This window comes from Legionella norrlandica, assembly GCF_000770585.1.
GTDB lineage: Bacteria > Pseudomonadota > Gammaproteobacteria > Legionellales > Legionellaceae > Legionella > Legionella norrlandica.
Genome location: NZ_JNCF01000003.1, coordinates 57,672 through 105,576, shown reverse-complemented (window position 1 = coordinate 105,576; position 47,905 = coordinate 57,672). Strand labels below are relative to the sequence as shown.

Here is a 47,905-nt window from a genome sequence, read left to right as displayed (position 1 = left end):
CCTCTTTTTCTCTTGGCATTTTAACCGGCTCACAGCCCAATCCAAAGACCCCGAATTTAATAAGGAAGCTATGACTTGATATGATACAAAGATTAAAGAATACATTTTCTGTTATTTATCAATACTTATTAAAAGAAACAGAAGATGCGAGTAAGCAAATTACTTTGTTTGGTATTGTCATGATGATTAATTACCCGCTATTTGGGGTTTTTTGGAAACTTGAACGATTTCAATTGACTGAAGAATTTGTTTTACGAGTTATCGCTACTTTCCTATGTGCTTGCTTAGCATTTAATCAATTTTGGCCAAAACAATTATTAAAATTTCTACCTATTTTTTGGTACATCGTGTTATTGTTTTGCCTTCCTTATTTTTTTGCTTATTTGACACTTATAAACAATGCCTCTACTTTATGGTTGATGAATTGTGTATCAGCCGTCTTTTTTCTTTTGTTAGTTTCAAGTGTTCTAGGGTCGCTAATTCTACTTACTCTAGGTGTCGGAATTGCTTTTTTTCATTTTTATTTTTTATCAAATAATTTCTTTATTTATATACCAGGTACTGTATCACTCTTTAGTTTAAGCGTTACTTATATTGCAGCCATCATTATCGGCGCCCTATTTGCTCGAGACAGAGAGCTTATTTATGCAGGGCGATTATCTGGTATGCGCCTATTAGCAGGAAGTATTGCCCATGATCTGAGAACACCGCTAGCAAGTATTTATTTACAGGCTGAATTACAAGAATTGATTGTGGATCGGTTAAATAACTCAGAAGTGCAAAAGGACTTAAAAGCGAGTTTAAGCAAGATTACCCGCGGGATAGAAATGAGTAATCAGTTAATTCGCATGCAATTAAATAATATTCAGCATGATAAACTAGATACAAGTACCTTTTCAATTTATTCAATTAAACAGTTAATTACAACAGCTTTAGAAGAATACCCACTTAAAATCAATCAAAAATCATTGATTCATTTAGATGACAAAAATGACTTTTCCATATGGATAGATAAAATTGGTTTTAAAAATATGATATGGAATTTATTAAAAAATAGTTTTGAATACATTCATGAAACAGGAAAGGGGGAAATTATCATTTGGTTAGAACAAGGATGGGAGAAAGAGAATTTTAATTACCTCCATGTTAAAGATACCGCCAAGGGCTTAAATAGCAAAGATTATGAGAAAATTTTTGATTTCTTTTACTCTGGCAAAAAAGAAGGGACGGGCTTAGGTTTGGCTTATTGCAAACTCCTGATGCAAGCGGCAGGTGGAGACATCTATTGTAAGGGAAAAAGAAATGAATTTGCCCATTTTACTCTCAAATTTCCTAAAATCGATTAATTGTAATCATTCAGAGTAAATAACTTGAATCTTGGTGAAATGCCAGAATTTCATAGGAATCCTAGCCCTCTCAGTTGCGTCTCGGGGTTTGTGTTGAAATTTCACTAATTAAATAAAATATTTGAAAATTGCTCCCACATCTGCAGCTGATGGCTTTGAATAAAATGGAATGACTCTATCAGGCAATTTGGTGATTCATCCCATATAGGTATGATTAATTCAAGCATAGTATCAAAATGATCAACATGGGTATGTACATTAAAAAAAGTCATCGCATGTGTAGAAATTCTCATGGCGTTGGCAAGCTCGGCAAGAATTGGGTAATCAAGATTATCCAGTCGCTCATAAGCAGCAAAAGCACATATGTGCTCTCTCGTACTATGTTGAGTTAGCCAGTATAGATGAGTTTTATTAAATTCTTTGGCGAATGACAAGTAATTAGTTTCATTAACTATTTCATCATAAATATCAACGCCACATTCTTTGGCAAACCGCTCATACAACATTTCATGAGAAAAACGGGTGCTCACACCAATTTCTTCATAAATATTTTTTATTATAATATGTTTGGTCACTTCATTATCAGCAAAATTAGCAATATACCATGCAAAATTAATAAAATGTCCTCTTAAATGGTAAAAAATAGCTGCGAACATCCTTTTTCGATTATCATCCCATAAATCAGCATTTTGTTGACAGAATAATCGAATTGAGCTTAGTGAATTTTTATAATCTAAATCTGATTGTTCAAGAAAACCACTCAATGATTTTGGTAATCTTATGCTTAAATCTCTAGGCATATTGCACACTTTGTTTTAAATCAATGTAACCAAATGAAAATAAATATCATACCAATTGATTAATGTTTAATCAAATAATAAAATGTTTTTTTGTATTAGGAACACCATAAATTAAGATTGTCATATTTCTTTAGAATAAAAAACTTAGCTTACTCTATTTTATTTAGGTTTTGCTTTTGATTATGTTTGGCTTTTCTCTTCTCCTGCCATGTTTGCAACAAAACATAAAATACTGGAACAAAAACAACGGCTAGGCAAGTTGAAGCAAGCATACCACTACTAACGGCTATACCAATGGATCGGCGCGAATTTGCGCCTGCTCCAGTAGCAAAAACCAAAGGCATTACTCCCATAATAAATGCAAAGGATGTCATTAAGATGGGGCGAAAACGAGTTTTAGCACCAATAACGGCCGCCTCAATAATAGATTTATTATGAATTTCATGCTGCTCGCGAGCCACTTCAACAATCAAAATAGCGTTCTTGGTTGCCAAGGCAATCAAAAGTAGTAAACCAATCTGAGTATACATATTATTATCCATACCCAAGCCGCCCAAAGCCAATACTGTTCCTACTAATGTTAATGGAACGCTTAATATAATTGCGCTTGGAATAAGCCAGTTTTCATATTGCCCAGATAGAATTAAGTAAACTAAAACCAGGGACATAGCAAAAATAAAATAGCTCAAATTACCGGCTACTTTTTCTTGATAGGCAGTACTTGTCCATTCATAAGAAATCCCTGGAGGCAGTTTCTCTTTTGCCAATTCCTCCATAACTTGAATTCCTTGACCTGAACTATATCCTCTTGCTGCGACTCCATTCACGTTACTTGAAGGATAAAGATTGTATAAAGAAATAATGGCCGGCCCTACAGCAGCTCCCACCTCTGTAAGAGTACCTAAAGGCACCATAGAGCCTGATTGATTTCTTACATAGAAATTCCTTAAATCTTCACTGTCAACTCGCGAAGAAGCATCCGCTTGTACATAGACAGGGAATACCTGGCCAAATTTAGTAAACAAATTCACATAGGAAGAACCCAAATAAGTTTGCAAAGTATCAAAAGCATCTTCAATGCGAACACCTAAAGATTCTGCCTTGGTTCTATTAATGGGCGCAGCAACTTGAGGTACACTAGAGCGAAAAGTGGTCATCAGGTTTTGCACCTCAGGGTATTGATTTCCTGCCTTGATAAATTGATCAGTAACTTGCTGTAATTTTCTATAATCAAAAGTACCGTCTTGTAGTTCCACTTGCATTTGGAAGCCACCAGACATCCCCAAACCTTGAATTGGAGGAGGAATAACAATTAAAACTTTTGCGTCAAGGGTTTCTTTGGCAATTTCATTGAACTTGGTATAAAGAGCCCTTAAATCTTCTGATTTTCCTCGTTCACCCCAATCCTTGAATATGACATATATGACACCTGCATTAGAAAGAATGGAATTGTTATCCAATAGAGAAATCCCATCAATAGCAATCACATTGGCAACCCCACCAATTTGGGATGCTTTCTTAGCTAATCGGCTTATCACTTCATCCGTACGCCCCAAGCTCGCACTATCCGGTAGCTGCACGCTTAACATCAAATACCCCTGATCTTCAAGTGGAATAAAACCGGTAGGGATGCGGGTTAAACCATAAATCGCACAAGCAACCAAAATTATTCCGATTAAACATACTTTGCCACTACGATGTACAAGTCGATCAATAAATTGCGTGTAGGATAGTTCTATTGGATTATAAACTCGGTCAAAAGCTCTGAAAAATATATTCTTAGGTTTGCTTAAATCAGGAGCTTTTAGCCATAATGCGCACTGGGTCGGTTTTAGTGTCATGGCATTAATGGCACTGATAAAAGCGGTTGCTGCAATAACTAAAGCGAATTGAGCATACATTGATCCGGTTAACCCTGGCATAAACCCAGCTGGCACAAAAACAGCCATAAGCACCAAAGTAATCCCGATAATTGGCCCAAATAATTCTTTCATCGCTATTATGGCCGACTCTTTAGGCGGAATACCCTTCTCTATATGCTGAGTTACCCCTTCCACAATAACGATTGCATCATCTACAACAATTCCAATTGCTAGGACTAGAGCAAACAAGGTGAGTAGATTGATGCTATAGCCCAGAAGCAGCATAGCAAAAAAAGTTCCGATTATAGTAACCGGTACTGTGGTAGCGGGCACCAAAGAAGCACGGAAATTTTGTAAAAACACCACAATAACTATTAAAACTAAAATTCCTGCTTCAAAGAGAGTTTTATACACTTCTGTAATGGATTCTTTGACAAAGACTGTAGTATCAAATGGAATGGAATATTCTAAACCTGGAGGGAATTGCTTGGCCATTTTAGCTACAGCTTCCCTTACGTCCTTAGCTACCTGCAAAGCATTCGCCCCGGGAAGTTGAAAGATACCGATGGCAGCGGTAGATTTACCATTTAGTTTTGCCAACTGATTATAACTTTCAGAACCCAATTCAACTCGCCCTACATCACGAATACGTACTACTTGAGCGGCGCTGCTGGCAGAAGCATTTTGATCAGGATCTGTATTGACTGTTTTAATAATAATATTTCCAAATTCCTCAGGATTAGAAAGCTGTCCAGGTACATTCACAGTAAATTGATAGGATTGCTGGCCAACAGTCGGTGGAGCGGCAAGTTGTCCTGCTGAAACCTCTTTATTTTGATAATTAATAGCATTTAGAACATCACTTGGATTCAAAGAATAAGCAAGCATTTTTTTAGGATCCAGCCAAACTCTCATGGCATAACTTCCAGAACCAAAAACAACCACATTACCGACTCCTGGTAAGCGTGATAATTCGTCCTGCATATTGATGGTGGCATAACTATCGAGAAATACTCCATCGTATTCATTATTTTTTGAAGTCAAGGTAATAAACTGAAGAATTGCAGTGGATTTTTGTTGAACCACAACTCCTTGCTTTTGTACTGCTTCAGGTAGTTGAGCCATAGCAGCCTGTACTCTATTTTGTACGAGTACTTGAGCGTAATTAAGGTCAGTGCCTATTGCAAAAGTCACAATTAGGTTATAAGTACCCCCACTGGTACTGGTTGATTGCATGTACAACATATCCTCAACACCGTTGACTTGTTGCTCAATTGGCAAAGCCACTGTATTAATCAATGTCTTGGCATCGGCACCAGGATAAGTTGTAGTAACCTGTATAGTAGGTGGGACAATGGCAGGGTATTGTGAAACAGGCAAAATAGCAATTGCTATTAAACCAATGAATACGATAAATAGAGCGATAACATTAGCTAGTACAGGCCTTTCAATAAAGAATTTAGAAATCATTTCAGTTGCTTAGCTCCCTGAATAACGCTCTTATTTTTATAATTTTCTTGATCTTACCCGCCAATTAACCAGATTTCTCCATTTTGGGAGTCACTAGATCATTAGGCGTCGCATTTTGCAATCCAGAAACAATCACTCTGTCTTGTGCATCCAGCCCTTTCGTTATGGCTCGCATTCCGTTTTCTACTCCTCCGAGTGTTACTCGTTTGATAAGTACATAATTATCTTTATCAACCACAAGTAAGTAAGGGCCTATTTGATCATATTGGACTGAAGAATCAGGGATTGTTAATCGCGGGGAAGGATCTGAGATAGGAACCCGCACCTCTACAAATAAACCTGGCACCAAGGGATAGCCTTTATTAGGCAAAAGAGCCCGAAACTCCATAGTTCCCGTCGAAGCATTTAAACCCGTATTTACGAAATCCAACGTCCCTTTGTGAGGAAATCCTTCTTCATTTTGCAAAGCGACTTCAACAGGGACTTTAACTAGCTCCATCGGTTTATAGCCTTTGTTACGAGCAGCATTCCTAATCTTAAGTAAATCCAGTTCATTTAAATTAAAATAAACATAAATTGGATCAATTTGCTCAATAGTAGCCAAATCTGTTGCTTTACCATTCCCAACCAAATTACCCACATCAACCAAATGCCGACCCATGCGGCCATCAAAAGGGGCTAAAACATGAGTATAACTGTAGGTAATTTCAGCATTTTTGGCATCAGCTTCGGATTTATCAACTCCTGCCTGAGCTTCATCAACTTGCGCTTTCCATTTCTCGACATTATTGAGGGATGTGGCATTTTGCTTATACATACGCTGCTGCCTGGCATATTCTGATTTGGCATAGGTATAATTCGCTTTTTGAGCTGCTACCGTGGCTTGAGCTGCGAGTAACTGCTCCATGTAAGGCTCTGGTTCAATAACAAACAACTCTTGGTTTTTTTTAACAAAAGCACCATCAGTAAATTTTATAGCATCTAAATAACCTTCAATACGTGCCACTAAATCAACAGATTGAAATGCCACCGTATTACCTGTTTGAGTCACATACTCTGCCATCTCCATTAATTTAGGCTTTTGAACTATGACTACTGGTGGTGTAGAGACAGGAACCTTATTTTTTGAGAAATATTCAAATACTAAGTAAATGAATATTACTCCAAAAAATACTATAGCTATAATTTTTATCAAATTTTTTTTATCTTGAGAGTTCATTCTCATCACCAGGTTGGTAAATAAAGCTGTTTTATTCTTTGTGCATTAGAATCCGGCGGTTGATGATTTCCTTGTTTCAATAAAGTACCCCAGTTAGTACGAGCAGCCATTTCACTTTTTATTTGATCTGAAACAATATCATTCTTACCACGTATTTGCCAACCACCCCCAAGTGAGCGATAAAGAGCTACCAAGGAATTAGCTACTTCCCCTGTAGCATTAACTAATGAAGTCTGCACCCTTAGTTGTTGCTGTTCGGCATTCAATACTGTTGTATAACTTGCTTCTCCTTCCTTATAACGTACCAAAGCGAGTTTAGTTGTTTCAATAGCAGAAGCATTTGCTTTTTTAAGAGAATAGACTGTTTTTTGCCCTTCAACATACCGAGTAATATTGTCTTGTACTTCTTGTTGTACTTTCAGTACCAAATTAAGATAATTCAATAAAGCCTGTTGGAAGACTGCATCCTGAACACGTACTGCATTAGTGATTTGACCATAATTAAATAAAGACCATGTCAGGGAAGGGCCTGCAGTTATATTTCGATTTGACCAATTGAAGATATCACTAATCGATGAATTACCAATATTATTTGACGCGAAAACAAAATTTCCTACCAATGACAATGAAGGATAAAGATTGGCTTTAACTGCTCCAATGGCAGCTGATTGAGCAACTGCTTCCATCCTGGCTTGATATACATCGGGTCTGCGGACGATTACTTCTTTTGGAATACCAACTTCTACTACTGGCGAAGCTTTTGGTATCCCTTTATTTTTTTTGAGCAAGGCATCTACTTTATCAGGAGTAGTACCCAGCAAAACTGCTAAAATATCTTTCTGATGTTGCAGGTCACTTACGTATTGAGGAAGTTTTGCTTGTGTCTCTGCAAGTTCTGTTGCTGCTTGTTCCACATCGAGTAAACTGGTTTGGCCTCCATAATAACGATCTTTCGCTATTTTTAAACTCATAGCCTGAACTTGGATATTCATTTTTGTTACTTTAATTAATTCCTCATTCGTACGCACCCTAATAAAAGTACTGGCAATATCCGCAGTTAGAGTAACCAGGCAGAATCATAAGCTGCTAAAGAAGCCAAAAAAAGAGCATCATTAGATTGAATAGCTCTACGATATTTGCCCCAAAAATCAAGTTCCCAGCTTGCAGTAAATCCAAGGGCAGCAGTTAAAAAACTCGGGGGTAAAATATTTTGCAATTGGTTACCCCCGATACGGTTATAGTTATAATTTCCTATCATAGCTTGCTGTTGGGGATAAAGTTCCCCAACAGATTGAGCCAGTTGGGCTCTTGCTTGCAGAACACGAACTCCTGCGCTTTGCAAGGAGAGATTATTGCGGTAACCGTTACTTATTAATGCGGTTAAAGTTGGATCATTAAAAATTGTCCACCAATTTGCATTCTGAAACGCTGATTGTTTTATCGCAGGACTTGAAGTAAGCCAGGAATTCGCAATATCTTTCTTCGGCTCTTTAAAATTTGGCCCGACCAGACAGGAACTAAGAAGCAAACACCCCAAAATGGTAAGAATTTTCCGCATGTATATGGTATTTCCCTATCTGTTCAAAAGCAACTTATAGTTATGCCTAAGATGGATTTGAACTATTTAGTTTGTTAATCATTAGATATTATCTATGAATCGATCATTGAACAAGTACTCCTGAAGAAACAATTCTTTCAATATTGTATTTATGCACCATAGATAGGCCTATGTTTAAAATTCAGTTTCAATGCGCACAACCTGATAGGATGGGCTTTCATAAGGATGGGCTTGTTTCAAAGCAGTAACAACCTCTTTGATTTTCTCAGCAGCGCATATAGTCTCAACTTTGTATTCCCGCACTTTCTCCAATGTATTAATTTTCCCAATAAAGGCATCGCTTCCCTCTAAAGGCATGAATTGGCCTTCTCCTAATGTCTGCCATGCACAATGGGAGTAATTATCAATACTTCCAGCACCCGCTGCAAAAATAGCATTTTTTACTACTTCTAGATGAGTCTCTGGAACATGAAAATGCAACATATACATGAATAACCTCTCTTTTTTCACCGACCATTCATTAATTTATAATTTAATTATCGTAATTCAGGAGAAACTAAAGACGAGTTAACAGGTGTAAAATATTTTTCTCGATAAGCCAGAAATAAAAAACCTGCAACCCCAACTGCCAATGTCACTGGAATAATTCCTATTCCATAAACAAAAGCTCGAGCAGCATGGGTTCCACCATATAAATTAATTACATAACCAATCATCGAGTGGAAACCATAGCCAAAAATCATAATAATCATATTAGCAACAGCAGTAGCAAGACCTGCAAGGCTATCCGGTACATAAGTAGATACCTTATAAATCGCCAAAATCTGATAAGCGCAGCAAACTCCTACTAAAATAAAACTCAATGTTATACCTGGCACCGTTAGTACTCCGCCAACAAGTAAAGCAAAAACCAAAAACATAATAGTCCCAGACACAATGATTGTTCCAAGATAATGTCCAGTTTTTTCTGCAATTAAGCTTAGAATGGGAGCACCAAAACACATGCCGATATAGATCATTGAGGGCAGGTAATTTGCAGTAGCAGAGTTCAAACTATAGGCCATTTTTAAGAAGCCAGAACCCCATACATCAGAAAAGCCTTCAAGAGGTCCTAACATCAACCCGGCAAAGCAACACAACATCATCACCTTACTGTTGCTAAAAACCCTTTTTATATTAGAAACAACTGAAGCTTGAGGTGGGGATTGCACATCAGGAACGATAAGGTAAGTTATGCTTGCAAGCAATATTCCTATGCCTACAAATATTTCCACAACCGTTTTGTAACCCATCAGTTGGCACATATAACTTACAGGGCCACCTCCATACACCGCACCTACAAGCCCGATCATTACTGAAAGGCTAAGCATCCTTGGAAAATGCTGCTCCTTAAAAGTCATGCGTATTATTTTGAATGTTCCTAAAATCGCAGCGGATGAACCTATCCCAATCATGGCTCTACCTATAATGGGGTAAATCCAATTTTCAGCAAATAGGATAGGTAGTAATCCAACGACTGTTAATAAAATACACCCCGTCATCACTTTTCTCGGCCCGAAGCGATCAAGCATAATGCCAATAGGTAGATGCATCAAAGAATAGCCGATATAATAGATCCCGGAAAATTGTCCAAAAACCGTTGCATCAATATGAAATTGCTGAGTAATGTCCTCTAACATAATATTAGGCATAACTCTCAAAACATATTGGTAAGCATAAAATACAGATACAATTATCCATACAAACCAGGCAACAACTCGTGAAGCAGACATAATAATCCTCAAAAAAAGCAGAATAAATCATCCTCTGAGCTTAAATAATAAGCACAAAGTATTTTAACTTACTTCAATTGAAATAGGATTGCAAAAATAGACAGTGATGAATTAATTTTTAAATTAAAATTCTATTTTAATCTATTTTTTTGAAATATAATTCTATAATTCAATAAAAGTTTTTTATCAAAACATGATCATTGACCGTACGGATAAAAAAATACTTGAAATTTTACAATCAAATTGTGATATAAATAACCAGGAATTAGCAGATCTGGTATCCCTCTCTCCTTCATCTTGCTTACGTCGGGTAAAACTTTTAAGGGAGCTTGGCTATATAAAAAAACAAGTGGCTCTGCTTGAACCAGAAAAAATTGGCTTAAAACTAACAGTTATTGTTTTAGTAGGATTAAATAGCCACCAGCCTGAAATCATGAGTCAATTTGAAAAAACAATTCAACTTTTCCCTGAAGTCGTGCAATGTTGCTTGATTACAGGGCAATCAGCCGATTATTTACTAAAAGTCATTGTGCCTGACTTAAATGCCTATCAATCATTTTTATTAAATAAATTAACGCGCATCAACGGCATTGGAAGTGTTCATTCCAGTTTTATACTTCGTAATATTTGTGATACAACCGCTCTACCCTTAGATCACATCCTTTAAACATATTTCCAATATAGTCCGATTAAAGAATTTATCTTTTTGTATACGACTACAAAAAAACACAATCGGAAGTTAGTGTTGTATATATTTAAAATAAAGTGTTAATATTGTTGCCCTACCGAATTAAAGAGGGTATCTATGTCTAAATTCCCATACAAAACGTCTAAAGAACTTCGCGAATATTTTATAAAAGAAGGCCTTGATAAATTAAAAGAAATTAATCGCTCCTATGAACCTCATTTCATTAAACTAGACAATACTATTGACGAGATAACTAAAGACATTGGGAATCGAAAACAGCAATTAAGCCACTTTAAAGAAACCCTAGAATTACATCAAAAAGGATATCAAGCTGCAGTTCAAGCTGAAAATGAACATCAGATTTGTCGTCAATCTTTGCTAGAAAATAACGACAGTGGGGCTGAGCGATTTTTGCAACTCCAAACTCTGGGATCGTCACCGATGGAGGTATACCATCAAACTTCCTTCGGGTTAGGAGAAGATATAAGCAGGCTTACACGAGAAATAGATAGATTAAATAATCGACTAACAAATCAAAATGATAGAAAATCCAGAGCTATTTCTGAATTAAAAATACTGAATAGCATTATTGACGAAAAAAGCAGACAACTGTCTCAAGAAGAGAATCCTAATGCTAAACCGCTAAATGCAGTTAGCCATCAACGGCTAGGATAAAATTGTAACCCTTGAAAATCAATGCCACAAAAATTAGGATTGTGGCATCATTTTTATTAAGCTTCACTAAAACTCCACATACAAAGTATGAATTTTTAATTTATTACATGCATCAAGAATTTCTCTGATACAATCCCCATGATCATCAAGATAATGAATATTGTATGTCATAAAAATATCTTGGAAATCTGTATTAAGAGTACATTGAGTGTGAGTACTTGAAGCAATTTTTTTATTATCAAAAATCTCAATCTTATAAATAGTACTTTCTTCTTTGTAGACGCGACACTCGGTATTTATATCATCTAAAAATGTTGAATGAAGAAACCCCATATTAAAGCATGGACAAGCCAATACTTCATTAAAACTCCAGCAGAGAAATAGGGTTAAGAATATTTTTTCAAAAAGACTTTTCATGGTCTACAAACTCTTCCCTGATTCACCATCTATTGTTTAATTGTAGACCATTATTTTTATAATTAACTTTTTAGAAAGCAAAATGCCGATTCGGTGGTAGGACATAGACAGTTGACCCTACCCAATTATTTAACCAACAGGAGCAAAAGATGGGGCTGTGTGAGCTTCTTCAGTTTTATGGAAAGCTCGACGAAAAAAGCCTATCTGATATCTGTGTGCATTGTCTTCACAAGGATTATCACTTCCATCTCTAGCCAACATTTGTAATGGGCAAGTATGGATATTAACTTTTTTCTTAGTATCGTCGTATTCTTTGTTTAAGGTAAATTTATGGGGTTCGACATCACCAATATTTTTTAACTCAATAAGCTCTTCCTCTGTAGCTGTTCCATTTTCATAGGCTTGCTGTAACTTATCATGACGCTCTTTTATGTAAGAAAACATGGAAGCATGGGATTCTTCAACTATTGGGTCATTTTTCGCATTTAAGAAATCTTTATCTTCTTCAGGGATAGAATCATAGGCCTCTGCAGCATTCATATTCCATTTGGTTATTTTTAAAAGTGGAATGCCAATCACTATAAACAAAGCAGCCCCAAGATAACGCAGCCAATTGACAGGATTATAAAGTGATGCATTTTCAGCAGGTAATATTTTATAAAGCAGTACTTTTGAAGCAGATCGGAATGATCTTGTATTAAAAAGTTTTACTTTATAGCCATCTTCATGCATTTTTGCAGCAGCCATAGTCGCAATAGCAGCGCCCAAACATTCGCCCTGAAATGCAATATTTTCTGGTTTAACTCCAAGAGCAAGCAGACGTTCTGCTTGAGCTACAGCATCACGAACCATATCGTTCTGGTTCCAAATAAGCCCTAATGAGCGTTCAACACCTCGATAATTAAATGAAACATACGTGGTACCAATTTCATTAGCATACATTCGATGACGTTTGAGCCATGCTGTAAAATTATTACTTCTAGGCATGCATGTAATAACGAAAGTACGATCTTTATAAGGTTTTTCCGCCTCACCTGGTGCGGCAATCTCTGCAGAATCTAAAACTGAACCGTCCCTTGTTTCAAGATTAAAAAATCGTATCTTCTTAGTATTTTTAGTAATATCAAATTGACCATCACTATCTTTACGTTTGTTGACTAGCTCATTGACGGCCTTAAAAAACTTATCTCGTAATTGAGGGTCAATAAATTCAGTTCCTTTAAAAAAAATGGCTTCGGGATCAAGAGGGATTATGGATTCATTAGTTAATGAAATCCCATTTAATTGCAGACTAAGTCTGCCGAGTAATTCTTGACATTTTTGTTTATCAGCTGCTTTGATGCGAAGAACCTCTTTTTTCAAAAAATTAGTAATGAACTCAGGAACATAAGGTAAGGTATTATGTAATTTAATGGCGTAATTGCGAATGATACGTGTAATAAGAGACGGTTTATCAGTGACATTAATTACAGCAAAATCTTCAAAGTGTAATTCATCTGGATTTTTCTTGCTTTGCTTATATTGAAAATCATCTTTTTCAGGATTAACTAGAACTAATGGATTAAAGATCACTAATGCCAGAATCCTACCCACGAGATAAGAAGGCAAACCAGTGACCACATCAAAAATTTTTTTAAAGGGATAAGCAGCAACTTGCCCCAATGTCATCTCTTTCGATTTTAGTTTGAAGTAATGTTCATGACGTATTTCACATTCGAATTTATTATGAGGCATAACTTTCCCTTAATGACGTTCTTTAAAAATGTACAATATTTTAACAAAAAAAATATTAAGGAAATATTATTTCGCGGATAAAATGGGTATTTTTAGGGTGCGTTAACATAATACAGAGCATTTGAAGTTTGCCAAATTAAAACAAAATTTGACCTATAATATAACTAAATAGATAAAATAAAACAGGGAGTATGTTATGTTGGGGTGGGCGCTGATCTTCTTTATTATCGCAATTATCGCAGCTGCTTTTGGATTTGGTGGCATAGCAGTTGCTGCTGTTGGGATTGCAAAAATACTATTTTTTATATTTTTGGTTATATTTGTCGTATTCCTTGTTATGGGATTAATTGGACGACGTGGCCCCCCACCTCCTATATAACCAAAATATAAGAAAGATCCATAAATTATTGTGATTTCCCTCGAAGGTCGATATCCCAGATATCGATTACTGTGTTATTTTTAGTTATATAAAATTTATCAAATAAATTTATCGTTGGATCACAATGTGGAACGATAAGCTCTAAAACCTCCCCATTTTGTGGCAACTTACTTCCCTCAGGAGAAAATACTTTGCCATGTTCATCGCCAAACCCACCCCAATCATACATTAGTCCTGGATGACTAATGATAAGGGGCTTATGATGGAGATCAAAATAAATCGATTTCGTTCCTGCATCAACGGTAACATGCTCTTTACGATTACTGCTTATAACGCTCGTAAGAAGGGTCATTGAGTTTTTGAACATAGAAAATTTTAATGGATCTACTTTTGAGCCAATCGCTGCATATTCAACATCCATCACAGTATATGATCCAGGCTGAATTTCTGTTACTTCACTTGCTTCTACATCGATATCAAAAGTACCAGTACCTGTTCCTGTTAATATATCGCAAGGAAGATCGGCTGCTTTAAAACCCTTAACGATTTCACTTGCCATTTCCATAACACGTAATGAAGAAACTCTTCTTTCTTCATAAGTTTGAATGTGCTGTAAATTACCTGCATAGCACTGAATTCCTTTGAGGTTTAGCCAATTCATCCTATTAATAAAATGGCCATATTCTAATGCCAATGCTGGGCTAACGCCTGTACGACCAATACCTGAGTCTATATCGAGTAACACATTAACTGGTTGGTTAAGTAATTCACCCAGCGAGTTAATTTTTTGAATATTATCTTTATTATCCACGACTAACATTAAATCAGGTGCTGATTTAAGACAATTCAATAATCTTGAGTATTTCGCATTTGATACAATAGGAGAGGTGATCAAGATATTGGTAATTTGTTTTGATATCAATACCTCGGCCTCTGATAGTTTGGCAGCAGAAATTCCTATAGCTCCATATTCAAGCTGTAACCGAGCGATTTGAGTGCTTTTGTGTGTTTTGCAATGTGGTCTTATTCCTATGCCATATTGTGCAGCATGTTGTTGCATTAAATCCAAGTTGTATTTCAGTGCATCATAATCAATTACAAGACAGGGAGTATCTAATTCAAACTTATTCAATCCAATATGTTTTTCTTTCATAAAATTATCTTATTACAATGTCCAAAGAGACGCATTTTATGCCATAAATTGCTTATGTTTGCCATAATTTTAATCGATACTAAACGCAGTGTATTTAATTTGAGACCGGTAATCATTTATATATTTTTAGGACGTCACTTTCTTTCTCAATATTCTCCTTCTCTTAAAAAGTTACATGGGTAAGTAAGTAATTTACTGACTATACTAATATGTAAAAAAATAAACCTACAAGGACAAAACCATGATCATTGATTTTGAAACTCACTTCATTACCCAAGCTTGTATTGATTACTTGGTGAAACGTCAAGAAGCTCCTAATTTAATTCAAGAAGCAAAAGGGGCATATACTATGTATTTTACGCCCGATGTTTCCTTATTTCACACCAGTTCATTAATGGAAGAATTATTAAGCTTAAATGAAAAGCGATTATCCATTATGGATGAAGCAGGAGTGACTATACAAGTACTGAGTTTAACCACCATTAATGGGATAGATTCTTGCCCTGGCGATGAGGATAAAAGCACTGATTTAGCAAAAGAAGTCAATGATCAGTTATACTCTGCTATCCAAAAACATCCTGATCGTTTTAAAGGCTTTGCCTGTATCTCACCCTATCAAGTCAAAGAAGGAGTAAAAGAATTAGAACGAGCAATTTCTCAATTGGGATTTATTGGTTGGCTAACCCATTCAAATTTTGGCAAGAACAATTATTTGGATGACAAAACCTATTGGCCTTTATTGGAAGCCGCTGAGGGCTTAAATATTCCTGTCTACCTTCATCCCAATGTACCAATAATGCGTGAATTTGGTAAATACGGTTTTGCCTTGGGCGGAAGTGCGCTAGGATTTGAATTTGATACTGCGTTATGCTTGATGAGAATGATTCTTGGTGGGGTATTTGATGCCTTTCCTAAATTAAAAATTATGTTGGGACACTTAGGTGAAACCATGCCTTTTTTAATGGAACGCCTGGATCATTTATATCGTATTCCAGAGTTAAAGTCCTATCGACCCGACATCCAACGCATTCCTTCAGAGGTCTTGCGTCAAAACGTTTATGTAACGACCAGCGGACGTTTTTTTAATCCAGCATTACGCTATATTATCGAGGCTATGGGGGAAGATAGAGTTTTATTTGCGTCTGACTACCCAATGGAGTCCTTAACTGAAGCAGTACAGTTTATTAACGAGTCGGATTTATCAAATCACACAAAAGAAAAAATTTTCTCTGTAAACGCTAAGAATTTAAATTTTGTCTGAATTAATAGACCACCTGGTAAAAAGCTTACTGAGGTTATTTTTAATTGACTATTTGTAAATGATTTCTAAAGTCACTTTGGATATTGATTCAGAATCCTGTTTTTCCTTTATCAGGATTCTTCTTAATCGCTCAATGTGGATGAGATTTTCATCTAAATATAATTTACGAGGCTCTTCTGAAAAGAAAAAGCTAAGGTTTGCTTTGTTTTCACTAAGTGCTAGCAGTTCTTCATAAATGGTATTTTTCTTATACTCGAGTTTTTCCATTAAATGGGTAAGCATTTTTTCACGATCAAGAAACATTTCATAATCGATTGATACCAGCATGTTCATGAAACCTTGAGTTCGTGCCCAAACACAGTTTTTACAAACTTCTTTTAACCGTAATCTTTTTTCCTCTATTGGCAAATGGCTCAATTTTTTCGTGAGAGCTACTAAATATTTGCTATCCAATAACAAAGCAAGCATTAATAATTTGTTTGCTTTCCATACTTCTTTTGCAATTGGCGAAGCGGATGATTCATATTTATTGCAAGTTTTTCTTAAATCCCCCAGAATGCGTTCATCAGCAAAAGGTTTTTTGGGAGAAAGCCCCCCAATGACCCAAAAAAGAAGAAATTCATAGGCTTCTTCCCCTTGGAAATAATCGCAATGTGGCATTTTTTGATGAGGATAAGGGGTTCTAATTTGTTCTAAAGACTCTTTCAGAACTAGTTCTTTATCATTTAATTGTTCAGAGGAAAACAAATAAAGGTGACGCATGCAAGTTGATAGTATCAAAGGATTAAGAGTTTTTTTTAATTTCTGAACAGGGCACTTACCGTCCTCTGGTTTCTGATAATCGTAAAGATGAATAACGTGCAATGTTGATAATTTCATAATTCTCTTGTTTGTACTGATTAAATATTAGCATCCCTCAATAGACTTCTTTCGAAACTCGCTGCCGTGAGAAAAGTGCGAGGAGAAATGGAGTACAGAACCGCAGTGTATACGTTAGTATATGAGGATTCGAGCACTGTATCGACAAAGCTGTTTCTTCATGGCAATAGAGTTTCGAAAGAAGTCTGTTATTATATTATTGGTATAAATATGACTTCATTGCGTCAACAAAAAACAACCATATCAAATTATGATTACCCTGTCAAAATCATTTAACTTGCTTCCTTACAAAATATTTTGTAAGGAAGATAATATTTGCGATCGTTATTCAGTATTTGAAGAATATCAAAGTAAACTTACAGAAACTGTTTCATCTACTGTTTCCTCTTTAGATAAACTTTCTGGCAATAAAACTTCATTTTTAGCTATCTTTGAACCCCGATCATGACTATATAACCCTAACTGAGCCAACCCTATACTGACTTTTTTCTCACTCATCAAGGCAGGTATACATTCCAGAAAAGCGGAAAAAATATTAGAAAATGAGCTCATCAAAGAGGATTCAGATACTAATTTAGGTACCGCTTTACCCATAAGCTGAAAGAAATACTCTATTGCTTTTTCTGTCATCGCCGTATTTGGACAAGCTTTAATAACATCAATTTGTTTTCTTAAATCACTAGTCCAATCACTCACGAAAGAATACTTTTCAGCTCCAAGAGGCTTATTGCCATGCTCCTCTTGTATCTTCTCTATTATTTCAATCAGATTCTGCTCTTTGTCAGCGAATTTTGGTATAAAAATTGATTCAGGAATTATTGAAGTCCAATGAGCATTTCCTTCATTATTTAAGATCATTGCTGGGCTTCCAGCTTGCTGGAAAGGAGCTATGCCATTTCTATGAAGATGTAAAACAATTTCATTGTCATAGCTGGTATCGATAGTTCCTTTAAGGTTACGTTCCATTCGTTCGCCCTGTATAGCGCGATGCAATACCATAAGTGTTTCTTCGGAACCCCATACATATTCGCTTTGGAGATGATCTCGATATTGATTAAGATAATTCTCATTATCAGATAAAAAAAACTCCACCGTTTCCTGTCTCATGAGATTATCTAAAATAGCTGCCTGGTGAGATTGAATATCTTTTTCAGAGAGTTCCAGCTCTTTGAGTTCTTGTTTTTTATTTGTCCACTGACGATTGAACTCCTCTATGACATGGGATGTTCTTGAAATAATAAACGTCTCCATGGCATGAAAAATATCTCTCACTTTGTATATCTCTGCCTCAATATAATCGTGATTAGAAAAATCATGATCAATTAGCATTGACAGTTCTGAACCATTTTCTTCCATCGATCGTTTGAAACCAAATTCCAAACCATACTGGAGAGATGAAAACAGCGGTGTATCTTGGGGAGAAGCTTTAAACTCTGCTTTGGTATGCTCTGCGGCCAAATCTCGGGTTGCCCTGCCAAGAATAGGTTCTATAATCGTTTTTATTTCTTTGCTGGAAAACGCCTCTCCAGCTTCCTTAGATAATAATTTTCTTAAGCTAATCCGATCTTTTTCCTTAAGCTTTAATTTATTAAAAATATCTTCGGTAATCCTGATATTATTTTTCGCTCTTAAGTAATACATTAATGAAATGCTATAAGCATAATACAAACAATTGCCTTTACCACTATTATCCACATGAAACATATTGACTCCTTTTTTTAAATTCATAATTCCGTGTCTCGTTACAGCGTTAATAGTTTTTTTAGGTCATATTTCTCCTTAGTATGGGTTTATTATTTGAAAAGGCTGATAAATTTTGGATTACGGATAGGCTGAAATTCCGTTGTTTGTTAACTGAATGAGCTTTTAATTGTTGATTTAATATTTTTTTAATAATTAACTCGGAGTCGTTAATTTTAATTGAGTGATTCTTGATGTTCGTTTCCTGTAGGATGCTTCTTATTATAAAGAAATCGCAACACTTTGACACAACATTAATCCCTCAGTTTTTATTTGGCATAAAATGCAATCTATACGATCAAAATGACATATGCAATACTTTTATCTCATTTTCCGATCAATAAGTACTAATAATAAGTTTAATTAATTTTTATAGATAAATTAGTAAGTTAAATAATTTTCAGTAAAGAAGCTAATTCATTCGGGTTATGTAACACATCTGCCAGAGTATAGCGCTCTAAAATCTGCATGAAAGCACGTTGGGCCTCATGCAGAACACTTTTGAGCTTGCATATTGGTGCAATGCAACAGTTTGCTTTTTCTCTATTAAAACAGGGGACCAAATCAAAATGAGGTTCTAGTTCTTTAATTAACGCCCCTAAATTAACCGTTTCAGGAGCAACTGCCATCAATATTCCACCATGTTTACCCCTTGTTGTTTTAATCATACCCATCTTGGATAAATTATGGATTATCTTAACCATATGGTTGTTTGAAATTGAATAAGCGTCGGTGATGTCTTTTATAGTGCAAGAATCTTTTTTAAGGGCAATATAAATTAAAGCTCGCAAGGAGTAATCAGTAAATTGGGTTAACTGCATAAAAAATTCCTTCTGTTTTATTGACGTCTATTATTTCTTTTTATAAGATGTATTTCAAATACATCTTTAAGGAGTATACCATGTCTAAATCATTATTTGATCGATTAGGGGGCCCTCATGCGGTTAATACCGCTGTGGATATTTTCTACCGCAAAATGCTAATGGATGATAGAGTGAATTATTTTTTTGATGACGTTGACATGGAAAAACAAATCCTGAAGCAAAAAGGATTTTTAACCATGGTCTTTGGTGGACCCAATCACTATACGGGAAAAAATATGCGGGAAGGACACCAGCATTTGCTTGAGCGCGGGTTAAATGATTCACACGTAGATATTGTTATTGAACATCTAGGAACAACGTTGAAGGAGTTGGGCGCGAGTGACGAGGATATTCAAGAAGTAGCAGCAATTGCCAATAGTGTTCGAGATGATGTGTTGGGACGCTCTTCATGAGTAAAGTGCAGTTAAATAATCAATCTTACCATTTAGCACCCGATGAAAATATTTTACAATGTTTCTTGCGTCATGGGATTGACTATCCCCACTCCTGTCAAGCAGGCATTTGCCAATCGTGCTTGATTAAAGCAAAAGAAGGAGAAATTAACCCTGCCTGGCAAGAAGGTCTACCGCAACTGCTTAAATCTCAAGGATATTTTCTGGCTTGCCTTGCCAAGCCGAATACTCCGCTTCATGTGACATCACCTGAAGCGGCAGAGTGTGAAACAGAGGCTCGCATCCTAAGTCTGCAACGGTTAAATTATAATGTCATTCAAATCAAACTTAAGGTAGAACATCCCGCCCCTTGGTATCCTGGACAATATTTATCTCTCATTAACTCTGAGGGCACCATACGAAATTATTCCATTGCTAACATACCCGCCATGACGGGTATATCGAGTTGCACATCAAAATTTATCCAAACGGCGCCATGGGGCAATGGTTAATGCAAAAAGCCACTGCCAATACCATTGTTACTCTCCGAGGTCCTTTTGGCCGTTGCTATTATTATAATCCAGAAAAACTGTCATTTAATATCTTGTTGGCAGGAACAGGCACCGGCCTAGCCCCATTAGTAGGTGTTATTAAAAGCGCATTAAATCAAAAACATGAAGGGAATATCACTTTGGTGCATGGCGGAATCATTGAGGAGGATATCTATCACAGAGAAGAACTTGAAACACTGTCGTTGTTATTCCATCAATTTTACTATGATCCTTGTGTGCTTCAAAGCAAAGGAACCTATCCTGAATATTCGATTGATAAACGGATATTAACGCATCTAAACAATCCCAGTCAGACCAGAGTTTTTGTATGCGGCCCTAAAGAAATAACTAATAAATTGAAAACTCAAGCCTTTCTTGCTGGTGTTCCCTCATCCAATATTTACAGCGATGTATTTTTATAATAATTATCTTTAAATACAAAAATAACTCAGAGTAGATTAAAAAATTATAATTTATTTAAATATTGGATCATATGATTATTTTTTGCCTATTGCCAATAGTGTATTATACTTATTTAAAGATATGTTGACATGTCTCGTTCCGTAATTTTTTTCATTTCATATATATCTTGTCAACACATCATGGATGATTTCTTAATTCATCTAATATAAAAGATAGGAAGTATCAAAGCATACTATGTCTTTTATCAAATCAATATTGGAAAGATGGAGGATAGGACAATGAAAGCTTTTCTTCTAGGTGTCGTAGCTCTTACATTTTTACTTTTTAATCTCCCTGCTTCAGCGGACAAAATCACAATAACGGGTAGTCCCATAGCTGTACATGAAGAAGGAGGTACGTACGTAACAACCACTACAGTAGCTCCAGGCCAAGATTATTATTACTTTACCTTCGATGGTACTAATAGAGTATGCTATCAAGATGTTAACCCTTCACTTGTATCTCTCAATGCTGCGGTATTCAAAGTAAAAATTGGGAGTGATGTCGTTTCTTTACATTGTTATGATTACAGCCCTGAGTATTTTGTTATTCAATAGGACTCTAAATTTACGCTTTAATTTTTAATTCATTACGAAACAAAATTAAAGCGTATTTATATACTTACAATACAAAATGATTATTAATTTTGGATAAACATGGATGCTTTACAATGGCTATCTCACCTCATCAGCTTCAAATCTATTTCGAATGATTCGAATTTGCAACTTATTGAAGCCATTAATGCCTGGTTTAAATTACATCATATCCATTCTCAAATTATACCTGGACCAGCAGCATCAAGAGTTAATTTATTTGCCACAATACCTGCAATCAATGGTCAAATCGAGGGAGGTATTCTTCTTTCGGGCCATACGGACGTCGTACCAGTAGTAGGGCAAAGATGGAATACTGATCCTTTTGTAGCGACTCAATTAGAAAATAAAATTTATGGTCGAGGCGCCTGTGATATGAAAGGATTTCTTGCAGTAATTCTTGCTCTTGTTCCTGAACTTAAACAATTAAAACTTTTGAAACCAATTCATTTTTCATTTACTTGTGATGAGGAAATAGGTTGTATCGGCGTGGATTATGTTGTCGATTTCTTGCAAAAAAGTAATATCCATCCCGAAGGTTGCATTGTTGGTGAGCCCTCTAATATGCGACCAATAATTGGCGAGAAGGCCAGAAAACTTTATCATTGTCAGATAGAAGGAAAGGCTGTTCATTCTTCTCTAGCTTTTGAAGGATGCAATGCCATTGAATATGGAAGCCGCTTAATCTGTTATATCCATTCTATCGCCAATTATGTGGAAGAACATGGCCCCTTTGATCATGATTTTGATTGCCCATTCAGCACTATAACCATCAATATTGTCAGTGGTGGCATTGCAATGAATGTAGTTCCTGGGACTTGTGAGTTTATTCTAGAAGTTCGTTATATCAATGAATTTCCAATGGTGAATTTTCGTAGCCAAATTGAAAATTATATTAATAATGAGTTATTACCTGAGATGAGAAAAATCTATCCAGAGGCAATTATTTATTTTGATGAAATTTCAGATGCCCCTGGATTCAGTGCCTTGGAAGACTCGTCAATCACAAGAATAATCCGTGCAGTAACTGGAATAAAAGAACGCTTCAAAGTTTCTTATGCAACAGAAGCTGGTATATTTCAAGATGCCCAGATACCTACTGTTATTTGTGGTCCTGGCGATATCAAACAAGCACATAATCCTAATGAATTTATAACTATAGAACAACTGCATATTTGTGAAAAAGTAATCAAAAATGTGATTACTTTTTTCTGTGTTGATCTACAACATTAGTGATCAATTTAAACTGGTTTATTTGATTATCGATTACGAATTCGGTAAAAATAACAATCCATATCCAGGTAACGACCTTTTTTATAATATTTCATCCCGGATTTTTCCATAACCCGAAATGACGCTAGATTATGCTTATCCGCATAGGCCACAATATAATCTGTGTCTATATGATCCCTTGCCCAGTTTAAAAGGGCTTTTAGCATTTCTGTGGCATATCCTCTATTCCAAAATTTTTGATGCAAGAGATAACCTACTTTTATTTCTCCTGTTTCTATTTGGTCAAAATAAGCTTCTCCCACAAACTCATTGTTAGAGAGCTTAAAAATAACCAGACAAGGCAAATGTTTATTCTTGCAAGTTACCAAACATTCATTAATATAATCCTTTATTTCCTTATCACTTAAAGGACCCTCAGGAAAAAACTCTTTTACAATCGGATCTTTCTCCACGAGTTTTAAATAGTTGTCATCGTCTTTTTTAAGAAAGCGTATCCCCAGATGTTTAGTTTTTATTAAATAGTCTTCCATGATAATGCTCTCAAAAATTATTTATCTGAGTAATACCAATTGCTTATCGCTTTCACAATGGTTCCTATAATTAATCCCACAACAATAAAGGGATCAATGTCAGCAAGATTGTTGTTTTTAGTGCTCATAATGATTTGAACTATCAAACCTAGAGATAAGACAGCGACCATTGCCCAACAACAATTGCGCTCAGCATAAGCCTCATGCAACCTTTCTCTTTCATCGAGATCCATTTTTCTCGCAATATCCAAAGCATCAATACCTAAAATTAAAACTATAGCTAACATGATAATTGTCTGGAGTAACTGACTTAAATGGAAGCTTTTCATCAGATAGGCTGCTACCATAAGAATCGCCAACCAAACAGCGAGATATAACCAACCTTGCCAGGTTTTGGGAGTGATACCCCAACCTGTGTATTTTCTTCTTGTAAACCATTTAGGATCAGCAAACATCTATATCTCCCGCTTAAAAATAAATAATTCATTAATAGTGGTATTTAGGGTTGTCGCAACAGAATAAGCTAATTTTAGAGGAGAGTTGTATTTACCTTTCTCTAAATAAGTAGATGAGCCGTTGTAATACGAGTCGCTTCTTCCACAAATCTTTGACCATGGCTTGGCTTAAAAAAGTCCACAGGCTGGCCAGTAAGCTTTCTATACATCGCAACTCCTGACAATGTGAACGCTAGAATACGACAACAATCTCTTAGAAATCTTCCCCACATTGGATCGCGATGCTCTTTAAGTTGCTCATTTGCTTTATTCAGTTGTTTTCCAAACGTTCCAATCCGTTGACTTGGCAACACTTTCTCGTTATCAAGATCGTTTTTCATTACAGTCATACTTGCTAACTTTGCACTAATCTTCTCATCCTTTGGCAATTTAACTAAGGCCTCAGTTAAGTGGTCACAATATTCTTTAATTCTTTTCTGTAATTTAAACACTTTAGCCAATGCCATCTGCTCTTCTTTTGACTGCCATGACTGAAGCAATCTGCTTTGTTCTTCATCAAAGCCCTGACTTTTTTGAGCCAAATTACTCACTTGCATTCCAGGCTTATCTTTTTCTAACTGTTCCTGTAATTCTTTATTTTTCTTTTGAGTGCTTTCAAGCTGTTGAATTAAAGTAATCTGTTCAAAATGCGATTTGATTGCTTTCACTTGTAAAAGTAAAGAGGTAGCCGAAATAACGAAAGATTTATTGATCTCTGCCCTCTTCATCATATGGTGTAAGATGGTCTCAATAGAGCCAACGCAAGTTGACATGGAAGGCCCGGCCTCCTCAAATTGCTTCTTATCACGCTGATGGGCATCATTGAGTAAAGAGGGGGTTGATAGCGCAACTGCCGTTAGTTTTGCCATTACCGTTTTAATATTATCGATAATCGGTTGATACTGGCTGTTAACCGTTGGATACTTTGTTAAAAATACCTCTTTAATTAGCATTGATAGTGACTCATAGTCTGTAGCTTTAATATTTAATTTATGCTCTAGCACTTCAATCAAGGCTTTATCATAGTTACTTTTTTTGTAAAAAGGATAATACGATTTGGCCAAGGCTAACCACGACGGCATCATTTGATGACTGAATACATTAATAATATTAAATTCTAATTCCTTAAGCAGTTCATCTTTATTGTCAACTTGCTCAGGTGGAGTATTGGAATTCAATGCAGTAATAAATTTAGCAAACAATTGAAATTGATTACTTAAAAGATGAGGCGAATTCCACGGCCTAAATTCTTTCGACTCTGGTTTAATTAACGAAGCTTGCATAGTCTTACCTTTAACAGGTTATAATAAACAGTAGAAAATGAACATATTTTGGATTAATAATATTATAAAATAACAAGAAGATAAAATAATTGTGCTTTATAGTCTTTATAGAAACAAACCATTAGGAATGAAACGCAATATGCTTAACACTTGTCAATATTCCTAACCTCCTATCACGAAAAATAAATACAATAACACCAAAATTCCTCCCATCCACCGCGATATTCTTTGCGTTAACATAAAAAGGGATATTACGATCATGGTGAACAAGCAGACAGGTAAGTAAAACATTAGTGTTTTCTGATCAACCGCAATCGGTTTTATCATAGAAACAATACCTGCATTAAATAAGAAAAAAGCAAAAATTGAACCTACTACATTACCAAAACTAATTTCCGATCTTCCTTGAATTGCTGCCGGCAATTCTCTGGCTATTTCTTCAATACTTACTAAAAAAGCAAGAATAACCATTCCGAAAAACGTACCAGAAATTCCAAAATAACTAATGATTGTTTTAGATCCCATAACAATGAGCTCACTACCGACAATAATGGCTACAAGAGAAAGAAGTAGGAGCCCTAAAGATTTCCATTGATACTCTTTTTTAATGGAGGCGATAGTTTCAGATAGCTCATGGGATGGTTTGATGTCACAACCTTTTTTATTAAGCCATAAAAGATAGAGGATAGAAAGGAAGAAACTTATAAATAAAATTAGGCCGTCAATTCTCGAAAGCTCTCCATCCAGTGCTAATACTCCTAGCAGAATAATAGCGAGGTTAGGCAAAATAAGAATACGTTTTGGTGTTTGTTTAAATGTCATAGGTGCAATCAATGCGGTGATACCAAAAGCTAGAGCAATAGCCACCATAGTGGCACCAATAATGGAACCTAAAGCAATACCTGGCATTTCATTATAAGACCCCACTGCACCAACAGCTAAATTTTCTGGGTCAAAACCAATAAAAACAACACTAATGAAAAAAGTAGAAATCCCCAAACTGAGAGAAGTACCAATGGCTCCTTTCACTAATTTTTCAGCAAAGTAAAGCACTAATAAAAGCCCTATTGTGAAAAGCCCTACAGCTAGAAAAATATTCAATTTGTTCCTCCTGGAAGGAGCTGGAAAAATAATTGCAAGCAGCTTTTTGTTAAATGAATACTGTGACATAAATTCACAGTAGAGGTCAAAAGACTCAGGTAAAAATTGGTACTTAAAGAGATATTCACGATTTTAGATCTTCATCGACACATTTGTAATGCAAAATTCAGGATCTGTCCTTATACATATTAGAAAATCTAATTAATGTCTAAAATCCAACAAGAAGCTCGACAAACTATAAACAGACTTATCCACAGAAAATGTGAATAACTTAAATAAATTTACTCGGGTTAAAAACGATATAGATCAGTCCTAACAAGGGTTCTAGTACAATACTGATTAATCACTCATTAGTTGGTAAAATAAGTTATCCACAGACAATGGATAAGAAAAAAGAATTTAGACGTGACTATGTTAACAAATAAAAAATAAAAAAATAGTCTTGACTTGAAATTATTTTTACTTTGAACAGATTTCTTAAGTTTAAGTTCTTTACCAAATCAACACTTTCAGCCCGACAGAATCTCATTTTTTTATTTTGAATACATCTTCTAAACTGGCGTCTTTTACTTCTTCTTGAGGTTTTTGCTTCAGTAATCCATGAGCAGTATAGGCAGATGAGAAAGTTAGGGGGTTTTTATATAGAGAATGTATATGCTGAGAGATAGTCTGTAATGGTTCTTGTAGCTCGCCAGGTATAAGATATTCTTTTTCTTCATTTTGTTTACCAATTACTTTAAAGCAGAGCTGGCCTTGATTTTCATTAGATGTGCTAATCATAAGTTGCGTGCCTTGTATGGGATTTTTTAAGTGAAGAACTTCATCATCTTTGATGAGCTCCCAACGACTGGTAAAATAATTGAATGAGTGCATTAAATCATAAAAATAAGTTAAGACAATCACATCATTGAAATGATTTTCGATAATATCTAGATGTTTATTACAAATGGAAACAATTTGTTCATGAATATTTATTTTTTCAGGGTTTGTTTTGTAAAATTCTCTTATTTTACTTGCAAATTCTTGATCGGAATAAGTGCCAGCAAATAAATCAAGCCCTAATCGTCTAAGCCATGTGGAAGATATCACTTCCAAGCTTTGTTTAAATTCTGACTTAAAATTAGGATTCGTACTCATGTATTCCATTACTAGCTGATGAAGATAATTTAATAATTTCTGGTTATTACTTGAAAGTGCCCATAAAGGAATACCTAAATTGTTTCTTAGCAATAATCCTGTCAATGTATCTCCATCAACATCTTTTCTTTGGGGCAATTGGGGTAATAAATCTGGAGGATCTCTATGAAAAAGGAAGAAAAGCCCTCCTTCTCGAATGAATGCATTACCATCTTTAACTATAGGATTAGGTAAATTCAGCATTTGCTCACTAAAACCCATAACATGATTGCCTAGACTGTTTTGTATTAAATTTTTGACTTCACCTGTCGTCTTGACTTCTTTAACGCCATTATCAAAATTGGGATCATAAACTAAAAAAGAACCATTGTCTGATTTTCTCAAGGCTATTTGGTGCCAGGGATTGATAAGAAAAATACTGCCCTCATCCATTTTTTCTAAAAGCATATCAAAATGAGAATTCATATTTGTATAAAAATAGGTATGATGTTTTTTCTCACCAAATTGATATTTGATAACAAAGGAGAGTAACTTTTCAAAATCGTCTTTTAAAGTCAATGCATCCAGACTCTCTTGAGTACCATCCCATTGTAATAATCTTCCGGTTAGTTTTTCCCATTGCTCAAAAGACATTTCGTCAAATAAGTGCGTTAATGCTGCACAGATCCCATCTTGAATTTTTGGAATAAGCTCCGGACGATTGTTCAATTTTAAGTATTGAGAAACTTGATTTATCATAGCTGTTTGATTTTTACCGATAATTTTTTGATAGGCAAATACGAAATCATCAAGCGTTGGAGAAAAATGCTTGAATTTCTGATAGTGCATAGCAAAATTGTTCGTAGATTCACGTGAAATAGTTTCTTCTTTACTGGGAATCTCAATGATTAGAGGAATAGGAGCGTTAGAAGAAATTCCTAATGACTCTTCGGAGTTAATTAACGAACCGGACATCAAGTATTGTTGAATAGATAATCTTTCAATAGGATTTTTGCCGAAAAAATCCAGGAGCTTGACCTCATCCTTCCCATAAACCCTAACCCGATTAACTTCATGTTTTGAATGATCATAAAAATGAAGTTCATTTTGATAAAGGATATACTTTGATTGGGTTAATTGAGTGATATCTGGGAAGATCTCATCGTTATTAGCATAAATTAAAAAACCATCGTAAATGATTTTTATCACCTCTAAAGAGGGTGATAGGCTTTCCATGTCCTCTATTTTATATAATAGAATATCAACCAAACCTAAAAAATCGTTTGCTAATTCACCCTTTAGATACAGAATTGTGAATATATCATATAAGTGTTCTTGCTTGAAAAAAGCCTCAGCAATAGCAGGATGTCCTTTGCTAACGGCAAAGCTAAACATATGAAAAAAATGACCTGCATCTCCTTTCGTTAAATGAGAGATTACCTCTGAATCATCCAATAGTTGCAATATGGTAGCCACCTGTGCTTCATCAATGGCCTTCCCCAAATTTTGAATAAAGCTTTTGGCAATTGTCCTATCGAGTGGCATTTTACCCATGATATTCTACAAAATAAGAAAACCTTATATAAGTATAGAAGATATTTTGATTTTAGAGATTTGTAACTCCATTTATGATTATTTAGGTGAACATACTTCTGATGCAATAGTATATGGAATTGTTTTTGCGGTCATTTTAGTATTTCAAGCACTAGGATCGTTTTTTGCTGAAAAGAAAAACTCAATAAAACTAAGCTTATTCTTCATGGCTTTTTTCGTTGCTGCTACAAGCTATCTAATAGGATATGACGGAAATGAAATCTATAAAATAATCCCTATTGTCCTATTTCTTTCTTGCTTTATTTTATTTAAATATCCTTCGATTATTATAAGTGCATTACTACATAAAAATATTAGCAATCACATTAGGGCAACTTTTGATTCACTAATTAGTACAATTTCAATGTTGGTATCAATCGGCGCATTTTATATGATTGGAATTTTACTCAATCATTTTGGAAATAAAGTAATTATTTGGCTCTACCCCAAATAAGGGGGCATTTTAATCAAGTTAGCATAGACTAACTCTTTGATTTGACGGTCAAAAGGAAGATTAAAATGCCTAAGAAAGATTGTATCCTAAATTTACCAGGATATTCTATTAAAAAGGTGAGTGGAGAGAACCCGGTTTATATTGAAGTGAGTTATCGCCGGGTAGTTCGGTGTATTCATTGTGGTAATAAGAAGTTACGTAAAAAAGACAGTTTTATAAGACGCATACGTCATGAGTCGATTGGATTAAGACGCAGTTACTTGTGTATCAAGGCTCATAAATATTATTGTCCTGGGTGTGGTCGCTATTTTAATCAGCGTTTTCCTGGGATAGGCAAGTATCAAAGAGCGAGCGAGAGTTTGCGTAAACAGGTATTTCATTATCACAGCAAAGGAGTGAGTCAAAAGGATTTGGCTCGTGATTTAAAGCTGGGTAAGTCGACTGTAGAGCGCTGGTATCATTATGGTTATGAGCTTCGCTATAAGAAGATAGCGACACGTTCCTGTCCCCGAGTATTAGGACTTGATGAACATTCATTTAATCGGAAAGTGGGTTATGCTACAACTTTTTGTGACTTGGGCAAACATAAAATATTCGATGTAGTGGAGGGGCGTTCGGAGAAGGATTTAGAACGCTATCTTAATACATTGGAAGGAAAAGAAAAGGTACAGGTAGTCTGTATTGATTTAAGCTCCAGTTACCGTAAGTTAATCAAGCGTTACTTTCCTAATGCAATGATTGTTGCGGATCGCTTTCATGTGATTCGTTTATTGAACCAATTTTGTTTACAGACTTATCAGCAGATTGACCCTGAAATGAAATATCAACGAGGTCTCTTGGCAGCCCTGAGAACCAATCCCAATAATCTCACTGTAAAGCGACTCAACAGACGAGAACGTTATTTGCAACAACAGCGTTTAATACCTCTCTTTCTTAAACTGGTTGCCAGTTTGAAAGAAAGTCCTTTTGATTCACTAAAGACTCTAGGTAAAACATTATATCAATGGCGAGAGGAAGTGGTTAGAATGTGGCGGGTTACTAAAAACAACGGCATTACAGAAGGGTTCCATCGTAAGATGAAGCTGATTCAGCGCCGTGCTTATGGATTTAGAAACTTTGAAAATTATAGGTTAAGGGTTAAAGTTTTATGTTCTTGATTAGTGCCCCCGGATTTGGGGAAGAGCCAATTATTTTCTCTCTGATATTTTTAATGATGACAAGCTTAAGTTTTACCATCATTTGATTAACGAGTTGTATCTAATTTTGAAAAGTGTAGCCAGAAGTGTAGCCCAGAATTGTTGTTAGGGGATTCGGATTTATTATAACCCATACTGGGCTTGGTCGGGACGGAAGGATTTGAACCTTCGACCACTAGCACCCCATGCTAGTGCGCTACCAGGCTGCGCTACGCCCCGATTGGTTGGGAATGATATCTAAATAAGATGAAAATAACAAGGGTTATGATTTGTATATAAAATTCAGCGTATACAATTTTTTTATTTCGCTATATCTCTATTTAATCTCTGGTGTTCTTGGCCAAGATAATAAGACTTTTTGGAGAACCAAGGCATGATTATGATGGATGTCTTTTGCAGCATAAAATAAGGTGATTGACGAGTCTTTTGCCATTTCTAGAATATCTTCAATAAGATCTGATTTTTCTTGGAGCTCTTGTATATAACGTTTGGCAAATTTACACCAATTATTAGAGTCTTGATGAAACCATTTTCTTAAAGAAGTACTTGGAGCTATTTCTTTTAACCACATATCAAAAGCAATACTGTCTTTTTTAATTCCGCGAGGCCATAGCTTATCTACAAGTATCCATTTTCCCTCTTTATGCTCGGGCGGGGAATAAACTCTTTCGATAGTGATTTGAGCATGAGACATAGAAGCTTTATCCTTAATTTAGAATGCCCTTCTACATACCTGTAAAATACAGAAGTCTCATTGTTCATGAAAGCAATGAGACTTTTTGTTGGAAAAATTATTTTTATAGTAGATTTTTTAGTCTTTGGGCTTCAAATTTAGAATGAGATATCTGGATATAACGATTGCAACTACTTAGCTCCGCATATTGTAAAGCATAAGACGCATTGTCTAATTCTTGCCTTGCCGCATGATAAACATCTTCTATTATCCAATCTATGGCCGTATCAATATGCATTGAAGCCAGAGCAAGCTTCTCCGCACAAGCTCTTTTCTCCTGGCTGGTAACTAATGACGCCACTAAAGAAGATAAGTCACGACATTGTTGCAGAATAGTTTCCTTACTTAATGAATTGGCATAAACACCTAATGTTAGAACGGACAAACATACTATTAAAGCTGCTTTTAACTTCATGTTAATCATATTAAACTCCTGTACTTGTTTGTAAAAACCGTTTTAAATCAGACCTCTTTCGAAATTTTCTGCAAAACAGTAAGTGCGAGGAAACAAGAAGCACAACTATTCCTAAGGATTCGAGCATCTCACCAACGAAGCAACAGCTTTCTGAATAAGATTTCAAGAGGTTTTTAATATTCATCAAACAATAAGCGCGCACACAAAATGTAACTCACACTGCATCACCAGCCATGCTTGGCCTATCTTGAACAAAAATTGGCTGAAAATGCTCACATGTCGAGGTATGCCGCACTTCTCATTCATCTTTCCGCTTGGGTACAACTCTGGCGTTCTATCAAGATTCAAACCCGAACAGTTATCGCAAAATTTGTCCTAGTCAATGCAACAGCCTAGTGAGTACTTGCTTAGTTCCCAAAAAATTAAAATCCCTATCAAGTCCCTCTTCTATTAAAAGAGGAACTTAAATTGTAATTATTTAAGAATCATTATCTTGTGGTAATCAGAACTACTTGATAAAAGCAGAAAAGTCTTTAACCAAAAGCATTAATTCCTGTTATATGTCTTCCTAACACCAAGGTATGTACATTATCAGTACCCTCATAAGTGAAGACCGATTCCAAATTGAGCATATGTCTAATGACATGGTACTCAAGACTAATTCCATTTCCGCCCATTAGATTCCTACATTTTCTTGCAATTTTCAATGCCTCACGACATGCATTCCCTTTCGCCAAGGAAATCATTGTTGGCGTCTCACGATGTTGATCCTTTAAGCGGCCAATTTGTAAGTTAAGACATTGAGCCTTGATAATTTCTGTATACATATCCGCTAAATCTTTTTGAATCAACTGAAAAGAGGCCAAAGGTTTAGCAAACTGCTTACGCTCTAGTAGATAATCCCGAGCTATGTCAAAACAAGCCATAGCAGCCCCCATAGCACCCCATGCGATACCATAGCGCGCCTGACTCAAACAACTTAAAGCCGCACCAAGACCTTTTTCACTTCCTGGCAAAAAATTCTCATCTGGAACAAAAACATTATCGAAAGCCAACTCTCCAGTGATGGAGGCACGTAGGGACATTTTTAGCTTAATTTCAGGGCAGCTCATTCCTTCAGATTTTGTATCCACAATAAAACCGCGAATTCCTGCCTCTGTTTTTGCCCATACTATTGCTATGTCTGCAATAGGGGCATTAGTAATCCACATTTTGGCACCATTTAAAATCCAACCACCTGCGACTTTCTTGGCATTAGTACGCATACTGGCCGGATCGGAACCTGAATCAGGTTCAGTCAATCCAAAACAGCCAATTATATGGCCTGCAGCCATTTCGGGTAGATATCGCTTTCTTTGCTCTTCGCTCCCAAATTTAAAAATCGGATACATACATAATGAGCTTTGTACAGAAACAAAGCTGCGCAAGCCACTATCTCCACGCTCTAATTCCTGACAGACCAAACCATAAGCGACATACGAAGCTTCAGCACCACCATATTGCGCCGGCAAGGTTAAACCCAACAAACCTAAATCAGCAGACTTTTTTATCAACTCCTTAGGAAAATGAGCGTGCTCATAAGATTCAGCCATTAAAGGTATTACATCATTGCTAACAAAACGCGAGACACTGTCTCGGATCATGCGCTCGTCGTCGTGTAATTGCTCATCAAGAAATAACAAGTCGTCCACTTTCCTTCTCCCTTTTATCTGACTGTAATGCGATCACCGCTTCTATAATACTTTCCTGGCTTGGTAACAAATATTGCCAGGTTGTTCCCAATGGAATAAAGCAATCTTTCCCAGTAATGCGTTTTATTTTTAAACGTACCGAAGCTTCTTCCATCAATAATGTCATCAATCCTTCACTAATTGAACCACTTTGTCTACCCTCATCAACAATTAAAATACGTTTTGCCTTGGCAATTTCCTTTAAAATAGCTTCCTTAGGTAAAGGACTAAGCCATCGTAAATCAACGATCTTAACAAAAATATCATGAGTTTCTCGCAAAACCTTTTCAGCCTGACGAGATAAATAATAACCATTAGCATAAGTTAAGATAACGGTATCTCCCTCTCCATAAACCCCAACTTCTCCTTGAGCAATCATTTCATCTGGTGAGGGATATTCGAACAACCATTCATTATCTCCAGGGCTATACAAATCTTTGGTCATATATAAAGCAATGGGCTCTAAAAAAACAATGACTCTTCCTTCCTGATAGGCAAGACGCATGCAGGTCCGCAACATTTTTGCAGCATCTGGGCCATTAGAAGGACAAGCTACAATAACACCTGGTAAATCTCTTAAAACAGCAATTGAATTGTCATTATGAAAATGACCTCCAAATCCTTTTTGATAAGCAAGAGAGGCAATTCTAATTATCATAGGATTTTGATATTGGCCACTTGAAAAGAAAGATAAAGTGGATGCTTCCCCACGTAATTGATCTTCTGCATTATGCAAATAAGCTAAAAATTGTATTTCTGGAACAGGAATAAAGCCATTATGCGCCAAACCAATGGCTGTACCAATAATAGTCGTTTCATCCAATAGTGTGTCAAATACTCTTCTTTGCCCAAACCGCGCCTGCAGATCAGCAGTCACTCGATACACCCCCCCTTTTTTTCCAACATCTTCTCCAAAAAGCAACATATTAGGGTATTGCATCATCAGATCAGTAAGGGCAAAATTGATATGCTGACATAAGTTGCGTTTTATAGTGAGCTGATTATAAGCACTACCAAACACTTGAGCCCGTTTGTTTTCATTGGGTAATGGAAATTCCTGCTTTTCTTCTATTCTGGGAATTAAAGAGACCATGATTTCTTCGGCACTACCCATTCTTGGCTCTCTAATTGCTTCTAATGCTTTTGCTTCAATTAAGGTTCTGTTGTCCTGATAAAGTTCAACCATTGCCTGCAAACTCATCCACCCTTCTCGGTACAAAATACCTGCAGTATGCAATAAAGGATCGTTGGCCTCCCGGCGTTCGATTTCTTCCTGAGAATTATATTGTGATTCAATATCGGAACCCGCATGCCCCAATAAGCGCACACAACGCATATGTAAGAAAACTGGTTGTTTTCTAGTTCTTGCTAAATATTCGGCTTCATGAGCCTTAGCAAAAACATCAGCAATATTTAAGCCATCGCACTGAATATAATGTATGCCTGGGCGCGACGAGACTGATATTTCTACCCAATTAGGGGGAGTAGGGACAGATATACCGATCCCGTTGTCTTCACAAATAAAAACGATAGGCAAAGGATAGTTTTGTTGGGCAATCCATGAGCAGGCATTCAGCGTAGTTTGACTTGACGCATGATTGGTAGAGGCATCACCAAAAGAACAAAGTATTACCGAATCTGATGCCAACTTATTTTGTAATCCTAATTCTTTTGCTCTAGTAATTGATAAAGCAGCACCCAAAGCTTTTGGCAAATGAGAGGCAATAGTTGATGTTTGAGGTGGAATATTTAGAGGCACACTACCAAATACCTTATGTCTGCCGCCAGAAATAGGATCACTTGCTGCTGCCACTAATGACAACAATATGTCTTTTACACCATCTATCCCGGGTAATTGTTTGGCTCGTTGTAAGAAAAACGCCCCGCTACGGTAATGCAAAAAGGCCATATCAGTCGTTCTGAAAACTTGACCAAATACAGCATTACCTTCATGCCCACTGCTACCAATAGTATAAAAGGATAATCCTTTTTCCTTTAATTGCCTTGCAATGATATCAAGAAGCCTGGATTTAATTTGTGAGTCAAAAAATTCTATAGCAGTCTTTTTGTCCAGTTCTGCTGTATCCGGGCTCATGTTACTTCTCAGTTGAGGAAAATCCCCTTGCAATACTCTTTTCAGAAATTGCTCATCCACTACACTTGCTCTATCTAACATCACCACACCCTATAAAAATTGCGCAATGACCAGATGAATGAGGCTGTCTTCAATTACATTTCCGCGAACATTAATTCCCATTACTGAAATAGTGTCTAAATGCTCAAATGGCGTAATGATTATTCCCATATCAATCACTGGTGTCCTTTCCTGATGAATTATAAACGCACAATTTGAGAAAAATCACTCGACCTTCGATAAAGCAAAACCATCTTCATTGAAGTACCCAAAATGCTCCACTAGCCCAGTCCTGGCATTTTAGAAATTTTGTTTGATAGCATTGATTTCTCTCAATTTTGGGCGATTCTTCTCCAGAATTTGCGTTTAAATAAATTCATAATTCTGCCGATAATCAAGACGATGAGTATATACTTATTAAATAACTTACGAAACTATCCGTTAGACTGAAATCTACCATTAAAGAGTGGTGTCTATTACCATCCCTTTCCAAACTTTCTGGTTATTAAGTTAAATTGGCAATTTGTGACCAAATGGACTAAAATTTATTTAGTCGTAAACGAGAGGTTTCGCTATGAAATGGATAATACTGATCGTCATTGCTGTAACAACGACTGGCTGCTGCACTATGAAAGAAGTGGTAGAATATCAACAAGTTACAGTTGTTTCTCCTGTTGTTGAGCCTGTCCTATTAGATGTAGATGGTCCTCCTGAACCTCTGGATGTTACAACTACTACTATTGATTTTTACTAAAAATCCACATTGAATAATGCGAAACTCCATATTTAAGGAAACCAATAATTTCAATGTTATTTCTATGCTTAATCTCTTCTTAAGGTATCTATGCTTATAATTAAATAAATAGTCCTTTTAATGAGAGTCTTTTTATGTTAACAGAACTCACAAAAGAACAGGCCGAAGCCCAGGCCATTTACATGAGTTATTTGGTTAAGAAGGCACAAGCTATTGCTTTAGAAAACCGAAACCCTCCCTTCGACCCTCAAGGGCGTCTTTTAATTGACGTAACACCAAACATTGAAGAAATTGTAGCGGAATTAAATACAGGTCTTAACAAGGAACCACCAATTTCAGCAGAAAATCTTACTGATTTAGATAAGATCATTGGAATAAAAATATCTCCGAGTACTACAGTTAGTCTTGATATCACCAAGACCCCAGAATTAGCAGATAGATTTAAAGAAAAACTAAAAACAACGTTACAAAAAGCCAACATAGAAAACCCAGAAGCCGTCATAGAGCGACTTGACAAAGCACCTAAAGGCAGCATCATTGCGCTCCAACAGGAATTTCATTTCCATCTAGCCCTCGCTGCACGCGTTTATCAACAAGTGAGCAAGTCAGATGATCCGAAACGCTTTGAAAAGGCGCATCAAGAAACCACTCAGGCTCTTAACGAGAGAATCATGGAAGCTTATGCCAAGTCTCTGAAGAGTGCTATACGAAAAGATGGTACTCTCGATATTGCCAAGCTAAATAAATCATTGGACAAAGCACGAAAAGAGATAATGCCAGAAGCGCATACCTTCTAATGCAACGGGTTGTAGCTAACACTGGATTTCAGTTAGACAAAAAAGCATTGAAAGAAGCAAATCTATCATTAAAACATTTGGCTGAAGCGACTACATCAACACCTAATGATGTATTACATACTGATGTGTCTTCTGGCTTAGCCACCTTAATTAAAGGATCGGAAAATACTGCCCATCACCGTATCGAAGGCGAACAATTTGGTCATAGACAATTAATAACGCATTCATTGAAAGACAATGGAACTGTAAAACTCAATAACAATTATCGTATTCAAATCCGCACTCCGTCCCCTGTTGTTAAAGAAGGGCTGAAAGATGATCAAGCCTATATTTCGGATGTAAGAGACAAATTTGCGGCAATCACCAAAGAATATGATTTAAAAAATCGTTTGGATGGGAATGATAAAAAACCACGGGCGTTTATTTATAATAGTTATACCGCCTTCAACGATAATATGGATGATCTTGTCACTAAAAATTACCAAACTCAAAGCGCACAACATATTTTAAGAGGAGCACATCGCTACAATGTCAATCAGTTTAAAAAAGAAGGTGAAGCCCCAGTTTTTTGCTTTGTGCAAAACATATCAGTCAATGGTTTTGGAGATACTCTGGGGTATGACTCCAAACTATTGGAGACAGAAAATCAACACGAATTACGAAAAGAAACCACTTTAATGGCTGAAATGGCCTTAATTCATACTCTTTATGAAACCGCAACACCAGAACAACAAGAGAAAATAACTCAAATTTTTAACGAATACAAAAACTACTTGGCCCGCTCACCAAACCGTGAATCATTCTTTTCAAACTCTGTCGAAGGTCTGAAAGCAATCGACATGATACAAGAAATTAAAAATGAATGGAAAGCTGAACCTGTCCAGGAAGGAAGAGAAAAAAATACTCTGGATACTGCTAAAGACGCATTAAAACAATTAATGGCTAATAACCTACATTTTACCCATGAATACTCTAAAACGTTCCAGGCATTATCAGTTTTTGTAGAAGAAGCCTCGATTGGAGGATGTAAGAGTGGAAATGAAAGAGCTCAAGCAATTAACGGACGCGTAGCCATATTAGATAGTATGAATAATAAAGATCCCATGCCAGAAGAAATGGGAAAAATTTCAGCTGCATTGAAAAATTTGGCTAAAGGTGGAAATGTTTCTGACCTGGCAAAAGAATTAAAACTAGCCATTGATACAGAATACAACAAATCTGGGCTGCAAACTGCTCCTTCTATTGTGAGTCTTCTTGATCAGGGCGCTTCGGCAAAAGTTGAAGCGATAGATGGCAGCCGTACTCTTTTTACATCCCGAAACTATGCGGAAGAAGACGTTTCTATTATGAGCAATTTGCATCAAACAAAAGCTGGTAAAATGCAAGCCCATAAAGATTTAACAAAACAAATGCAAGGCGCCTGGGACGGGTATCCCAAATCCTGGTGGGAACGCATGTGCTCAAGCCCTCTCGGCAAGGGAGGTGGAATATTAGCTGTTGCTTCAAGTATTGTAGGTATAGGAATACTTATAAGTGCAGGAGTCGCAATCTATAATGCTATCGATAATTATCAAAGAAAATCAGAAGTTGCTCAAATGCTTGTTCAAGCTAGGAAAGAATTTGAAACTAGCCTAAAACCTGTCAGTGATAAGGAAGCCCCCTCAAGTAATAATTCCAGTTATGCCAATTCGATGGGTCCCTTATATGATATACCAAGAGACTTCTCTGTAGTTGGGGAAGAGAATCTACAGGTTAAATCTCCAGAACAACAAGAGCAAGACAGAAAAGAACTTGATGAAGATCAGCAAGCTACCCCAGCTTCTGTAATACCCGAAAATGAAGGTAATTCCATGAAAATCACATGAAGCCAATCGCAAATTGTTGCAAAATCTAATGACCTGGTTTGGCCTTAAACATCATTATTATGAATGGTGACATTTCACTCTAAAAATGAACCCATCAAAACACTTATTTTAATTTCGCAACTGAATAAATACCTCTAGCCCTTATCAATACACCCTATTATTTCTAACAAAAAAATTTACATCTCCTATACCTATAAATTATCATTATGCATATAATATATACATATAGTTTTTATAGAAATTTAAATATGCCAAACCAACCTATTAAAATTTCTCATTTAGTCGTTTTAGGGGATAGCTTATCCGATAAAGGAACGTTGAATAAACGTGAACTTTTAGGCTTTATTCCTATGAGTTATTTAAGTGGTTTAAGCAGTAAATCCCCCAGAGGACGATTTACCAATGGTTTTCTTTGGGGTGATTATGTTGGTGCCACCACAGCAGAACAATTTGAAATTGAACATATTCGAAAAAAATTGAAATTGCAAAATGATGCAATAAACAATGCGGACATTAGTGATGAATTACTAAGTAATAATAAAGAAAAAAGGAAAAATGAAAAATCTTTTAGTCTAAACGAAGACAATCATATTCTATTCAAAGGCACCCGGTTTGCTCGTTTTTATTGTGAAGGCGGATTAACTGCCCATGACTATTCTTCCAGTTTTACCTTCAATCTAGCCCTGTTTTTTACAAGATTGATTCTTGCGACTTTAGGAGGTAAACGAAATCAATTATTAAACGATGATAAAAAATATAATATCTCTAATCTTGAAAAATCAGAAACTTTGGTAGTTGAATGGTCTGGAGCAAATGATTTAATCACTGCTAATGAAAAACCTAGCCGTGCAGCAGCAGATAAAGCAGTTAATGACCGAATAGAAAACATTGAGCTTTTAATCCGCAACGGTTATCGAAATTTTGTTTTATTTAATTTACCAGATCTCTCTCTAACTCCTAGATACCAAAGAAAAAGTAGAGAGGAACAACAGAATGCATCAAACAGCACTGAATATTTTAATCAACAACTACGAACAAAATCCCTTGAGTTAATTAAAAAATACCAAAACTTAAGAATCCCTATTAATCTCTCGGTTTTTGATGTTAATGAACAATTCAAGAAAGTTTATAATAACCCTGAACAATATGGCTTTGAAAGAGATAAATTAAAATCTCCTTATGTCGAATCTGATCTTTTCAAAAAAAATCAGCAAAATCCTGTTGATCAAAAAAAGCATATCTCACCTGCTAAAGGCTATATGTTCTGGATGATGTTCACCCTACTGCAACTATGCATACTTGGTTAGCAGAATATTTTAAGGAAAAATATTACGATAAAATTTTCAAATTTGAACCCCCAGTTTTGACAAAGCGTAAACATAAAGACACTTCTGATGTATTGCCCAAAACTACTGATTCAATCCCCAAAACGCCTGAACCTGTAACGAAGTTACCAGAGGATATCATATTGGCATTAAATGCTCTTTATTCAAGAGCACAATTAATGTGTCAATCCACCGACGCACAACGGCGTGAAAAGGGTGAGTTATTAAAGCACTTTATTTTTGAAGTAAAATGCCAACAGGGAAATCTAGAAAAAATTTATGGATTAATTTCGGCATTTACCTTGAATCCTCAAAATTTAAGGACAATAAAAACGCACCAGAACCCACTAATCGATTTTTTTAGAAATAAAAAAACTACACAAACTGAGGACGACCTCAGCACTCTGAAAAGGACAGTTGAAGCTCATTTAGAACCTATAGATAATGAACATCAGGCTAAGCTTTTATAAAAATTTTTCTAAAGCAATCTTCCATTTTCTGCCTTTGTGATTGCTCACTTTAATTTAATTTCCAAGTTTTCAATCAGATCTCGCAACATTTTATTTAGCAATTTACGGTCCGCCTCCGAAAATCCTTCAAGCGCCTCATTATTCATTGCTCGCGCTGCTTTCAGCGATTTTGCATGTAAATCCTTGGACTTTTGGGTAAGGAATATTTTGATAATACGTCGGTCTTCCTTGCTGCGCTCGCGCAGGATAAAGCCATCTCTTTCCATGCGATCTAAGGTACGCACTGCCGTTGGCTGTTCAATGCCAATTTTCTTATGGAGCACCGTCTGCGTTTGCCCATCTTCTTGCCATAATTGCAGCAGGAAATAAGAATAGCCGTGAGGAATCCCAAGTTCTTTAAGATAGGTGTTGGCCAGGCGAATATACAGCTGACTCGCCTTTTTAATCAATGTTGAAGTACTTTCCTTTAAATCGTATTCCACAAGAACCCCACGCTCGAAAATTTTAGCCTATTATGAGGGAAGCTCTCGCCATCCTCAATGTTTTTGTGGCAATAGCCGAATAAGTTAATGCTAACATAGCGAGTAGTATAAGGATCATGCGAGGATCGAGATATACCAGTATACTGGCACCGGCGATAGGAAAGCAAAAAATGCCGATGAAGTAGGCGAACACAAATTTGGTAATGATGGATGGATGCAGACTTTCATGCGAATAGGCAACAGCGAGGGTTTGAATCAAGGGAAAAACCAAGCCGTAACTAATACCAAATAAGATGGCGCTGATAATATAAATTGAGAAATGTGTGTCGATGAAGAGGAACATGATAATTGATCCCAGCATCATCAATGATAAGTAGAACAGCGTGTTGTTGTACACTGAAATCAGATGAGCGAGTGCCAGACGCGACAGGATCAATGCTAATGTGATTAGCGCGAAAAAGATTGCATAATTCAGATGATAAATTTCAGCGAAGCTTATCTGGAAAAATGTCAAAGTACTGAAAATGCAGGCGCTGAGGAAAGCCATAAATACGGCGTTGCGTTCAATCACGCCCAGCCTTGTCTTTTGGGTTGGCAATATATACTGGTGGTGCTGTGCTTGTTCTCTTCGGGCAAAATTTTCAGCAATTATGAAACAAAACACAGCGATGAATCCTGCGTACAATCCTGCAGAGAAATAAAATTGTAGCAAACCAATGCCATAACTTTCGAGAAAGTGAAAAATCACTGGCGCCATGCCCGCACCTAAAGCATTGGTGGCAGCGTAATAGCTGTAATGATGTTTTCTTCGCGCGACAGAAATATTTGTATTTAATGCCATGATGCTTGCCGTGTAAATCAACCCCCACCCTAGACCCATTAATATTGCGATAGTGTAGGTGTAGGAAACATTGTGCACCATTCCTAAAAGCACTAGTCCGACACTATAACATGCTGTTCCGATTATCGTGTTGCCTAATGCTGAGAAATATCTTAGTAATTTTCTGTTCAAGTACCCAACTGATGTCAATGTACCTATGCCCATGAGCAACATGAAATTTCCCATATTTAGTTCGCCGCCGCTCAAAATTCTCATGTACGCCGTCAAAAGATAGGCGCTGCCATAAAGTATTGAAACTAATAAACCACCAATATAAAAGAATGTAATAAACAATTTTATTGTCCTAAAATAAATTTAAAAACCGAGTCCGCGAGTAGCTCACTTCGCTCGATATTTAGATGGTAATAGGAGCTAACTTCTGTGCCATTGATTTTGTCGCTTCTACCAAAGCCTGAGTGACTGGTGGGTCCAGTGCTGCATGACCACCATTCTCAATAATTTTTAACGTAGACCTAGGTAATGCTAAATGCAAATCCCATGCGTTTTTCACATTGAAAATCATGTCATATCGCCCATGAATGATGGTAACCGGTATATTTTGCAATCGATAGGCATTTGCCAAAATCTGATTAGGGCTCAAAAAACACCCCTTCGAATAATAATGAGTCTCTAGCAAAGCCGCGCTAAATGCTACCTCAGGTTCCTGTACATAGGCTAGTAATTCAGCACTAGGCTGCAGCAAGGCGCATGTTGCCTGCCAAGTCACCCACGTGCGTGCCGCTTGCAGTTTCAGCGTCTCATCACTACCAATGAGACGATGGTAATAAGCCTTTAACAAATCACTACGCTCTTCCAACGGAATAAATTCATAAAAATCTTGCCAATATTCAGGATACACATATTTCGCACCCCCACCAGCAAAACACCACTCGATATCTTCGTGGCGCGCAAGAAATATCCCGCGTACAATCAATGCCAGCACCCGCTCAGGAAATGTTTCTGCATACACTAGACTCAGAGTCGATCCCCACGAGCCGCCAAACACAACCCACTGCTCAATACCAAGGTGACGCCGTATTTTTTCCATATCCAATACAAGTGCTAGGGTAAAATTATTTTTGATTTCTGCAAATGGGATCGATTTTCCGGCACCGCGTTGATCAAATAAGATAATTCGATAGATTTCTGGATCAAAGTAACGCCTGTTATCCACATCACACCCAAAACCAGGTCCGCCGTGACAATACACCACTGGTAAACCTGTAGGGTTTCCAGATTCCTCCACATAAAGCGTATGCACCTCATCTACTTTAAGATAATATGTACTGTACGGCTCGATGCATGGATAAAATGCCGTATTCATAAGCCAATTTCACTGTGTAATTCGTAACAGGCATCATTGTATTGAAGTGATATGGCTTGAGATTGATTCCTCAAAATATAATTCCTTATAGAAAAAATGTTCTTAATAATGTCTAGATAATAAAGGCGTACAGGTGACGTATCCTGATAATATCCTCGATCTGCTTCGCTCACCTTATCCAGGCGTAGTTGTGAGCAGAAAATCGGCATGAGCTGCAAACCTTTTTCTTTCAACATCGAGCTGACCACTTCTTTCATCTGCAAAACCGCATAACGTTTGCTCGAAAGATGACAGTAGTTAAGCGCCTTCAGTAGTAGGGTCATAAAACAGCCTTTCATGTTGCTGAAAAACCAGCTGAGCTGCACTACGGACTCCCAGTGCCAATCGCATGGCAATTGAGCTTTCTCCAAATCATACAGTTGTTGGATCGGCAACTGCCGCGGAAAGCTATCTGTTACACCAACTGTCGCCACAACTTGCGCACCGACCCGTGCAGCAAAAATGCGTTCGGGAATATCCGATGGTTCACAACGATACCACTGAAAAGCTTGTTTTCGAGCAAATGCTACCGCAGCACTAAATTCTACTGCTTTTTTTTGCAAATGAAATGTTACCTGTTGAGTTCGCATACCTTGATCTCCATATGGGCCGCATCAAAGTAAACATATTTCGGCATTAATGGCGGTAATTTGATATCACGTCTAATCGTTGAATCCTTTAGTAAATACAAAATCACTTGATTTGCTAGAAATCCTGCCGCCATAGGGCAGTTAGATGCCATAATGGACACCACTTCTTCCTGTTGCAACCGCTGATAAAATACGGAAGAATGACTATAAGAATGATTTGCTGTCGAGGCATAATCTGGAATTTTCGGCATAAGCCCGTTAATTACCACCTGCATTACTCTTGATTTTTCCTCAAAATTTGCAGCTTTGGCATTGAGCTTTTGCTCTAGCTCGCGCGCTTCCGCGTAACTCATACCGAGACATTCTTCCATTGACATACTATCACGAGTGAAATGAAATAACCGTGTGCCAAAACCAATCGTGTTGGCATTATAAATTGTGATGTTTTTTTCATACGCATGTAGATGTAATAAAATCCGTGCTCCTACTGACCAAAACTCAATCTGGTCACATACTAGATCACAGCCATCGACAAATTCTGCCGCAGTATTTTCTTGAATACCTTCTGGATAAACATGGATGGTTGCATCATCTGTGGTTTCACGCAAAATCTTCGCTGTCGACAGGGCTTTTTGGGTGCCACTGGAAAATCGTGTCGCGGCCAACTGCCGGTTGATATTGGTATTATCAAAATACGAGTTATCTGCAATTTTGATAGTACCAACTCCACACCGTAAAAATGTCTGCGCCAGCAGCCCGCCCATTCCTCCACAACCGGCAATTCCAATTGTCTTGCCTTTCAAAATCTGCTGCTCTTCTTCGCTAATCCAACCAATGTTTCGGTTGGTACGCTCATCATAGTAATCGGGATTGGAATTGCAGGGTTCCAGGATATACACAGTATTAGCTTCCGGTGTCTGGGGTAAGGTATTCAGTTTCTTTATTAACATAATTTATCTTCCTTTGATCTTGAATAATAGCATGCTATCTAATAGCATTGACAAAGTCAAATAATATTAAATAACAATAACATATACTATATAAATGTGAGGAAAATTATGTCTGAAGCCATAGAAACAATAACAACCGAACTGATCCAGAAATTGCGCCAATCGCGTTTCATTGCCAAATGTGCAAATCAATCCATACAACGCAGTGAGTTGGATAACTTCGTCGCTCAACATGCACATTATTCACGCCGCTTTACTCGTTACCTATGTGCGGTATTGTCCAATCTGGAAGACCAGGAAAATTTCAACCAGCTACTGGATAACCTGTGCGATGAAATGGGTTTGAAACAAGATTCTAATGTTCCACACTCGCGTCTCTACCAGGATATGATGAAAAAACTTAATGTTGATATGTCAGCGCCAATACGGACAGAAACAAAACAGTTGATCGATACCATGCTGTTTTACTGCCGCCATCCTGATGCTATATACGGTGTCACGGCCATTTGCCTTGGTGCAGAAGCCATCGTGCCAGAGCTTTATTCGCATATTATTAACGGATTCAAAGCGCACCATATTGACAATGAAGATCTGGAGTTTTTTACCGTACACATCCACTGTGATGATGGGCACGCCGAAACATTACGCAAAGTATTGCAAAAAATATTGGTCAAAAATCCGAATAAATTCATTGTCATTCGCAAAGTGGCTGATGATATCATAAAACACCGTATCCGTTTTTTAGACGCACTACTGGATTAAATACCATGAACTATCAATCAAAAGATTTTGCAAAAATCCCATCGCACTTGAGTGTGAATATGCCAGAAAAGCTGATTCATAAGAATATAACTTTGCCACAAGGAGACAGTTCCATATTCAGTGCTGAACGCCATCACTTTGTCAGCATTGTTGACTTGCCATCTAAAACAATGAGTATGACATTGGGTGGGCTCAAGCCACAACAGTCAACACGCAGGCACAGACATAATTATGAAACGCTAATTTATATCATTAAGGGATATGGCCATAGCATCATTGAGGACCAGATCGTTGCATGGCAGAAAGGAGATGCTATCTATATCCCAGTATGGGCATGGCACTGCCATGTCAATTTGAGCGGCGATCAAGATTGTTTATACATAGCATGTGAAAATGCACCTTTGCTACAAAATCTAGGACAGCTTGGATTGAGGGAAGAGGCAACTTGACATGTAAGCGGTTATAGCTTAATTGACTTGGTATGTTTTTCTACATGCCTGATCAGGAACATGAGTGCTTTTTACTCCGTAAAATAATCCATGTTCCAAATTGTCGCACACTTGCTCTGAGCTTAAAGCACCCAAACACTGAGACATAGTTTGGTTTTGGCACTTTGGGAAAATAGCATCAGGAGCACTCATAGCCTGGTAACACTCATTCCCCCACTCATACAAATCAGAGGTAAAATAGGTTATAAAATTTCTGATTCTCATTTTCTTATCCAAAGTGAAAATTTTCATACCAGGATTATTATGGTGAACTCGACTAATTCCTGGAGTAGAGTAAGCATAAATATTTGTTCCATCAGATAATTTTATTTTCCTAAATTCTTCCATATGAGAATGGGAAAAGAGCAACGTAATTTGATCATAAGAATGGTGATATTTATCTAATAATTTTAAAAAGCTATCCAGATAAATTTCATGCCAAAAAGAGGTTCCGTTATAAGCTGTTCCTGGCGGCACATGCATTGCTAATAATAATTGTTTTGCATGGTGATTTTTCAATTGCTGCTCTAACCAAGACAACTGCATAAAAGCATCTTTTTTCTGATTAGGGTATTTAGGCAATAAAATAGGGGTCTTAGTCCATTGTACGGAATTCAGCGCAATTAAAATTATATCTTTGTTATTTGGAATAACATAACTTGAATAATAACCATGCTGGTACATAGGCGTGGCATCAATAATTAACTCATCACAATAAGCACAAGCACCAGTCCAATCTGAAGCGAAACTTAGGGGTGATTTGCCATTTGAAGAAAATGGCTGGTAATTCCCCAACAAAGAATCGTTGTTCCCAGTGACATAGAACATCGGTTTTTTGCCCTGATCTGCTTCATACAAACCGTGAAATACCACCTTTTCGTATTCTTCTTTTTTGATTGTAGAAAACAAGGAATGAGTCGGAAGGTCTCCTAAATACAAAATAAAATCTACCTTTTGTGTTAACTCTTCAAGTCGCTTTAAAGTAACAGCCAGAAACTCGTTCCCAGTATCCTGTCCATCTTTTTCTGTGTTTTCTGCACCATAATGAATATCAGAGATGGTTAGAAATTGTGGCGCAGAAAAAGCTAACGACACAAAGCATAATAACAACATAGCTACTTTAAGAATACAACTCAATTAAAACTCCAATTTAATTCGGGCTTAACATCAATTTTTTATTGCGTTTTTGCTTCTCTCTTGAATACTCAGATATCATAACATGAGCCCCATATTATACTTTACTAATACGGGCTGCTCACTTTGTATTATTACTCTTTATACAGCCTCCCGAATTATCCAGGTTCTCTCTGCCTTATCCTCAGACCATGGAATCTGCACCCAGAGGAGTAAAGG

At 36.6% G+C, this 47,905-nt stretch carries 42 protein-coding genes, 1 tRNA gene and 3 pseudogenes (1 of these 46 running past the window's edge); 17 read left to right on the top strand and 29 right to left on the bottom strand.

The annotated features are described in order from the left end of the window. Positions 1-83 precede the first annotated feature (83 nt). Entirely contained in the window at positions 84-1,346 is a 1,263-nt protein-coding gene (locus OK13_RS01630; protein WP_035887021.1) for a sensor histidine kinase, read from the top strand. A gap of 104 nt (positions 1,347-1,450) precedes the next feature. Here the strand turns inward: OK13_RS01630 and OK13_RS01625 are convergent, their stop codons facing one another. From OK13_RS01625 to OK13_RS01600, 6 genes and pseudogenes are all read right to left on the bottom strand, one after another. Then, positions 1,451-2,146, bottom strand: a complete 696-nt coding sequence (locus OK13_RS01625) for an iron-containing redox enzyme family protein (RefSeq protein WP_035886997.1) — start codon at positions 2,144-2,146, stop codon at positions 1,451-1,453. 149 nt (positions 2,147-2,295) lie between these two features. Continuing rightward, entirely contained in the window at positions 2,296-5,478 is a 3,183-nt protein-coding gene (locus tag OK13_RS01620) for an efflux RND transporter permease subunit (RefSeq protein WP_035886995.1), read from the bottom strand. 64 nt (positions 5,479-5,542) lie between these two features. After that, positions 5,543-6,697 carry an efflux RND transporter periplasmic adaptor subunit gene (locus OK13_RS01615; RefSeq protein WP_035886992.1) on the bottom strand — a complete coding sequence of 385 codons (1,155 nt, stop codon included), beginning with the start codon at positions 6,695-6,697 and terminating at the stop codon, positions 5,543-5,545. Between the two features lie 5 nt (positions 6,698-6,702). Next, positions 6,703-8,255, bottom strand: a pseudogene (locus OK13_RS01610) (efflux transporter outer membrane subunit). A 174-nt stretch (positions 8,256-8,429) separates the two neighbouring features. Beyond that, positions 8,430-8,744, bottom strand: a complete 315-nt coding sequence (locus tag OK13_RS01605; RefSeq protein ID WP_035886989.1) for a YqfO family protein — start codon at positions 8,742-8,744, stop codon at positions 8,430-8,432. A gap of 47 nt (positions 8,745-8,791) precedes the next feature. Then, positions 8,792-10,027, bottom strand: coding sequence for an MFS transporter (locus tag OK13_RS01600; RefSeq protein ID WP_035886988.1), 1,236 nt, complete (start codon positions 10,025-10,027; stop codon positions 8,792-8,794). Between the two features lie 193 nt (positions 10,028-10,220). Between OK13_RS01600 and OK13_RS01595 the strand changes: the two genes are divergently transcribed. Further along, positions 10,221-10,694: an Lrp/AsnC family transcriptional regulator gene (locus OK13_RS01595; RefSeq protein ID WP_152571527.1), complete on the top strand. Its 474-nt coding sequence runs from the start codon at positions 10,221-10,223 to the stop codon at positions 10,692-10,694. A 138-nt stretch (positions 10,695-10,832) separates the two neighbouring features. Next, positions 10,833-11,390 (top strand): hypothetical protein, encoded by a 558-nt coding sequence (locus tag OK13_RS01590; protein WP_052117516.1) that lies wholly within the window; start codon positions 10,833-10,835, stop codon positions 11,388-11,390. A 66-nt stretch (positions 11,391-11,456) separates the two neighbouring features. Here the strand turns inward: OK13_RS01590 and OK13_RS01585 are convergent, their stop codons facing one another. Continuing rightward, complete coding sequence (locus OK13_RS01585) at positions 11,457-11,807, bottom strand: hypothetical protein (RefSeq protein ID WP_035886984.1); 351 nt, start codon at positions 11,805-11,807, stop codon at positions 11,457-11,459. Between the two features lie 129 nt (positions 11,808-11,936). Beyond that, entirely contained in the window at positions 11,937-13,541 is a 1,605-nt protein-coding gene (locus tag OK13_RS13810) for a hypothetical protein (protein ID WP_052117515.1), read from the bottom strand. Between the two features lie 196 nt (positions 13,542-13,737). On the opposite strand from OK13_RS13810, the gene OK13_RS01575 reads away from it, so the two are divergent. Next, complete coding sequence (locus OK13_RS01575) at positions 13,738-13,920, top strand: DUF1328 domain-containing protein (protein WP_035886981.1); 183 nt, start codon at positions 13,738-13,740, stop codon at positions 13,918-13,920. Positions 13,921-13,945: 25 nt separating this feature from the next. On the opposite strand, the gene OK13_RS01570 is transcribed toward OK13_RS01575, so the two are convergent. Continuing rightward, a complete protein-coding gene (locus OK13_RS01570; protein ID WP_035886979.1) occupies positions 13,946-15,073 on the bottom strand; it encodes a DSD1 family PLP-dependent enzyme in 1,128 nt (375 codons plus the stop codon). Between the two features lie 241 nt (positions 15,074-15,314). Between OK13_RS01570 and OK13_RS01565 the strand changes: the two genes are divergently transcribed. Continuing rightward, on the top strand, positions 15,315-16,334 hold the full coding sequence (locus OK13_RS01565; RefSeq protein WP_035886977.1) for an amidohydrolase family protein: 1,020 nt from the start codon (positions 15,315-15,317) through the stop codon (positions 16,332-16,334). A gap of 48 nt (positions 16,335-16,382) precedes the next feature. Here the strand turns inward: OK13_RS01565 and OK13_RS01560 are convergent, their stop codons facing one another. The 3 genes from OK13_RS01560 to OK13_RS01550 form a co-directional block, all read right to left on the bottom strand. After that, positions 16,383-17,213, bottom strand: a complete 831-nt coding sequence (locus OK13_RS01560; protein ID WP_035886974.1) for a hypothetical protein — start codon at positions 17,211-17,213, stop codon at positions 16,383-16,385. A gap of 345 nt (positions 17,214-17,558) precedes the next feature. After that, positions 17,559-18,917, bottom strand: a complete 1,359-nt coding sequence (locus OK13_RS01555; RefSeq protein WP_052117514.1) for a hypothetical protein — start codon at positions 18,915-18,917, stop codon at positions 17,559-17,561. Positions 18,918-19,342: 425 nt separating this feature from the next. After that, positions 19,343-19,774, bottom strand: a complete 432-nt coding sequence (locus OK13_RS01550) for an Rrf2 family transcriptional regulator (protein ID WP_035886972.1) — start codon at positions 19,772-19,774, stop codon at positions 19,343-19,345. Positions 19,775-19,854: 80 nt separating this feature from the next. On the opposite strand from OK13_RS01550, the gene OK13_RS01545 reads away from it, so the two are divergent. The 4 genes and pseudogenes from OK13_RS01545 to argE all read left to right on the top strand — a co-directional run bounded on the left by OK13_RS01545 (position 19,855) and on the right by argE (position 23,047). After that, on the top strand, positions 19,855-20,229 hold the full coding sequence (locus OK13_RS01545; protein WP_035886970.1) for a group I truncated hemoglobin: 375 nt from the start codon (positions 19,855-19,857) through the stop codon (positions 20,227-20,229). Further along, positions 20,226-21,181: pseudogene (locus OK13_RS01540) on the top strand (FAD-binding oxidoreductase). The gene OK13_RS01545 and the pseudogene OK13_RS01540 overlap by 4 nt, the downstream one beginning before the upstream one ends. 279 nt (positions 21,182-21,460) lie before the next feature. Beyond that, the gene (locus OK13_RS01535) at positions 21,461-21,778 is read left to right on the top strand and encodes a hypothetical protein (protein WP_035886968.1); all 318 of its coding nucleotides are present in this window, start codon (positions 21,461-21,463) and stop codon (positions 21,776-21,778) included. Between the two features lie 99 nt (positions 21,779-21,877). Continuing rightward, complete coding sequence (gene argE, locus OK13_RS01530; protein ID WP_035886967.1) at positions 21,878-23,047, top strand: acetylornithine deacetylase; 1,170 nt, start codon at positions 21,878-21,880, stop codon at positions 23,045-23,047. A 26-nt stretch (positions 23,048-23,073) separates the two neighbouring features. On the opposite strand, the gene OK13_RS01525 is transcribed toward argE, so the two are convergent. From OK13_RS01525 to OK13_RS01505, 5 genes are all read right to left on the bottom strand, one after another. After that, complete coding sequence (locus OK13_RS01525; protein ID WP_035886961.1) at positions 23,074-23,577, bottom strand: GNAT family N-acetyltransferase; 504 nt, start codon at positions 23,575-23,577, stop codon at positions 23,074-23,076. A gap of 17 nt (positions 23,578-23,594) precedes the next feature. Next, complete coding sequence (locus OK13_RS01520) at positions 23,595-24,032, bottom strand: hypothetical protein (RefSeq protein ID WP_035886959.1); 438 nt, start codon at positions 24,030-24,032, stop codon at positions 23,595-23,597. A gap of 101 nt (positions 24,033-24,133) precedes the next feature. Next, positions 24,134-25,354, bottom strand: a complete 1,221-nt coding sequence (locus OK13_RS01515) for a hypothetical protein (protein WP_035886958.1) — start codon at positions 25,352-25,354, stop codon at positions 24,134-24,136. A gap of 162 nt (positions 25,355-25,516) precedes the next feature. After that, positions 25,517-26,455: a sodium:calcium antiporter gene (locus OK13_RS01510; RefSeq protein WP_035886956.1), complete on the bottom strand. Its 939-nt coding sequence runs from the start codon at positions 26,453-26,455 to the stop codon at positions 25,517-25,519. 525 nt (positions 26,456-26,980) lie between these two features. Then, positions 26,981-29,125, bottom strand: a complete 2,145-nt coding sequence (locus OK13_RS01505) for a hypothetical protein (RefSeq protein ID WP_035886954.1) — start codon at positions 29,123-29,125, stop codon at positions 26,981-26,983. 46 nt (positions 29,126-29,171) lie between these two features. On the opposite strand from OK13_RS01505, the gene OK13_RS01500 reads away from it, so the two are divergent. Together OK13_RS01500 and OK13_RS01495 are read left to right on the top strand one after the other, a co-directional pair. Then, positions 29,172-29,618, top strand: coding sequence for a hypothetical protein (locus tag OK13_RS01500; protein WP_152571526.1), 447 nt, complete (start codon positions 29,172-29,174; stop codon positions 29,616-29,618). Between the two features lie 65 nt (positions 29,619-29,683). Further along, the gene (locus OK13_RS01495) at positions 29,684-30,775 is read left to right on the top strand and encodes an ISL3 family transposase (RefSeq protein ID WP_035886942.1); all 1,092 of its coding nucleotides are present in this window, start codon (positions 29,684-29,686) and stop codon (positions 30,773-30,775) included. Positions 30,776-30,956: 181 nt separating this feature from the next. Here the strand turns inward: OK13_RS01495 and OK13_RS01490 are convergent. The 5 genes from OK13_RS01490 to OK13_RS01470 form a co-directional block, all read right to left on the bottom strand. Further along, positions 30,957-31,033: transfer RNA gene (locus OK13_RS01490), tRNA-Pro, on the bottom strand. 97 nt (positions 31,034-31,130) lie between these two features. After that, a complete protein-coding gene (locus tag OK13_RS01485) occupies positions 31,131-31,508 on the bottom strand; it encodes a DUF488 domain-containing protein (protein ID WP_035886939.1) in 378 nt (125 codons plus the stop codon). A 103-nt stretch (positions 31,509-31,611) separates the two neighbouring features. Further along, the gene (locus OK13_RS01480; RefSeq protein WP_035886934.1) at positions 31,612-31,971 is read right to left on the bottom strand and encodes a hypothetical protein; all 360 of its coding nucleotides are present in this window, start codon (positions 31,969-31,971) and stop codon (positions 31,612-31,614) included. Between the two features lie 524 nt (positions 31,972-32,495). Beyond that, a complete protein-coding gene (locus OK13_RS01475; protein ID WP_035886933.1) occupies positions 32,496-33,653 on the bottom strand; it encodes an acyl-CoA dehydrogenase family protein in 1,158 nt (385 codons plus the stop codon). After that, a complete protein-coding gene (locus OK13_RS01470) occupies positions 33,631-35,868 on the bottom strand; it encodes a dehydrogenase E1 component subunit alpha/beta (protein WP_035886932.1) in 2,238 nt (745 codons plus the stop codon). Before OK13_RS01470 ends, OK13_RS01475 begins: the two co-directional genes overlap by 23 nt. A gap of 532 nt (positions 35,869-36,400) precedes the next feature. Here OK13_RS01470 and OK13_RS01465 point away from each other — a divergent pair. From OK13_RS01465 to OK13_RS01450, 4 genes and pseudogenes are all read left to right on the top strand, one after another. Next, the gene (locus tag OK13_RS01465; protein WP_035886931.1) at positions 36,401-36,580 is read left to right on the top strand and encodes a hypothetical protein; all 180 of its coding nucleotides are present in this window, start codon (positions 36,401-36,403) and stop codon (positions 36,578-36,580) included. Positions 36,581-36,714: 134 nt separating this feature from the next. Beyond that, positions 36,715-37,377, top strand: a complete 663-nt coding sequence (locus OK13_RS01460) for a hypothetical protein (protein WP_035886930.1) — start codon at positions 36,715-36,717, stop codon at positions 37,375-37,377. Further along, positions 37,377-39,242: a hypothetical protein gene (locus tag OK13_RS01455; protein ID WP_052117513.1), complete on the top strand. Its 1,866-nt coding sequence runs from the start codon at positions 37,377-37,379 to the stop codon at positions 39,240-39,242. Before OK13_RS01460 ends, OK13_RS01455 begins: the two co-directional genes overlap by 1 nt. A 248-nt stretch (positions 39,243-39,490) precedes the next feature. After that, a pseudogene (locus OK13_RS01450) lies at positions 39,491-41,037 on the top strand (SGNH/GDSL hydrolase family protein). A gap of 44 nt (positions 41,038-41,081) precedes the next feature. Here OK13_RS01450 and OK13_RS01445 read toward each other — a convergent pair. The 5 genes from OK13_RS01445 to OK13_RS13805 all read right to left on the bottom strand — a co-directional run bounded on the left by OK13_RS01445 (position 41,082) and on the right by OK13_RS13805 (position 45,302). Then, on the bottom strand, positions 41,082-41,519 hold the full coding sequence (locus tag OK13_RS01445; RefSeq protein ID WP_035886929.1) for a MarR family winged helix-turn-helix transcriptional regulator: 438 nt from the start codon (positions 41,517-41,519) through the stop codon (positions 41,082-41,084). A 22-nt stretch (positions 41,520-41,541) separates the two neighbouring features. Next, positions 41,542-42,693: an MFS transporter gene (locus OK13_RS01440; RefSeq protein WP_035886926.1), complete on the bottom strand. Its 1,152-nt coding sequence runs from the start codon at positions 42,691-42,693 to the stop codon at positions 41,542-41,544. Positions 42,694-42,754: 61 nt separating this feature from the next. Further along, positions 42,755-43,723 carry a prolyl aminopeptidase gene (gene pip, locus OK13_RS01435; protein ID WP_035886922.1) on the bottom strand — a complete coding sequence of 323 codons (969 nt, stop codon included), beginning with the start codon at positions 43,721-43,723 and terminating at the stop codon, positions 42,755-42,757. After that, positions 43,720-44,352, bottom strand: a complete 633-nt coding sequence (locus tag OK13_RS01430) for a hypothetical protein (protein WP_035886921.1) — start codon at positions 44,350-44,352, stop codon at positions 43,720-43,722. Before OK13_RS01430 ends, pip begins: the two co-directional genes overlap by 4 nt. Continuing rightward, positions 44,334-45,302, bottom strand: a complete 969-nt coding sequence (locus tag OK13_RS13805) for a ThiF family adenylyltransferase (protein WP_052117512.1) — start codon at positions 45,300-45,302, stop codon at positions 44,334-44,336. Before OK13_RS13805 ends, OK13_RS01430 begins: the two co-directional genes overlap by 19 nt. A 108-nt stretch (positions 45,303-45,410) precedes the next feature. Between OK13_RS13805 and OK13_RS01420 the strand changes: the two genes are divergently transcribed. Beyond that, positions 45,411-46,064: an iron-containing redox enzyme family protein gene (locus OK13_RS01420; protein ID WP_052117511.1), complete on the top strand. Its 654-nt coding sequence runs from the start codon at positions 45,411-45,413 to the stop codon at positions 46,062-46,064. Positions 46,065-46,069: 5 nt separating this feature from the next. Then, the gene (locus OK13_RS01415) at positions 46,070-46,513 is read left to right on the top strand and encodes a cupin domain-containing protein (RefSeq protein WP_035886919.1); all 444 of its coding nucleotides are present in this window, start codon (positions 46,070-46,072) and stop codon (positions 46,511-46,513) included. An 18-nt stretch (positions 46,514-46,531) separates the two neighbouring features. Here the strand turns inward: OK13_RS01415 and OK13_RS01410 are convergent, their stop codons facing one another. Together OK13_RS01410 and dacB are read right to left on the bottom strand one after the other, a co-directional pair. Beyond that, positions 46,532-47,689, bottom strand: a complete 1,158-nt coding sequence (locus OK13_RS01410; protein ID WP_035886917.1) for a metallophosphoesterase — start codon at positions 47,687-47,689, stop codon at positions 46,532-46,534. A gap of 138 nt (positions 47,690-47,827) precedes the next feature. Next, positions 47,828-47,905, bottom strand: the final stretch of a protein-coding gene (dacB, locus tag OK13_RS01405; protein WP_035886915.1) for a D-alanyl-D-alanine carboxypeptidase/D-alanyl-D-alanine endopeptidase. The gene runs 1,716 nt beyond the window's last position; the window shows 78 of its 1,794 coding nt (coding positions 1,717-1,794); the start codon falls outside the window, past its right edge; the stop codon is at positions 47,828-47,830.

Coding starts and splice junctions, on each gene's coding strand:
- OK13_RS01625 (WP_035886997.1), bottom strand. CDS start 2,146: ATGCCTAGAGATTTAAGCATAAGATTACCAAAATCATTGAGTGGTTTT.
- OK13_RS01620 (WP_035886995.1), bottom strand. CDS start 5,478: ATGATTTCTAAATTCTTTATTGAAAGGCCTGTACTAGCTAATGTTATC.
- OK13_RS01615 (WP_035886992.1), bottom strand. CDS start 6,697: ATGAACTCTCAAGATAAAAAAAATTTGATAAAAATTATAGCTATAGTA.
- OK13_RS01605 (WP_035886989.1), bottom strand. CDS start 8,744: ATGTATATGTTGCATTTTCATGTTCCAGAGACTCATCTAGAAGTAGTA.
- OK13_RS01600 (WP_035886988.1), bottom strand. CDS start 10,027: ATGTCTGCTTCACGAGTTGTTGCCTGGTTTGTATGGATAATTGTATCT.
- OK13_RS01595 (WP_152571527.1), top strand. CDS start 10,221: ATGATCATTGACCGTACGGATAAAAAAATACTTGAAATTTTACAATCA.
- OK13_RS01590 (WP_052117516.1), top strand. CDS start 10,833: ATGTCTAAATTCCCATACAAAACGTCTAAAGAACTTCGCGAATATTTT.
- OK13_RS01585 (WP_035886984.1), bottom strand. CDS start 11,807: ATGAAAAGTCTTTTTGAAAAAATATTCTTAACCCTATTTCTCTGCTGG.
- OK13_RS13810 (WP_052117515.1), bottom strand. CDS start 13,541: ATGCCTCATAATAAATTCGAATGTGAAATACGTCATGAACATTACTTC.
- OK13_RS01575 (WP_035886981.1), top strand. CDS start 13,738: ATGTTGGGGTGGGCGCTGATCTTCTTTATTATCGCAATTATCGCAGCT.
- OK13_RS01570 (WP_035886979.1), bottom strand. CDS start 15,073: ATGAAAGAAAAACATATTGGATTGAATAAGTTTGAATTAGATACTCCC.
- OK13_RS01565 (WP_035886977.1), top strand. CDS start 15,315: ATGATCATTGATTTTGAAACTCACTTCATTACCCAAGCTTGTATTGAT.
- OK13_RS01560 (WP_035886974.1), bottom strand. CDS start 17,213: ATGAAATTATCAACATTGCACGTTATTCATCTTTACGATTATCAGAAA.
- OK13_RS01555 (WP_052117514.1), bottom strand. CDS start 18,917: ATGTTTCATGTGGATAATAGTGGTAAAGGCAATTGTTTGTATTATGCT.
- OK13_RS01550 (WP_035886972.1), bottom strand. CDS start 19,774: ATGCAGTTAACCCAATTTACTGATTACTCCTTGCGAGCTTTAATTTAT.
- OK13_RS01545 (WP_035886970.1), top strand. CDS start 19,855: ATGTCTAAATCATTATTTGATCGATTAGGGGGCCCTCATGCGGTTAAT.
- OK13_RS01535 (WP_035886968.1), top strand. CDS start 21,461: ATGAAAGCTTTTCTTCTAGGTGTCGTAGCTCTTACATTTTTACTTTTT.
- argE (WP_035886967.1), top strand. CDS start 21,878: ATGGATGCTTTACAATGGCTATCTCACCTCATCAGCTTCAAATCTATT.
- OK13_RS01525 (WP_035886961.1), bottom strand. CDS start 23,577: ATGGAAGACTATTTAATAAAAACTAAACATCTGGGGATACGCTTTCTT.
- OK13_RS01520 (WP_035886959.1), bottom strand. CDS start 24,032: ATGTTTGCTGATCCTAAATGGTTTACAAGAAGAAAATACACAGGTTGG.
- OK13_RS01515 (WP_035886958.1), bottom strand. CDS start 25,354: ATGCAAGCTTCGTTAATTAAACCAGAGTCGAAAGAATTTAGGCCGTGG.
- OK13_RS01505 (WP_035886954.1), bottom strand. CDS start 29,125: ATGGGTAAAATGCCACTCGATAGGACAATTGCCAAAAGCTTTATTCAA.
- OK13_RS01495 (WP_035886942.1), top strand. CDS start 29,684: ATGCCTAAGAAAGATTGTATCCTAAATTTACCAGGATATTCTATTAAA.
- OK13_RS01485 (WP_035886939.1), bottom strand. CDS start 31,508: ATGTCTCATGCTCAAATCACTATCGAAAGAGTTTATTCCCCGCCCGAG.
- OK13_RS01480 (WP_035886934.1), bottom strand. CDS start 31,971: ATGATTAACATGAAGTTAAAAGCAGCTTTAATAGTATGTTTGTCCGTT.
- OK13_RS01470 (WP_035886932.1), bottom strand. CDS start 35,868: ATGTTAGATAGAGCAAGTGTAGTGGATGAGCAATTTCTGAAAAGAGTA.
- OK13_RS01465 (WP_035886931.1), top strand. CDS start 36,401: ATGAAATGGATAATACTGATCGTCATTGCTGTAACAACGACTGGCTGC.
- OK13_RS01460 (WP_035886930.1), top strand. CDS start 36,715: ATGTTAACAGAACTCACAAAAGAACAGGCCGAAGCCCAGGCCATTTAC.
- OK13_RS01455 (WP_052117513.1), top strand. CDS start 37,377: ATGCAACGGGTTGTAGCTAACACTGGATTTCAGTTAGACAAAAAAGCA.
- pip (WP_035886922.1), bottom strand. CDS start 43,723: ATGAATACGGCATTTTATCCATGCATCGAGCCGTACAGTACATATTAT.
- OK13_RS01430 (WP_035886921.1), bottom strand. CDS start 44,352: ATGCGAACTCAACAGGTAACATTTCATTTGCAAAAAAAAGCAGTAGAA.
- OK13_RS13805 (WP_052117512.1), bottom strand. CDS start 45,302: ATGTTAATAAAGAAACTGAATACCTTACCCCAGACACCGGAAGCTAAT.
- OK13_RS01420 (WP_052117511.1), top strand. CDS start 45,411: ATGTCTGAAGCCATAGAAACAATAACAACCGAACTGATCCAGAAATTG.
- OK13_RS01415 (WP_035886919.1), top strand. CDS start 46,070: ATGAACTATCAATCAAAAGATTTTGCAAAAATCCCATCGCACTTGAGT.